This window comes from Gluconobacter sp. GP1, from assembly GCF_032913585.1.
GTDB lineage: Bacteria > Pseudomonadota > Alphaproteobacteria > Acetobacterales > Acetobacteraceae > Gluconobacter > Gluconobacter cerinus.
In genome coordinates this window covers 57,672-115,342 of sequence record NZ_JASGXC010000006.1, presented here as the reverse complement: position 1 = coordinate 115,342, position 57,671 = coordinate 57,672, and the positions used below count along the sequence as shown (strand labels likewise).

Here is a 57,671-nt window from a genome sequence, read left to right as displayed (position 1 = left end):
ACATTCTCCGCCAGCGTGTCTGTTGCGGATGGTGCCGTTGGGCAGCCGGTGGTTGCGGCAACGGCACCGAAGGTGATCCGTCCGAATGGCCGTCTGACGACGGCAGCTCTACAGACGGCGAGTGCAAACGGTCTCGCGGATACGCTGGGTATTCAGCAGGTTCTGGCTGGTGTTGCGACGCTTCGCCGTAACAATGTTCCTATGATCAATGGGGCATATCATTGTTATCTGGATGATATTCAGCTTCTATCGCTGTTCCGTGACGATGACTTCAAGCATCTTTATCGGGGAGCATATGGTTCGGAAGAGTATCGTTCCGGAAAAGTTATTGAGCTTCTGGGTGTTCGATTTATTCCGACAACAGAGGCCCCTCAGCAGCTTTCTCTTGGTGCCGGTCCTATTCATCGTGCTCTGCTGTTGGGTCAGGGGGCTCTGATCGAGGGTGACTGTGCGCTGACCGGCCATTCGGACATCCCAGACGCTGATCGCGCACTGATTGAGATGGTGGATGGGGTTGCAATGGTGACGCGCGAGCCACTGGATCGACTGCGCCAGATTATCGCTCAGTCCTGGTACTGGATTGGGGGTTTCGCGCTACCGACGGATGTGACGGCAGATACAAACGTTATTCCCACGGCGACGAACAGCTATCTCAAGCGTGGCGTTATCATTGAGAGCCTGGGCACGGATGCACTTGGCATGACCTTCTAAGCTGATTTCGAACCCCCATGATTCCATGGGGGTTCTTCTGGTGGAGGAGGATTATATGTCTGGGACTGCAAGCCTGTCCTCGGGTCCATTGACGGACGGCGAAAAGGTCGATGTTCGGCGATTTTGCGGGTATCCGGCAATTGGATCGCGGGAGACAGGGCAGGAATCCTGGCGCTTCTTTCAAGTTGAGGGAGCGTTGGAATGGCGGATTAACAGCTTGTCCGGCGCAGAACTGCAGCAGGTACGTTTGTACCTTTCACAGCTTTACCCGTTGGAAACGGCTCTTTTGGGGGCGTCTGAAAATCTGGACACGGCACAGGCTGCGAGTTGGTATCACAACGGTCATGAAGTGCGTGATCGCGTGATGCTTTTGACGTTATGGCGTCGGCGTTTATGCGCGTTTCTTGGGGTGACAGGCGGTTTGGAATTGCAGGATGGCCGATTGGTCATCATCTGAAGGGGGCATGATGCGGGCGGAACAGATCGCGTCCAGACTTTGTCGAGGGTATGCAAAAGCGGCAGGGATTTTAGGTCACTCCGGAGAGCAATACCGGCCGGATAATCCGTTGTCTCCCATGCAAAATATTTATGCACACCCGATGCTCGCTTTTGATTCGAGTGCGGACTTTACATTTTCCCGATCCCCCAATTGGGGTGGGGTTATGGAATATGTGCTTACGGATTGCCGTGAAGATACTGTGGTCGGAGATATTCTGACTTGCGGGGGAAATACGTTTTTTGTAGCGGCCGTGGATGACCTTCGACCTCCGCTATGTGTGGCATGTAATCGGACTGTGGAGGTCAGTGGCGTTTCTGGAACGCAAGGGAACATCGTTGAGGAATGTCCTGCTGCGATTGTTTTGCGGTCTAAAGGAGAGGGATCTGGGAGTGGTATTCCAGGGTCAGCCAAGCCCGGGCAGTTCGTCATGTATTTACCGCGGCTGCCGGGCATTGTGTTGCAACCCTATATGACGGTCACGACGGATCTGGATACGACGTACACGATTAACGCTGCCGAGATGTCGGACTGGGGTTTGCGTTGCACCATGTCTCTGCAACAGGTCTGAGGAGAGAAAAATGGCGGATGCTTCTCAGGTCGGATTGGCTCTGGCTTATGTGTGTGCGGGAATTTTATATCCAGAAGGCCTCGAAAAGCCGTCTGTAACGGGACGGCAGACGATCGTTCGTCGCGGGTGGCTTTTACCGAGTGATATATTTGCAGCTCAAAATATTCGGAACAATACGGATTTCCTGACGGTCACACTGGCACCTCAGAAAGGTATTGTTGTGCCAGAGCCTTTGGGGCGCCCCTGGCAGGTTCAGGCGCGTGTTCTGCCCACGGTAACGGTGAAGCAAAGTGCGCAAGCTGTTTGCATTGCTTTTTCTTCTGAGGGCGCGCCTTCAGGGGTTGTCGGTGTTTGGTACGAGGCGGGGGAAACTCAGATTTCTGCTGCCTATGCCGTGACGGAGCAGGATACGCCTGAAACTGTGGCTTTGGCTTTGGCCGGGCAACTCCCAAAAGGTCTTGCAGACGGAAATTCTATTCAGGTTCCGGGGCATAACTTAGCCGGAAACGTTGTTGGCTATGGCCAGTCCGTAAGGGTGAACCGCCGACAGAATCAGCGGTATAGGGTTTCGCTCTGGACGGCTGATTCTGGTGTTCGGGATACGCTTGGACAGTTTTTGGATACGGAACTGGCTGAGAAGAGCTGGATTTCCACTTTGGATGGCCGGCAGGCACAGCTTAGGTTCGTGAGTGTTGAGGACATCGATACGATGCAAAATCAGGCATTGTATCGACGGGATTATTTGTACGAGCTGGTTTTTGACACCCTTCAGGTTCAGTGGTCGTCTGACATGATGTTTGGGGCCGGGACTGTTTCTGCTGGTGATCAGGTTAGCAGCTTCGGCGCAATCGAGCCTGCTTTTGATAATAGTGTGGTTCTGCATGCTCTTGAGGCAATGCAGGCTGCACAAACTTCTCAGGCAGCTCAGAATTCATATCCGGGAATGATGGTCAATCAGTTTGGGACTGTCGTCTATGAAAGCCATTAAAAATAGAATCAATGTAATAGAGAATAATTAATAGTTATTTTATTGGAACAATTTACTTTATTTTTTGGAGGAAATATCGGCGGATGTCTCTGGTTTATCAGGCGGGTACGCTGAATACGACTGCGCTTACGGTTCCTAACCTTTATGTACAGATTGCGCAGCCACAGCCGCTGGGACTAACGGGTGCCTCTTCATCGAAGCTGGGTATCGTTGGAACGGCAGGATGGGGCCCGGTAGGGCTTCCGGTGCCAGTGGGCGGCATGAGTGATTATCTCTCTGCGTTTGGGAGTAAACAGAACAAAACGACGGATGCTGGGCTGGCTGTAAATATTGCGGCTCTGCAAGGGGCGTCATCGTTCGTTGTCGTGCGTGTAACAGATGGAACGGATGCAAACGCAACGGCCTCTTTGGGAGGCGTTACACTCAGTGCTGTTCATACCGGCGCTGCTGGTAATGCTATCGTTGTGAGCCTGACCGCAACGGGGGCGGGTTATGGGCTGGCAGTTTCGCATCCGGTTCTTGGAGCAGCAACTTATTCAGGTGCGACATGGAACATCCTGGAAGCTGCTGTCGCGCAGGATCTGTCAGCTCTGGTGACGATCCATTTGCCGGATGCAGTTCCTGATCCTGTTCCCGGAAGCGTGACGCTGTCTGGAGGACTAGATGGTGGGGCGCCTGATACGTCGGCTTTTCTAGGAAAAGACGATATCATTCGGACGGGTATGTATGCTCTTAGGGGGCAGGGATGTGCCGTTGCTACGCTTCATAGCGTGACAGATAGCGCGTCCTATTCGTCGCAGGCGGCATTTGGCCTCGGTGAAGGGGTCTATATGGTTGCGGCAAGCCCTGCATATGACAGTGTAAGCAATGCAGTGTTCGTCAAAGCCGCCAGTGGTCTGGATTCTTCAGCCGTAAAGTTGATGTTCGGTGACTGGATCTGGTGGAACGACGACGTTAATGGCATGATGCTTGTTAGCCCTCAGGCATTTGCTGCAGGCATTCTTTCTGCACTTTCACCTGAACAGTCGAGCCTGAACAAAGCACTTTCCGGTATTGTTGGAAGCCAAAAGGCAGGGTTAGGGGGGAGTAGCGCAACCTATTCCACGGCCGAGCTATCTACACTGTTTACGGCTGGGATCGATGTTATCTGCAATCCTGCGCCTGGCGGGACTTACTGGGCAGTACGGTGTGGGCACAATACGTCAAGTAAAGCGACGGTAAATGGAGATAATTATACCCGTCTGACCAATTATATTGCGTCATCCCTTGCTGGTGGCATGGGAGCGTATGTCGGACAGGTCGTGAATGACACGCTCTTTTCCGACATTCGCTCGACCTTGCTGGGTTTCCTGTCGTCCTTGTTGTCTCAAGGTATTTTGGGGGTTCAGAATTCTGAACTGCCTTACCGCGTTGTTTGCGATAGTTCGAATAATTCTCAGTCGCGGACTGCGTTGGGATATGTGCAGGCTGACGTAGCTGTGCGGTACCAGGGCATCAATGAAAAATTTGTGGTGAATTTGCAGGGGGGCACCTCCGTGACGGTGACGACTGCGGGCGGGAGCGTCTGAGCATGGCAAATCCTTACAGTATTGGTCGTGACTGCCGGATTACAGTTCTCTGGAACGGCCAGCGGGTTGATTTGCGTGATGTCACGTCTTTCGGGGCATCACAGGAGACGCATGCTCTGCGAGCAAGTCCGCTTAATGGCATGCCAGTCGAGTTCAATGTCCCGAATGGCTGGCGTGGTTCGTTTCAGATCGCACGTGCGAGTGCGGCACTGGACAATCTGGTTGCTGCTATTGAAGCTGCTTACTGGAATGCTGGAACGGTTGGGAGCGGTACAATTTACCAGTACGTGACAGAGCCTGATGGCACGACAAGTACGTGGGAGTACACGAACGTGTCCATCAAGTTGAAAAATGATGCCTGGCAGTCGGATCAGATGGTTCATCAAACGGTGCAGTTCTTTGCATCGACGAGGGCAAAGATTTCATGAGTATGCTTCCGAAAGAAGTTCGTCTTGCTGATGGACGATGTCTTTCTCTGAAAGAGATCGATCCTGCGGATATGCTGGATCTGATTGAGGCGGCAGGCTCTGCTGTGACTGGTGCTTCGGCTGCTGCATGGTTGGGCTATGCGGAAATGATCTGTTCAGTTACGGCTATCGACGGTGTTCCAGTGCAGATGCCGGGTACGAAAGAAGAAATTCGTGATCTGGCGCGCCGTATCGGTAAAGGTGGAATTGCAGTGCTTTATCCATGTTTTCATCAGGATACTGATGAAGAGATGGTGGTCGCTACAGCAAAAAACTGAGTAGGCACTCTGCGTTTCAGGAGATGCTTTACCTTCTGGATCATGGGGTGCCATGGAATTTGTTGAAGTCGTGGTCTCGCGCAAGGCGGATGGCTGCGTGTGTTGTGACGGCAGAGCGTGCAGGTCATGTCTTTGACTGGGACCAAAGACAGTACCGAGAATAGGCATGCATACGGATAAATTGTGGAAAGGCGTTCTTTCGTCAGGAATGTTGTTTTCCCGGAATGTGTTGCGACGATCTTTGCTAGAGGGAAGGACGGCTGTCATTCCCACAGTGAGTTTTTTTAAGAGCCGCGAGAAAGGAAATTTGGATTTCCCGAAATTATCGATGGCTTCTTTAATACCTCACATGACGTCAGCCGGGAGCTTTTCCTTCTCGAAAAGTAGCCAAGAGACACATGTCGAAGGCACATTAGAAAATGCTCCAAAACTTGTAAGAAATAAAAGCAGCATTTTTAAAATGGGGCCTGAGCAAGAAAGTCTTGTGCATATTGTGCAGGCTAAATTGAAGAAATCTGGCCACGCTGTATCGCAAAAAATTCGCGATGATATGCAGTTGAGCGGCACGGAAAATTTTTTTATCAAGCCGGGAAGATTAAGCGCGGCCTCACCGGCGAAGAATTTTTTTTCTGCAAGAAGCCCGGGGCAGCACTGCCGCGTGGCACCTAATGTTTTTTCCCGTAATACGCCAGATTTAGCGGGTTCTCGCCCTGATATTTGGAAGTCAGCAATCAATACCCGGTCTGTCCCTGTTCTAAAATCTGGTGTGCGAGACCTGGAAGGTTGTTCAGCAATTTCATCACAGTTCCTTCCAATATCGTTGGGAAAATTGGGGCGGATACGGCAGCCTGAATTTGAAGAAAATACCTTACCCCACACATTTCACTCCTCCCGATCAGGAATGCCCCCTTTGGGTGAAGAGCAGCGCAAAGACATCAGCGATTTTGGAAAAATGAGCCGTCTTGCTGCGCGACGTGCAACGGGAGGCGTCGATGAAATTCAATTTCCCCAATATCCAGGTTGTAGCATTGGAATTGGATGAGATCAGAGGAGAGCCGCAATGAGTGTAACGCTCTCTGCCATTGAAAACGTTATCGGTTCCATCGGCCGTTTAGGGACGTCTGCACCGGTTACCCTTGGCTCACTTGTACTGAGCGGTATTGAAGTTCCTGACCGACTTGAGGTTGGTGGCCATCAAATGATGGTCGTGCATAGGCTTCCCGGAGGCGAGCGTGTTGTTGATACGCTTGGAAACGATCCTGGCCGACTGGAATTGCGAGGACGTTTTTTAGGGCCGAATGCACAGGCTCGGGCACAAGCCGTGGAGCGGATGCGCATTTCGGGGCAGCCAGTCGCTTTTTCTGCGGCAGGTATAGCAAGTGATGTTTGGATTGCTCGCTTTGTTTATTCATATGAAGCGAAGGGAGCTGTCTGTTCATATGAACTGACGTTGGAACGGCCAGCAGAAGCTACTGATTCTGGGACAGACCAAAGTTCACTCACACGCATTCTAGGAAATGATACTGAGAGTGGGCTCAAGACTGTTTCAGATATGGTAGCGCGTATTTCGGAAGGCGTTTTTACAGGTACTGGGCAAGTTAATTCCATCATAGGCCAGCTTATGCCATTGGCCACTTTAGTAGGGGCGGGGGGAGCTGCCGCCAAGGTTGTTGATGCTCTGGGGATGGCAAATACCTTGAGCCAGAGTGGTTCTAATCTTGCGGCTACTCCGTCCAGCATGGCCGCGATATCCCATCAGCTTACGACCGCGGGGAGTGGGTTGATGTCCATCATGGAGAGCACAGGAAGCAATCTGGAAAGTGTCGCGATTGCGGATACATCGTCTCTGGGTGCAGTTGCCGGGAGTGCCGGTTTGCTTAGCGCAGCATCAGATACGGGCGGTCTGGTTAATCATTCTCTGGCGTATGTCCGTGGTTCTCAAGATGCTTCCGGGCAATTGCCGATAGTGCACGCGTGAGGAATTATGAAAAATATTGTTGTAACGGCAGCTGATATTTCGCTGTTTCATGTTGCGGCGCGTGAACTGGGAGATGCTTGCCAGTGGTGGAGAATTGCTCAGACCAATGGGCTATCAGATCCAGATTTAAGCAAAGTTGAAACAGTCCAACCTCTGAAAATTCCGATGAAAGACCTTACGCTCTCATCAGGGCTTCCCCATGAGGAGGGAGAATGACAGCACGCCAGATCGAAGTTCGAATTTTATGGGATGGAATAGAAAATCCGGATCTTGCGCTTAAAAGTTTCGAACTGGATTCTAATAGATATGAGTCTTGCGATACGGCAGTTTTGACGTTCGTAATAAAGAGGCAGAGGGTTAGAGAGGCATCGTTCTGGTTTGAACAGGATATACCTTCAAGCCCGTGGATTTCTGTTGAAATCAGGGACAATAAAATTTCTTCAGGATGGACCGTTCTATTTCAAGGGCGTGCAGATCATGTCCGGAATGTTGACGAGCATTCTCTTGTCGAAATGGAGTGTCGGGACGCTCTTGCGGCACTTATAGACCTTCGCGTGCAGGATTCCTGGCTTAACCATACGGGATCTGATCTGCTGCAGGATATTGCCAGAAGCGCGGCACTTGCGACCCGGATTTCTCTTCCTGACGATGGCTCTGACCATATGATGGGTCAGTTTTGGCAAGTAGAGCATAAGAGGGGTGCCCTTCTGTCGCAGCATCGCTTTCAGACGGCGGCAGATCTGGCCTTTGCCGTTGCGAGGGATGCGTTATGTGATCTTTATGCGGATGGGAAAACGCTTGTCTGTCAGCCGTCTTACGTAGACGAAGACACCGCTGAAATTATTGATGTTCGAAATGCCGTATTCGAGACAGATGTTTCTCGAGATCTTCAATTGCTCACGGGTATTGTGGTGCATATGGCATCTTGGGATTCTCGACAGAGAAGCAGTACGCATATTTATTATGATGGCAAAACATTTTCCCAGGATGCACCATCAGGTTTGACTGTACTCCACAGCTTTCGTGTGCCGGGCCGTCGTTTGGAAGATCTGCGTCGGCTGGCTCGTGGTAAGTATGAGCGTATTTCTGCACATGCAATGTCAGTCCGTATTTCAATGCCTGGTATTATAAGGCTGCGTCCGCGGCAATTTATAAAGATTTCACTGGGGACAACGGAGCAGACGCTGGGTGTGGATCAGGTTGTTTCCCGATTTTCTGTGAATGATGGATTTATTCAGCATGTGGTTTTGCGTAGCCGGAGAAGTGGGGCATGAGTGATACGCGAATGCTAGCTGCCGCCCTTGCAAACCGAAGCGCGCACGCTGTCCTTGGAATTGTGTCCGCAGTTGATCCTTCGAACCATGCCATCAAGGTTCGTATCCAGCCTGACAATGTGGAAACCGGTTGGATACCTGATGTGGGGGGCGTACAGGCCGGAAATCTGCGTGTTTCTTGTCCATCTGAACCAGGGACCCACGTTGCCTTGTTACCCCTTGAAGGGGATGGTGAGCATCTGATTGCTATCGGAGCTGTTTTTGACACGGTTGTGACTGCGCCCGTCTCTCCCTCTGATGGGCAGGCTATTCAGCCAGGGACAATGCTGATCAGGGCAGGATGCGGTGCACCTCCAACAGAAACAAACGGCAAGGTTGGTGACGTAAATCCTCAGGCCGGTTGGTGCCAGATTGGCTCTGACGGGGTTATCCTAGGGGCAGGCAATGCGCGCTTACATATTGCAGAGAGTGGTATTTCACTGACGATAGGCGACGTAACGGCTGTGTTTTCTGCAAATGGTCTGAAGGTCTCTGGTGGCGATATTCAAACAGATCAGCACTCGTTGACGCAACATGTACATCTGATGGGTAGCCAGACGACAGGGGGACCTGTTGGATGAGTTCTATCAGTCATTTGTGTGGGGGTGATCTGCTGCTGGAGAACGGCGGCTTACAGGTTATTTCCGGGGCTGACGAAACACGTCAGAGGCTTTTAAGGCGCTTGTTAACCAATCCTGGTGATTACATCTGGCAGCCGGAATACGGGGTGGGTCTGCAAAGCATGGTTGGGGAAGTCGTTGTTCCGGCTGTCATGCAAGCTGCTATTCGGGTGCAGGTTATCAAGGACCCTGGAGTTGATTCCGGTCATTCTGTTGATGTGACTGTGAGTGCTGCCGATAACGGGCTTTGCCTTTGCCATATCTCCTATGTCGATGCTGACACGGGGCAGCAGCAAACAGTGGATTTTTCCGCCTAAACAAGAAGCGCAGAGCTATGTTCTGCGCTTCCGGAGGACGTAATGTCTCTTTCTCTTCGCTCGTTTGCTACGACGGTTTCCACCGCCGTGGCGACGGCGCAGTCTTCCTGTGCGCAGCTTTTGGATGGCTCTGTTGGATCGCCCGTGCGGGCACTGATGGAAGGTGTCGGTGGCATAGGATTATGGCTGCAATATCTTGTTTTACAAACCTTGCTCCGCACACGTCTGGCAACCTCCTCTGCTGAGGATTGCGACAGTTTTGTCGAAGATTTCGGGATGATGCGTTTACCCGGAACAGCATCGACCGGGATGGTGACAATGATGTCATTTTCGCCATCCCAGCAATCGGCAGTGATTGTGCCAGGAGCCATTGTCCGCACTGTTTCTGGCCTCTCATTCGCAGTGATCAAAGATAGCAATCTGCCTGTCTGGTCCGACGTTGCAGGCGGGTATGTTCGGCAGACGGACATGCAGAGCATATCGGTTCCAGTTCAATGTCAGGTTGCGGGATCAAATGGTAACGTATCTGTTGGTGCGCTCTGTCTGATGGGCACAGCTATTTCCGGCATTGACACTGTTACAAATCCAGCGGCTTTTCTTAACGGTGCCGACCAAGAGACGGATGCGCAGCTGCGTGCGCGTTTTCCTCTGTGGCTTGCTGCAAAAGCATCTGGGTGCAGAGCAGCCGTTGGGAATGCTGTTGCGGGTGTTCAGACAGGATTATCGAGTTCGCTTCGAGATGGTGTTGCTGCTGATGGAACTGCGCAGACCGGATATTTTACGGTCGTCGTGAATGACGGCAGTGGCTCACCATCGGATGCGCTGCTGACACAGGTTTATGAGGCTGTTGACGCTGTTCGGGCCTTGGGAGTCGGCTTTGCCGTCAGACCTCCCCAGACGCTCGCGGTGAATGTGTCCATGACAGTCGTCGTGCCAATGTCGGTTGTGGTTCAGCAGGCTGCAACAGCGATTGAGAATGCCCTTAGCTTGGACATTGCAGGGGCAGTGGTTGGTGCAGGTTATGCCTATAGCCGCCTATCATATCTAGCGTATGTCGGGGCCGGCGTGACGGTTACCTCCGTTCTGGATGTCCGCCTGAATGGTGGGCAAGCCGATATTGCTGCGAATGGCGAGCAGGCACTGACAGTCGGCACAATTCAGATCAACGTTCTTCAGAACTGACCAAACAGGCCCCCTGCTAACTGTATCGGGGCAGAAGGAAGGCTATGCCTGTTTTCAATACATACCCGCGGCTTGATACGTTGACGGGCGATGAAGTTCTGGTGCTGGCAGATTCCAGCGGTCATCAAACCGTTACTGCAACGGCTTCCCAGATTGCAGGTGCTCCAGCAGTTTCCCAGCCGAGTGGGGCATTCTATCAGGATAAAGGAGCAAAAATCAGCCGTTTTGCTGATCGTGTTCTGATCGGGGATGCTGCCGCTAATCCGGGACTGAGCGATCGGGATGCAGCATCTAAAAACGATTGGCTGTCCCGGACAATGGGAGCCACCTCGATTGGGCCCTGGGCCTTGCAGGACGCGCAATGTGCCTCGGTAGCCCAGTTTGGCAATAGTGCTTTTGTGGCAGCGTCCCGGACATCTGATGCAAAAACGGCACCAGACACTTTGGGGTTTCAACCAAGTACGATCGGCATTGCGTCATGGGGTGTCGCTGATGACACTTCTGCACCTACGACCACGACAGCCTACGCCTATTATGGAGAAGCGTGGCGCCTGGCTGGTGTGAATTATCAACCGACTTTCGTCATGGAACTTGAAGCAGTCAATTTTGGTGGCTTGGCGATTGGTCAGTCTACGCCGTATGCCCCCAATGTCGGCGGTGGTGTTTATGGCATTCAGCTTGGTGCGGGTGGTGGTCAGACCTCGGGTACTTCCGATGCTGCGGCGGGGGTCGTTTTTGTTTCAAACCCTGACGCCTGGCAGGTCGGTATTGTTTTCGGCGCGACGGCTTTAAGCGGCACAAACGGGACAGATAATGGATATGCCTCCGCCCTGTCTCTTGCGCGTAATCATGCTCTGGAGTGGCATACGCCGGAAGTTGTTAGTGGGGTCGCGGGCGGTAATGTTGGAGCATTTGTCCGCTCTACCGTGACAGAGCGTTCGAAAGGCGTACGACAGGATTTTGTCGATAATGGAATTCTGTTCAGCAATATTGAAGGACAGACACTCTTTTCCGTCGCAAGTGCTGTGGCACCCAACAACACTTTGCAGGTCCAACCTGGGGCAGGCACTCAGGCGGCTGGTCTGTATGTGCAGAGTGGCGAAAACGGATCGTCAAACCTTGGTTTGTTTCCGGAAGAGGGAGGGCAGTTGCAAATCTCTTCCCCGGTAACGAATGCGGCAGGCACGCTTCCCGCCACAGTGGGGGGCGGCTTTTTGCATATCAGCGTCAATGGAACGGATTATCGTATCCCGCTGATGACCCCAGAGCAGGCTGGAGGTTGAAGCATGGCCAGATTGTACGACCGCCAGAAAGTGGTCCTTCAGGCGACTGATGGGAAAATTCTTTTGGATACGGGGGTGGTTCCCGGATCAGTCGATGATTTTGCGTCGAGGTTGAGAAGCCTTCTGCCTGTCGGCTGGTTCCCAGCAGCGCCTCAGGGTCTGGAGGAGGAAACTGCACCAGTTCTTGTCGCGGTTCTGAGGGGATTTTCAGCCGTTCTGGCTGGAATATGGACATTACTTGATGAATGTCAGCAGCAGACACGCCTCATAACGATGAGTGGCCCATTTCTGGATATGTTGGCGGCTGATTATTTTGGACCGGCTGGTTTGACGCGTCGCACTTCGGAGCTGGACAGGGACTATCGCACCCGTATCGTGTCCTCTCTGGTGGCGCAAAAGAATACGCGTGCATCTGTTTTCAACGCGCTGCTGTCAATCACAGGTGTCGCGCCCACTATTCTCGAACCTCTGAATGCAGCGGATTGCCATGCATTGGCATCACTTGCCGCTCCTGCCGGTGGTGGAGGTTATGGATATGGTAGCGCAGGGTTGCGATACGGCAGCCGGCATGGTGGACAGTTCTTCGTGGAGACAGCGCTGGGGCACGCAGCTGATGCCCACGTAATTTACCAAATAATTGAAAAAACGGCAGCCAGCGGCATAACCGGCTGGGTCAAGGTGAGCAAATAATGGATCGGGCAATTGTATACGCAGGATCAATTCCAATGGATACGGATCTGCTGCGAATAGGGCGATATGGCAAGGCGGCGCTCGGTCATCTGTCTGATATGCTTTATGGCCAGGATGTGACAGCTGCTTCGGGTCTGATCTGTACGCCTTCTCGCTCTGGTCTGTCTGTTACAATCGGGGCCGGGTCCATCACGGCATCAGGGACTATGGATGCTGCATTTTTGGGGGGCGCCGGTGGGGGATATGGCGCGGATGCAACCCCTACAACTTGCCAGTATTCAAGTGATGAGGATGTAACGGTTTCTGTTCCTGGAACTGGTGCGACATATACGGTTTTTGCTCTTTGTACCGAACAGGATGTCGATCAGACTGTCCTCCCGTTTTTCAATGCCTCAAACCCCTCCCAGACGCAGGCGGGCATGAATAACGACGGAAATGCCTTGCCAACGCGGAGACAGGCAGGTCTTTCTTTTGTCGTTTCGACAGATACACCAGCTGTGCCGCCCGGTGGCGCAATTGTTGGGCTATATACTCTGAATGTGCCTCAGGGAGTCACGTCTCTTTCTGGCGTACAGCCGCAGGCAGGGAAGGTTTTTTGGCCAACAATTCCTGAATTGGCAACGCAGACTTTGCTGCGTGCCGCTATGCAGCCTCTACAGCTTGTCACAGCCAATGCATCAGTTTCCATTCCAGTTTGGGCGTCCCGTGTAGAATTGCGTGTTGTGGGCGGCGGCGGCGGCGGCGCATCGTCTAATTCCATGACACTGAACGGATCATTTTCAGGCGGTGGCGGCGGCAGTGGGGGAGATGCCTCAGGGATTTATGACGTCAGCCTCGCAACTGGTAGCGCACTGAATGTGACAGTTGGCGCAGGTGGCGGATCGGAGCAGACGGGCGGCACCTCCCTTGTCAGTTACAACGGGCAAACATTGCTACAGGCTGGTGGAGGGCAGGGTGGCTATTTTTATAGCGCCATGGGCTCTGCAGGTGGTGAAGGTGGCGTAGCGTCAGGCGGCACCATCTGGAATCAGACTGGGACTTCGGGAGGAGATGGCCAAACGAATTCCAGTACCTTTGCAGGTTACGGCGGTAGCGGCCCATGGGGTGGCGGCGGCCGGTGCGGAAACGAAGGAGGGCGCAATGGCACCCATTTTGGTGCCGGCGGCGGCGGCTCTTATTCTACACCTGCAGATGGAACGCACTCACCGGGCGGCGCTGGTTATTCCGGGTGTGTTATGTACCGTTTTCTGCCGTAAGGCAGGCGAGGGGATCTCAAATGGGTGTTCCCCTCGTTACGTAGACTCAGTTCAATGAAATTTCGCCGTCCACCATATTGCGCGGCGGCATGTCTTTTTTCAGATTTACAACGTCCTCTCGGCTGACAGCGGGTGCGTTGTTTCCCCATGCATCACGGATAAACGTTGTGACATCTGCGATTTGCTGATCGCTGAGGCGATGCATGAAATCCGGCATCGTAAAGGCAGAAGGGGCTGTCTCGGTCTTCGGTAATGTTGCCCCACTTTGAATAATGTGAACGAGCGATGCCGGATTTTCTCCCATGACAACAGGGTTACCTGCAAGCGGCGGAAAGACAGCGGGATATCCCTTGCCGTCTGTTCTGTGGCAGGCTGCACAATTATCGATATAGACTTTGGCCCCTCGCGCGGAAATGTCTGCTCTACGCAGAGCATTGGTGGACGCTGGGTCATAGACCCAGTTTTTCTGCGTTTTGTCGTAAGGCTGGAGAGTGCGCAGATATTTGGCCATCGCAAGAAGATCTGCGGCAGAAAGATGCTGCGTGCCATGAACAATGGCAGACGTCATGGCACCAAAACTTTCTCCCTGCATGTTTCGTCCGGTTTTAAGAAACGCGACGATGTCCTCTTCGCTCCATCGACCTAAGCCAGTTCGGTTTTCCTGACGAAGCGAGGTTGGGACCCATCCATCGACTGCTACTCCGCCTGACAGAAAGGCCTCGCTATCGGCCGCTGTAAGCGCTTTTTCCTGCATTGCAAGGCCACGTGGCGAGTGACAGGCTCCACAATGTGCTGGACCTTCCACCAGATAAGCTCCGCGGGCTATCTGTGGATCTGTAAATGCCTGAAGCGTCTTGGCTTGAGCCTTGACTGGAGCAGGGGAGAACATCCAGCGCCAGAATGTCAGCGGCCAACGCATGGAAAGTGGCCAGCGAATACCATTTTCCGGTATTGCGACGGATGATGCCTCAACACCGTCGTGGAAATAAGTGTAGAGGGCGTGAACGTCATGATCTGTCAGGCGAGCATAGGATGGATAGGGCATTGCGGGATAAAGCGTTGCGCCATCTCGGCGGATGCCTTCTCGCAGGGCTTTCCCAAATTCGGCCTCTGAATATTTGCCGATCCCGTGCTCCATATCGGGGGTAATGTTCGTGGAATGAACGGTACCGATCGGAAGGGAAAACGATACTCCTCCAGAATATTCCGGTTTTCCACGGATTGAATGGCAGGCAGCGCAATCAGACGCGGCGGCAAGATAACGGCCTTCTTCGATCAGGGCAGATTTCTCATCATTGGCTGAGGCATCGTAACTGAAGAACAGGACGCTGCTGGTGAAGGCCAGAAAAGGAAAAAATTTCATGCCTTCACCAATGGACCAGGAGATTTCAGATAGGTTGTACGGATGTGGTAGGCCGCCCAATATGCCAGGGCCGCGACTGTGCCTGTGGGGTTATATCCCATCCCTTGCGGAAAAGCATTGGAGCCGATCACAAACACGTTCGAAACATCCCAGCTTTGAAGATAGCGGTTGAGCGCGCTTGTCTTGGAATCTGTCCCCATAACTGCGCCGCCGCCAAGATGAGTGGTCTGATAGTGGCGCGTGTCAAAGGGTTGGCCAGCGTTGAGATGAACAAGATTGGTCTTCGCGGCGCCCATGGCTTTTGCCAGTGGTTCAATCTTGCTGACAACGTACTGGTTCATGCGGATATCGTTATCCTTCCACGTGAAGGTCATGCGAAGCAATGGCAGGCCGTAAGCGTCTTTCCATGTCGGGTCCAGGTCTAGATAAACATCCCGGTAGGCCATGTTGCTTCCATGTGCATCCACCCCGATAGAGTGCTTATAACTGTCGATGAGCGCGCCTTTATACGCTGAGCCCCATCGTGGTGTGCCCCCGCCGCCTGTCCCGATGGCTGCGGCAATCGGCTTCATTCCGGCCTGATTGACCCACACCGGAGACCCTCCGATGAAGCCAAGCGGGCCATGATCAAAATTCATGCTGTTGAAGTCATCAAATGCGACACCAACGCCGCCTGCACCAATGAACTGGTTGGTATATTTGGACGGTGGAAGCCAGATGCGCGACGACGTAATGGTCTGGTAAACGAAGTTCCGCCCAACTGTGCCTGTGTTCTGAACAGGATCATACGGCTTTCCGATGCCCGAGAGGAGCATCAGATGGACGTTATGAAACTGAAACGCACTCAGAATGACGAGATCAGCGGAGAGGGAAACTTCTTTCTGCGTTTTCGTCTCCAGATACGTGACACCGGTTGCCTTGCTCTTGGTGCTGTCCAAGTCGACACGAAGAACGTGTGCATCGGAAATAAGAGTGAACCGAGGGTCCTGCCGGAGAGCAGGCAGAACGTTTACGTTCGGGGACGCTTTTGAGTAGAGGTAGCAATCATACCCGCTGCAATACCCGCAAAAATTGCAGGGCCCCATCTGGCAGCCATACGGGTTCGTATACTGGCGGGATGCATTGGCTGCGGGCAGGGAATAGGGATGATAGCCCACCTGGGATGCCGCACCCCGAAAGGTAGAGGCTGTGAAGGTGTCTTTCATGGCCGGGAGCGGAAAATTATCCGACCGGTCTCCATCAAAGATATTACCGTTTCCGACAATTTTGCCGTTGACCCGATAGGCTTCGCCAGATGTTCCAAAAACCTTTTCGGCCTTGTCGAAAAAAGGTTCCAGTTCCGCGTAGGTCACGCCGTAATCCTGAAGGTTCATACCCTCAGGAATGAACTTCTCGCCGTAACGCTCTACTACTGAACTACGAAGCCTGAGATCTTCTGGCGAGGCCCGAAAATGGACGCCTGACCAGTGAAGCCCTGCTCCCCCAACGCCTTCGCCTGGCAGGAATGCTGCTAACTGACGATAGGGCAGTGCAGTTTGATCAATGGTATTGCGGACCGTGACTGTCGTCTGGGAAAGATTCTGGAAGAGGCGTTTGCGAATTGCCCCTCGAAGTTCATCAATGGACTCCGGGTAAGCGCCTTCTACGGGCGTCGTACGCTCGGAGCCGCGTTCCAGCATGATGACCGACAGTCCGGCTTCGGTCAGTTCTTTCGCCATGATCGCACCAGCCCAGCCAGCTCCAACCACGATGGCATCTACGTGTTTTTTTGTCATGATTTAAGCCCCTCAGGCCGTTTCACCTGAGATGGAAACCGGACCAAACGGATAGACTGCGCCGTCCTGATTGACCCAGTCCATGAAATCGGCCCGAGCACCCGGGAAGCCCAGCATCAGCCACCCGCCCAGCCCTCTGTTGCCCCCATAAAGAGGATCAGAAAATACACCCTCAAGGGTGTTAGTTCGGAGTTGCTCGAAGAAAACCCGGCCAGGAATATCTCCCAACGAGACAGAGCCGCCCTCCAGTGCCGTCAGAATAGCGTCCTGCTCTGCCACAGGAAGATCCGGGAAGGATTTTCCATGTTGCTGGCGGGTATACGCGTCCAGTCCCTGAAGGCCTTTGCGATACAAATCGCGTGGCACAAACGGTAGCTGATAACCGAGATTAGCCGGGCCCTGTACGAAAGGGGCTGACATATACCAGTTGTCTCCCTGCGCGTAGGGCGTTTCCATCTGACGATCTATGAACTCTGCAACACCCAAGGCGCGCGCACCTGGTCCATGCTGATCCTGTGGAAAAAGCCGTTCCGTAGCGGATTCCAGCAGGCGGTACTCGTCAGGTGTGAAGAAGGAAGGGTGGTATGGCTGTTTGGATTCTTCAGCCAGGGCTTCAGCCCAGTGGGCATGGCCCCCAACCATCCAGAAGGATGTGGACCCAAGCAGGCCTTTGACAAAACTGCGGCGAAGAGGGCGGGTCACGGTCGGTTCCGTCGAAGGCACACTGTTCTCCAGCATAAGGGTAGGGTCATATTCGGAAAACAAACATATCCGGAATAAAAGATATCAGACCCCCATAGGACGGGTAGAGGTCGTAATGCCAGAGAACTTTCGATCATCATTTAGCGATGAGCGCTATTTACCCTGCTGAATCGCTGGCTTTCCCATTAGATGGAAGTTGCAGAACACCTGCAGGAGGAGATTTCTGCTTCGGTGCAGCATTTACAGGGGCTGTACTGTCATCCCCTGCGCCCGTCGGGAAAATTGCATCGGGAATGCTGGGCTGAACGGGGGCGGCAACGCTTGGCGTGTTTGTGACGGCGGCTGGAACATTCTGTGTGACAGGCGTTGCGAGAGCAGCTGATGCGCTACTGCCTGGTCCATCAAGAGCCTGTTGCTTCACGCCGCCATCAACCAGAGGATTCCCCACCGCATCTGTCATCCAGCTCATGAGTTTTTTACGGACCTGAAACTCAAGCTCAACATTCATGTCCTGCATCATCTGATTGGTCAGGGCATACAGAGAGGCGCGGGATGTAGCGCTTTTGGTGCCGGTGTCGAGCTTTCGGCTGATCCGTGCATGGATATATCCCGTATGCAGATTTCCCGCATCGGCAATATTCAGCTGCACATCCAGGGCGCCTGAGATCGCATTCTCGCCCTCTGAAGAAATGTAGGCCTGTTTAATGATGAATGCTGCCTGACCCTGCTGTCCACTGGCAACCAGTCGTTGGTTAGCCATTTGTTTCAGGGCCTGATCGGGGGGCGTAGGGGCTTTCGAACTCAGGGAGCCTGGGGCCGGAACAGCTTCATCCTGAATGTTGATTGTCGCCACATTCAGGTGCAACTGCGACAAATAGCTGTAGTCTGCGGGAGGGAATGTCTGCGCTGGCTCATCATCTGCACAACCCGCAAGACCAAGTGATAATCCCAGAGCGACTGCTCCGAACCAGTACCGTACACCCATCACGCTATTCCCCATGATCTTATTGGTCGTCGCGGCCCAATAGGCTCTTGAAACGCCCGAACAGCCCCTTCTTGTGCGGTGACTGTAATACCGGAGGCGGCTCCAACGGAAGTTCCGGCAAAAAAGACCGACGTTGAACAGGCTCTGATTCCCGAATTTCCGTCACTTCCGGACTGTTATCAGAAGGCTTTTCTGGCTCAGGATCAGTCGGTTTCACAACCGCCGCAGCCGGAGCCGCCTGAGGAACGCGGGGCGTCCGTAGCGAAGATGCCTGACCGACACCAAAATCTTCCGGAAGGAAAGGACGTGCAGCTCTGATGACATCGGCATGTCCGGAATGTCGTGCAAACCACTCTAAAATCCAGCCAGGAATCAGTGGTCCTGACGGGTCATCGCTAATCAGGAGTGGGCCTCTTGGATAGTAGAATGATGGACGGTTTCCCGGTGTTGCTTCGTTCCACACAAGGTAGAAAACTGAATTTTCCATTGCATCGTGGAAGCGATAAGCAGTTGCTGTGCCCAGCTTCATTTCAATCTGCGCTCGTACAGGCATTGCAGAAAAAGGAGAGGACACGACCAGAACGTCCGTTCCTCTGCGAGCTGAAAGAAGCGCTTTCATCCGCCCTTCAGCCACGGGCTTCCCATCAGGGCAGGTCAGGGCTTCGCCGCTGTCCGCATGTCCGGCAGCAATGAAAATTGCGTGGGGCGCGTGTCGTCCCAGCCAGAGGCCCGACAGCTCCCGAAAAGCGGTTGAAGGAAGGTCAGTTCTGAAAGAGGTGGCATCGTCCCGGATGTCACCACCGAGAACACCTTCTGCCAAGGGCCAGAATACCGGGTCCATGCCCGTCAGAAGGCGATCTTGCACATCTGGACGAAGCGCCATGACATGGCTGCCCTTGTAGGCTCCATCTTCAATCCACCAGCAAGCCTGTCGCCCGCTGTCCTCATCCTGAAAGAGAATAACTTCGAACTGGCCAACAATCGGGTGGCGCTCCAAAGTTATCCAACCTGGATAAAGCTGTTCGACGGGAAGGCCGTCGATCCTGATTCCGTCGAGCAGTGGAAGCGTCATGCAGGTTTTTCTCCAAGCTCATCACGGGTGAAACGGAAGCCGACGTTGCAGAACTCACAGTTCATCGTGATGGCACCGTTTTCCACCATGTGATCCAGATCGTCTTCGCCAAAACGCTCCAGAACTGAGGCAAGTCGTGCCCGGGAGCAGCGGCAGCCGTAAGCCAGAGCGCGTGGTGTGGCAATCTGAACGTCTAACGTCCCGAACAGGCGATGGATCAGATCACCACTTTCGAGCGTTTCGTCAAAAATTTCCTGGTCCCGCAATGTTTCGGCAAACGTGCAGGCCGTTTCCCAGGCATCCTCTGCCTGAGCGGCATTCTCGATGCCGCCTTCATCTGCGATCCGTTCCAGCACCAGAGCACTGGCGCTCCAGCCGTCAACCGTCTTGAGGCAGAACAGCCGGATCCAGCAGTCATGCTGTTCGCTGGTCTGAAAATAGTGGACGGCCATCTCAGAGAGGGTTTCACCCGTCAGCTCCACGATACCCTGATGGCGGTCCATATCCGCTCCCTGGTCGATCGTGAAAGCGAGGTAGCCGTGACCAAGCAACTCTTTTGGGGATGTCGGTAGCGCTGCAGGGTCAGCATCTTCCGCAAGCCGGGCCATAAAACGCAGATCGCCCGTGTCTGTGGCATCAGCCAGCAGCATAGAGACTGGGCCGTCTCCCTTGATCTGAAGGGAGAAAGATCCCTTGAATTTCAAGGCAGACGCCATGCCCGCAACCAATGCGAGAGCCTGACCACCCATGGTCAGGACAGCATCCGGAAGATCATGCCGTGACAGGATGGCGTCTGCCAGCGCTCCAAGTCGAATCAGGCGTCCGCGGACGGGAGACTGTGCCAGATGAAATGGCACAATCCCCCCTGAAACAACCATGTTCGGGACGTTGGGGCGTCCCCTGTCAAGGAATGGCGGTGTATCGATCACCCGTTCTCTCTTCCAAGAGCCCAGAGAAGCAGGCCCTTTTGCGTATGAAGGCGGTTTTCCGCCTCGTCAAAAACAACAGACGCCGGGCTTTCGAACACCTCGGCAGTCACTTCTTCCCCGATATGGGCAGGCAGGCAGTGAAGGAACAGGGCATCGGGTGCAGCTTTTGCCATAAGGGCTGCATCCACCTGATAAGGGCGGAACGCTTCAAGACGCTGTTCGCGGTCCTTGTCGCCCATGCTGACCCAGGTGTCCGTGAGGACGGCATCTGCACCGGAGACAGCCTCGGCAGGGTTCTGGAAGACCTCGATGGAGGCACCATTCTGGCGTGCCCAGGCAACAGCACGCTCACTGGGCGCGAAACCCTCAGGCGTTGCCAGACGAACATTGAATTTGAGCAGAGCTGCCGCTTCCATCAGGGAAGTGGCTACGTTGTTGCCGTCCCCAATCCACGCAAGCGTCTTTCCCGCAATCGGGCCACGATGCTCTTCAAATGTCAGCACGTCTGCCAGAATCTGAATAGGATGGGAGACCGGCGTCAGACCGTTAATGACCGGAACCGTGCTCCACTTTGCCAGTTCGCGCAGGTTCTCGTCCGTGCCCGTTCGCAGAACAATTACGTCCAGAAAGCGCGACAGAACGCGCGCCGTGTCTGCAATGGTTTCCCCGCGGCCAAGCTGCATATCGCCCGGCGACAGGACAGACACCTGGCCACCCAACTGCCCCATACCCACTTCGAATGAAACACGTGTACGGGTGGAAGGCTGTGCCAGCATCAGTCCGAGCGTACGCCCTTCAAGAGGACGGTCCGGATGTAGCGGATTTTTACGATTATTCTGGAGTGCCTTGATGCGGGCCGACAGATCAATGATCTGTCGGATTACGTCGCTGCTGAAATCGCGAATATCAAGAAAATGCCGTGGCATCTGCTGGTCCGTTCCTGCTGTCCGGGGGGCAATTGCCAGACTCACGACACGTTCTCCTGTTCTTTCTTATGGGCTGCTACATATGCTTCGGCAGCTTCGATCAATTTCTTGCAGGCTTCCTGGCAGTCTTCTTCCGTCACGATCAACGGAGGCACCAGACGCAGCACATTATCGCCCGCACCAACGGTCAGAAGCCCTGCGGCCGTTACGAGTGGCATCACCTCTCCAACAGGCGGAACGCAGTGCAGACCACGCATCAGACCCATGCCGCGGACATCGTCAAAAACGCCTGGTGAACGCTTCACGACATCCCGCAGCATGCCGTCGAAGGCCTCTCCAACCGCGCAGACATGCGCCAGAAAGCCGGGGCTGAGAACTTCTTCCAGAACTGTCGTTCCTGCGGCACAAGCCAAGGGATTGCCGCCAAACGTCGTTCCGTGAGAACCGGGTGTCAGATGTTTGGCCAGCTCTTCCGTTGCGAGAACAGCCCCGAGCGGGAAGCCGCCACCAATGCCTTTGGCAATGGAAATGACGTCCGGCTTGATGCCATACCACTCATGTGCAAACAGCTTTCCTGTTCGGCCAACACCGGTCTGGACTTCGTCGAAGCCAAGATAGATGCCGTGCTCGTCACAGACTGCGCGCAAGGCCTTCATGAAGACTTCGGACGCTGGCTTGATGCCGCTTTCACCCTGGATGGGCTCCACGATAATACCGGCAGTTTCCGGCGTAATAGCTGCGCGCAGGGTATTGGTATTGTTGAACGGCGCATGATCGAACCCTTCAACAACAGGCCCAAACCCCTTTTGGTAGGCAGGATTTCCGGTCGCAGAAATCATGGCCAATGTCCGACCGTGAAACGCGCCATCAAAGCAAAGAATGCGCGTACGCTCGGGATGGCCGTTCTCGAACTGCGCCCGACGGATCATCTTCACCATGCCCTCATTCGCTTCAGCGCCCGAGTTGCAGAACAGCACAGAATCCGCGAATGAGTTCTTCACCAGAAGATCCGCCAGCTTTTCAGCCTGCGGAATACGGTAGAGGTTCGAGACGTGCATGACCTTCGCGGCCTGATCCGCAATGGTCTTCACCAGCTTCGGGTGGCCGTGGCCCAGCGAAGAGACGGCAATACCAGCCCCGAAATCCAGATATCGTCGCCCGTCCGATGCCGTCAGCCAGACGCCTTCGCCCTGCTCGAAAGCAAGGTCGGCACGTTTGTAATTGGGCATGAGGGAGGAGATCATGATGATCGTCGATCCTGGATCAGGGTGAATGAAAGCTGCAGAATCGGAAAACCCTGCCCCGGTCGCCCGGGGCAGGGCCAAAGATTCCGCAGACACATACTGTGCGGCAGAAATACGATCCGTCAAACCCCTTGCGGGGAAAGAACGGTTGTCAGGCGCGCCTGTAAATCAGATCCCGCGCCAGCCAGCATCCGACCTTCACCGTGTTGACGCCTGAAGAATCCCGCTCGAACAGCAGCGTCCAGTCGCCCGGCGCCGTATGATCGAGCGCCCGAGGGCACGGCAAAACCCAGACGTCCCGTGCAAGCCTCTGAAGCGGTTCCATCCGGCCGTTGCCCAGAAAGCCTGAGAAACCGCCATAGACCACGCCACCTGCCAGTTCGATGGTGACTTCCGCCTCATCCAGCTCCTCACAGCGATAGACGCCTTCAAGTGCTTCGATGTCTTCACCGGCAGTTTCGTCACAGGCGGTGAGAATGCCCACGCGGTTTTCACCCGGCCGCTCCATCCGGATTTCGTCTCCCTGACGAACAATCTGGACGCCCGGTGTTTCAGCCCGCGAGGCGGAAACACCTTCCAGCATTTCCGGTACCATCAGATATCGAAGCTTGGCTCCGCCGGGAGCGGGCTCGATTCGCGCGGATAGCCCGGTCTCTCGCTCAATGAAGGTGCCGTACAATTCATGAGGCGGCTGTGTCGTCCGATCCGGCTCATAGGGAACACCCAGTGCTGCTGCCAGGATCTGTCCCGCTGCAACCTGTGCAGGCGACATATGATTGAACATCACCACAATAGACAGGCGCTCAGATGCGACGTGCAGTCTGTGGGACCGCCAGCCTCTTAGGGCGCCGCCATGCATCGTCACATCACGCCCGAAAAGTGATGTCCGTTGCAGTCCAAATCCGTAAGGGGCTGCTTCACTATCGCGGAAGGTCACCGGCGTTGTCAGACGGTTGTAAAGCCCGTCAGGATCATCGCGCGTCTCATCAATGAAGCGCTCCCAGGCAATCATGTCATCCAGCGAGGCGCCCAGACCTGCATCCCCGGTCCACCAGATGTTATTGACAGCCGGGCGGAAGCCGCTCTCCACGGTTCCTTCATATCCAACAGTCCCGTCCGGCATGGCGCGTGTTTCGGCGGCTAGAATAGCCCGTTCCATGCCCACGGGATTGAAAATGGACGTCTGAAGAAGTTCAGCAAAATTCCGCCCTGTTCTGTCTTCCAGAATGTCAGACAGCAGGCGGAAATTCTGGTTCACATAGGAGTAAGACGTACCGGGCTGGAACTGGAGTGTACGCGTGCCATCAATAACGCGACGTCCTTCCCGATCCCCGAAAAATCCTTCGACCGGTGCGCCATGCAACATCGCCACAGCCCAGTAGTCACGCAGGCCTGACTGGTTGTGTGCAAGGTGAAGCGCGCCTGGCGCCGGCTCATCCAGTTGCGGCAACCGGTCGTCCACATCTCCATCAAGTTCCGACGGGTCCTGGAAAAGATCCAGCAATACGCCGCAGGTGAACTGCTTCGTGATGGAGCACATGCGGAACAGGGAAGACGGGGTGAACGGCAGGCGCCGCTCCGCATTGGCGTAGCCCCATGTGTGACGGACAAGAACCTCGCCATCTTTCACGACAGCCACAGCCCCACCGGGGCCAGGAAAACGGACAGGAAGGGCGGAGACAGCCGCCTCGAGGCGGGCTGAAAGAGAGTCGCTCATGGGTCGAATGATGACCCTATCCGATCTTGCCGTAAATGCCCTCTTCGCAGCATACTCATCCACTATGGAGGACATACCAACAGCACCTGATTTCAAGGCACTGCGCGAAATGGCCCTGGCCCACGTGGCTCGCTTTGCCACAACCGAGCATAGTCTGCGCCAGACGCTGGAACGTCGTCTTCGGCGCTGGGGCACGCGTGCCGTGCATGCCGGGCTGCCTGAAGAAGATGCCGAAGCCACAATCAGAACTCTTCGACCAGCCGTGGAAGACGTCATTGTCGCCATGACAGAACTCGGAGCCGTCAATGATGCCGGATTCGCCCGTTCCCGCGCTCTGAACCTGACCCGGACCGGACGGTCTCGCCGGGCTGTCGCCGCACATCTGGCCACGAAGGGCGTTGATCAGACGACCACGCAGGAAGCGCTCAACGAATCGCTGGGTGAAAGATCAGACGAAACGGCGCGGGAGGCGGAACTGGCGGCGGCGCTCGTCCTGGCGCGCAAACGTCGCGTCGGTCCTTTCTGCCGCCCGGACCGTCCGCAAGAGGATCCGGTTCGCGTTATGGGAATCTTTGCGCGCAATGGTTTTTCCAGGGATGTCGTGCAGACAGCTTTGGAAATGGACACTGAAGAAGCAGAAGACCGCATCATTGCCTTCCGGAGCCGCCCATGAAAAAACTGGCACTCTGCCTGCTGCTGTCACTCACAGCCTGTGGCGGTAGCCGCGAATACAGTCGTGCCAGTTTCAATGGGCCACTCCAGTGCGCGCCTTATGCCCGCTCCCGAACAGGTCTTCAGTTGCGGGGAGATGCTGCTTCATGGTGGCGCCAGTCTGCGGGGCATTATGCCAGAAGCCATGCCCCCATCGCAGGCTCTGTTCTGGTCTTTCGGGCAACGTCCCGCGTACCGAGCGGACACGTTTCCATCGTGCGCAGACAGATTTCTTCAAACACGATCCTCGTAGATCATGCTAACTGGGAACCGGGACGCATTGACCGCAATGTTCCCATCACGGATGTTTCACCCCGTCATGACTGGACACTCGTCCGGGTCTGGTGGGCACCCATTCACGGCCTGGGGCGCCGAGCCTATCCAACCTATGGCTTCGTTTCGGCCTCCGGTCCGGATGATGCGTCCTGAGCGAACGCTTGCACAAACGCCCAAGCCTTGCCACATGAAGGTGTAGCCTTGGCTTTTCGGAGTAATACATTATGGGCAGCATGAGCCCCGTTCACTGGCTGATCCTGGCGGTCGTCCTGCTCGTCGTGTTTGGCGGCGGTGGAAAAATCAGCGGCCTGATGGGAGACTTCGCGAAGGGCATCAAGTCCTTCAAGAAGAACATGGGCGAAGACGAGAACATGACGCCGCCTGAAGCCAATCAGGCGCCGGGTCATATCTCGGCCCCCAATCAGTCGCCCGGTTACAGCCAGACGACCACCAACAGCGACACGCACCGCACGCAGGTCTGATGTTGAATACGACGTCTGATACGGCATGGACCGAGGGCGCCGGGCAAATCGTCCGGGCGGGCCAGCGGATGGATCAGCGCGGCTGGGTTCCAGCGACAGCTGGCAACCTGTCCGTACGTCTGGCAGATGGCCGCATCGCCATCACGCGGTCAGGAGGGCACAAAGGCTTCCTGACAGAGCAGGACGTGATCCAGATCACCCCTGAAGGCGTACCGCTGGACCCGACGAAGCGTGCCAGTGCAGAAACCCTGTTGCATACCCAGCTCTATGCGCATGATCCGTCGATCGGGGCTGTACTGCACGGTCACTCTGTTGCGGCCACCATCCTGTCCATGGATGAACCAACAGACGCGATCACCCTCGCGGGCTATGAAGTGCTGAAGGTTTTCGAAGGCCAGTCAACGCACGACACCAGTCTGGACTTGCCGCTGTTTCACAACGATCAGGATATCGCCCGTCTCTCGACAGTTGTCGCTCCGAAACTGTCGGACATGCGTCTGGGTTACCTGATCCGCGGTCATGGCGTTTATGTCTGGGGTAAGGACATGTTCACAGCATTGGCGCGGCTTGAAGGGCTTGAATTCCTGCTTGCCTGCCATCTCGCCCGTCTCCAGAAGGCACGCTGAACCATGAGCAGACTGACTGTTTATCGGGACGACAGCCCCGAAACGATCCTTCTCGACGTCACCACCCCCGGGGAAATCGCCGAGACCCTGCGTCCGCATAACATCCGTTTTGAACGCTGGACGCCGCCTGTCACGCCTGCAAAAGACGCGACTACGGACGAAATTCTGGACGCGTATCGCCCCTATCTCGACACCCTGATGGGTGAAACGGGCGCGGGAAGTGCAGACGTGGTGCGCATCAATGCGTCCACGCCCAATCTGCCCGAGTTGCGCAAGAAGTTCCTCTCGGAGCATACGCACAGCGAAGATGAAGTTCGGTTCTTTGTGCACGGTCAGGGCGCTTTCGTCCTGCACATTCACGGCCGGATTTATTCGGTTCTCTGCACGGCCGGAGACCTGATTTCTGTGCCTGAAGGCATTCCGCACTGGTTTGATGCTGGTCCGTCCCCGGATGTGGTCGCTCTGCGCGTCTTTACCGACACAACCGGGTGGATCGCACAATATACAGGCGATGACATCGCCGAGCGTTTCCCCGCAGACGTCTCCATTTCCTCCTGAAAGTCCGACATGATCCGTCTCGTCCTGCTTGATATCGAAGGCACGACCCTGCCGATCTCTTTCGTTCGGGACATCATGTTCCCTTATGCGGCCAAGGCCCTTCCGGCTTTGATCGAAGACCACACAAACTCGGAGGTTGTGGCCGCACGAGCAGATATTGCCATCTCCCATCCTGGAGAAGATCCGTTGAAGGTCTGTCAGGACTGGATGGCCAGGGACGAGAAAGCGGCTCCCCTCAAAACACTTCAGGGCATCACCTGGCGGCAGGGTTTTGAAGATGGCACGCTCCGTGCAGATCTTTACAAAGACGTTCCACCAGCCCTAAAGGCTTGGTTTGAGGGCGGCTTGCGTCTCGCGGTGTACTCCTCCGGCTCCATTCCATCCCAGAAGCTTCTGTATGGCTATACGGAGCAGGGTGACCTGACGTCCCTGTTCGACGGCTTTTTCGACCTTTCTACAGGTGGGAAGAAAGACGCAGCGTCATACACAAAAATTGCGGCAGCCTGCGGCCTGAAGCCGGAAGATATTCTCTTCCTTTCTGACATCGGAGCAGAACTGGATGCTGCGTTGGAAGCTGGGCTTCAGGTGTGTCAGCTCGTGCGGCCACAGGATCAGACAGTGCCGCATAAAGACGTACCGCACGCGACAGATCTGAATGACGTTACCCAGAAGTTCAGTCTCCCCGTATGACCCTGCACACTGATTGGCGGGATATCCCGAAGGACGCCCTTGGTACAGTTGCCGCTCTAGGGAATTTTGACGGCGTTCATCGCGGGCATGTGCACCTTCTGAATAGCCTCCGTGCCGCACGTCCAGACCATCCGCTGTCCGTCGTAACGTTCGATCCGCATCCCAGAGAGCTGTTTCGCCCTCAGGACCCGTCGTGTCGGCTCATGCTCCCGGATGTTCGCGCCAAGGCTCTGGAAGAGCAGGGTGTGTCGCACGTTTTCCAGATTCCTTTCGACGAAGAGTTTTCACGGTTAAGCGCTGAATCCTTCGTTCAGGATGTTCTTTTGCGGTCTCTGGGTGTTCGTCACGTCGCCTGTGGCGCAGATTTTGCCTTCGGTCACCGCAGAACCGGAAACACTGACGATCTGGAAGCGCTTCTGGCGCCAAAGGGTGTCGGGCTGACGATTGTGCCGCAGTTAGTGGACGAGGGCGGCCCTATCTCATCCAGCCGCATTCGCCGTCTCCTTCAGGAAGGATATCCTGAACGGGCAGCCTTGGAACTGGGCCGGCCATGGTCGATCGTCGGGCCGGTTATCCACGGAGATCAGCGGGGGCGGCTTCTGGGCTTTCCCACAGCGAATATTCCCCTTCGTCAGCATCTTGAACCCGCCCGCGGAGTTTATGCCGTTCAGGTGACGCTACCAGATGGGCGTGTCATCCCCGGAGTGGCAAATATTGGCCGACGCCCGACGATCAACGACGGGCAGGAAAGCCGTCTTGAGGTTCATCTTTTTGATTTTTCGGAAGACCTTTACGGGAAGACCCTGAGTGTTGCTCTGATTGCTCTGCTGCGAGATGAAAAGCGCTTCTCGGGGCTCGAGGAGCTCAAGGCCCAGATTGCTCAGGACGCCGAACAGGCGCGTGGTCTTCTAGAGATTTAAAATCCGCCGTCATTTTTGATGAGCCTTCCAGCAGGCTGTTCCGTGAGGAACAGCCTGTTTTTTATGCCCACATCCCTAGGAGGGTCTCTGTGTTAATTATATCACTGAATGTCTAATTTATGACGAAAGATGTAAAATTCTCGCTTTCCTATATTGAGAATCATTCTCATTGTCGCTTTAAGAGCAATCGCTTTTATCCTTTTGCAGGATCGTGATGCGATGCACCCGAAACATTCCATCCGGCCCCTTGGGCCACTTTCTCTTGCCGCTGGTCTGACATTGGTGGGCACGGCCGCCCATGCCCAGTCCACCTCGCACCATCACAAAACGCGCCATTCACAAGGGCGGCGCAACGCAACATCTGTTCCCAAGGAAACACCGAAAACTACGGCTCTAACGCCTCATTCTGATGTTCAGCAGGCCAGTAGTGTGGAGGCTAGCGCCGCAGAGGCCGAGCATCTGCATGTCGTCGGTTCGCCGATGAACATTCTGCAGACGCCGATGGGGATCAGCCGCCTCCCGGATGATGTTCTGCACACGCCGCAGACCATCAACGTTGTGCCGAAAGTTCTGATGGAGCAGCAGAACGTCAAATCCCTTGATGAGGCTTTGCGCAATGTTCCGGGTGTCACCGCGTCTGTCGGAGAGGGCGAGGGGGGAATGGCGGGAGATCAGTTTCTGATCCGCGGCTTCTCGGCCAGTAACGACATTTACGAAAATGGTCTGCGTGACTTCGGCGTCTATACCCGAGACAGCTTTGATTACGACCACATCACGGTCATCAAAGGACCATCGTCGGAAGTCTTCGGGAACGGGACGACGGGCGGAGCGATCAACATTACCACGAAGGTTGCCCACCTCGGGGACAGCTATAGCGGCAGTTTCTCAGGTGGCTCCGCTGACTACTATCGCGGCACCCTCGATTTCAACAAGCAGATCGGTGAATCAACGGCCATCCGCATCACGGGTATGGGGAACGAGAACAACACGGTTGGCCGGAATGACGTCTATTCGCACCGCTGGGGTATCGCGCCATCCATCGCCTTTGGCCTGGGCAAGCGTACAACGCTTACTCTCGAATATCTGCACCAGACCAGCAACAACGTTCCGGATTATGGGGTGCCTGTCATTACCAAGCCGGGAACAAAGGTTGCTGTCCCCATCACGGAATACGGGCTCAACCGCAACAACTGGTATGGCACGACCTATGACCAGGACGCCTCCAGTGTGGATATGCTGACGGCCCGACTGAAGTTCGACCTGAACAAGAACATCACGTTCTATAACGACCTTCGCGGCGGCAAATACAGCCGTTATTTCTCAGCCTCCCAGCCCGGCTGTGACACAACCTGCGCGACCGATTTCTTCACCAATCCGTCTGCTGCGGTTGTTGACAGACGTGGCCATCTGGGTGGTCCAGAGCCCTACCAGCAGAATGACTGGTCGGTGCAGGATGTGTTCTCCGGCGTTGCGAAATTTTCGACTGGCAGCATCCGTCACCAGATTATTGCAGGTGTGGATATCGAACACGTTTATGACCGCCGCACAAACTACGCGTACAACTTCAACGGCCAGAACGGTACAAAGGCCGATACCACAAGCCTTCTCAACCCTTCTGCCACGCAGCCGGGCCTATTGTTGGGGTCTGCCAGTCAATACAGCTACGATCTGGTCAATGTGTCCGGGGTCGGCCAACCGCGTTACAAGACAGGCGATGCGACTGATGTTGGGGCGTTCTTCTCCGAACAGTTCTGGCTGACGTCATGGTTCTCGGTCCGCGGTGGCTTTCGCTGGGATCATTGGGACAGTCACTATGCGGCGAACGGTGGGGAGGCCGGAGCAGGCGTCTCTTATGGGCAGACACAGGATACGTTCAATCCCAGTGTCAGCCTCATGTACACGCCAAACAGTAATCTGATGGTCTATTTCAACTGGGCCCAGTCCACGACGCCGCTTGGACTGTATGTGACCAACGGAACCGAACCCCTGAAATCCTCAACGGAAGGATTTAGCCCGGAACGCAGCAGCTTGTACGAGCTCGGCGCCAAATATAACGCCTTCCACGGTCGTATGGGCTTCACGGCGTCTGTTTTCAGGCTGGAGAAGGGCAACGCCATGCAGACCGATGCGTCTACCGGTGATGTCACGTCATCCAGCGACAGGCAGCGCAATCAGGGCGTCGAACTCAGTGTGTCCGGTGAGATCCTGAAGAACTGGACCATGATCGGCACCTACGCTTACTACGACGCAACCACAGTCAGCTCCCTGACGGCAGCAGATGTTGGCAAGCGTATTCAGTATGCGCCGAAAAATTCTGCAACCCTCTGGTCCACCTACACCATCGCTCCCAATCGTCCCTGGAACCTGACGTTTGGTGGCGGGCTGACATGGCGCGACGGGGTTTGGCTCAATGCTGCCAATACGGCGCGTGTCCCTGCCACCATGGAATGGGATGCCGTGATTTCCCATAACTTCGGAAAGCACTGGCGGATCGCCATGAATGGCTACAACCTCGATAACCGCCTGAACTACAGCAATCTGTTCTCTGACCGCGCAACACCTGCGGTTGGTCGCTCCTTCCTGGCCAACATTTCGGCCAATTATTGAGCCTCATGTCAGGCCGGATTATTCCGGCCTGATTTTTGCGTTCTCGGTGGAGAGTGGTACGCCCATTTCTTTCAGACGGTCCTGAACCCGTGTTTCCAGAGCTGGGTCTCTTTTGTTTCCCAGAAGAGCCAGCTTCTTGTTCATCGCCAGAAGAATGTCAGACGTGGCATCCACAACAGCCTTGCGCCACCAGCCCAGCGCTTCGTCAATCTGGCCAGCATCCACCAGCGCCGTCGCATAGTTGTGCTGCCCCCGGTAATCTCCGCCTTCTGCTGACTTCCGGTACCAGTCCAAGGCTGCCGCGCGGTCTTGGGGCACAACCCAGCCTTCTTCCAGAAAACGCGCATACAGGTTCATGGATTTGGCATGGCCGTTATGTGCCGCTGTTCGAAACAGATTGAGCGCCTTTGGCAGATCCTGGGGCTGCCCTATGCCCCGCATGGTCAGAATGCCCAGATTATAGCGACCCCATTCGTCTCCAGCGTCAGCTGCTGTTGCATAACACAGGGCGGCTTCCTGAAGGTCTTGTTCGCATCCCCAGCCGAATTGAAAGCACCGGCCCCTCATATTGTGCCCCGGCCCGAACCCAGCCTTTGCGGCAATAGTAAACCATTCCAGTGCTCCGACAGGGTCCTTGGGAACATAAATGCTCTCCAGCAGGATCTGCCCCCACTGGACGATTCCCAGATGATGCCCTTTCAGGGCTTTCTCACGGATGATCTCGATATGAGACGGCAGCGGGGGGGCTGCCTCACGTTCGGGTGGGCGGGAAAAAATTTTCCTGAAAACGCGCTTCATGCCGGGGTCACCATCCGCCCTGTCCAAATGCAGAAAATACTGCCGCCGGACTGTAGCTTCCCGGGTCGTTCAGGCAAAGCGCCTGCTGTTTATAGCGACGTTTTTGCCGAAGGCGCAGGTACGATCTGCTGAACGTCGAAACCGTCCTTTTTCAGGAGCGCAGGAAGTCCTTCTGGGCCCGCCATGTGTAAAGACCCAACCGCCACGAACAGGGACTTTCCAGAATCATGGAGGGTTAGGATTTTCTGGGCCATCGCTGCATTTCGCTCATCAATCATGCGGAGCGTCTGGCGTTTCTCATCTGGTGTCCGCTCGCATTTGCACCATTGTTTGTACTGGTTCAGTCGCGTCAGATCGCTGCGCCCCCACATCGCAATCAACTGATCTTCATCCTTCCGCGCTTCCCCCGAGGAAATCTGCTTGATGGTTTCATCAATGAAGGCGTTTTCTTCGGACAGTCTCGGGGAGATCAGGAGGTTACGCTGTGTCTGAACATCTTCGAGCGCGATAACTTCCTTTTTCAGGCTGCCCGCCATTCCTTGAAGGACAAAGTCGACGGCATAATCGGGATAATAGCCATCCGCGCGCGCAGCTGACGCGCTAAGCCCGGCCGCTTCAAGGCCGATTGCCGTAGTGGCAAAGCCTGCCGTGGGAATACAGAGTTCATCTGCCAGGGCATCGAGTTTTTTCTTCCGCCCGGAAGCAATCAGCTTTTCACGGTTAGCTGGTTCTTCGGGTTTGCGAAGGGCTGCCAGTGTCTGGGGATCCTGCAGATTCAGTTCAAGCGCAACAGCCTGGCTTTGCAGGATGGCGGACCGTATGAGCGGCCCAGGCATCAACCATTCTTCGCGAGAGGCATGAACAGTGCCGTACAGCCAAGACGTATGACCATCTTTCGTGACTTTCCACAGAAAACCGCGGTCCTGGGATGTCATCAGAAGATGAGGCAGATCAGATTTGGACGGAACAGCTGCCGGCGCCGGACACCGAGGGGCCTGTGCTACCGCGAGAGAAGGAGCAATCGCCAGGATCGCAGCCAGCCAGAATGTCTTCATGAAAATGCCCCCGTACAGATCTTCTGCCAAAACAGATCATGCTTCTGCCCCTGAAACAATCCATGACCAGACCTGTCATTCAATTGTCTTGAAGGCCTGAATAACAGCGTTTTTGGCAGAACATGACGCGGTTTACCCTCAGAAGACTTGACCACATCCCCGCCCAATCTCCATATGGTCCCCCTTATTTTGTGTGAATGACCAAAGTTGGCCCGTCCCATGTCCGACAAGTCCGATACGACCTTCAAAGAACAGCAGGATCGCTACCGCGATACTGTGTTCCTGCCGCGCACCGGCTTCCCCATGCGGGGTGGCCTGCCGAAGCGTGAGCCCGAGACGCTTGCCCGCTGGGCGGCTATGGATCTGGACGGGAAAATCCGTGAGGAAGGGAAGGGACGCCCGGTCTTCACGCTGCACGACGGCCCTCCGTATGCCAACGGGCACATTCACATTGGTCATGCGCTGAACAAGGTGATGAAAGACGTCATCAACCGTGCGCATCGCATGTCCGGTTTCGAAGTCCGCTATCAGCCGGGATGGGACTGTCATGGTCTGCCGATCGAATGGCGGATCGAGGAACAGTATCGCAAGGCTGGCAAGGACAAGGATCAGGTTCCCCTGCTCCAGTTCCGTGCAGAGTGTCGCCAGTATGCCGCCGAGTGGGTGAGCAAGCAGGCAGAAGACTTCAAACGCATTGGTGTTCAGGCCGAGTGGGCCAATCGTTACGTCACGATGGACTACAGCTCTGAAGCCAAAATCGTTGGAGAAATCGGCAAGTTCCTGCTGAATGGCGGTCTGTATCGGGGCCTCCGCCCTGTTATGTGGAGCCCCGTCGAGAAGACCGCGCTGGCCGAAGCCGAGATCGAATACCACGACGTTGATTCTACCACGATCTTCGTTGCCTTCCCGATCATCAAGGACCCGACGCCAGGTGACGCCCTTGATGGCGTCTCAGCCGTTATCTGGACCACAACGCCGTGGACCATTCCAGCCAACCGCGCGCTCGCTTACGGTCCGGACATCACCTACGTGGTTCTGCGTGCTGATGAGATCACGGAAGCCAGCGTTGTGCCGCAGGGCGCGCGCCTGCTGATCGCGGAAGACCGTGTTGAGGCCTTCTGCGCCGAAACCGGTATCAGCGCGCACCACATTCTTTACACGCTGCCCGGCAGCGCGCTGGAAGGCGCTATTGCCGCTCATCCGCTGCGTGGTCGTGGTTACGAATATGACGTGCCGATGCTTCCGGGCGATTTCGTCACGACAGATGCTGGTACGGGCCTTGTTCACATGGCGCCGTCTCATGGTCAGGATGACTTTATCGTCTGCCGCCAGTTCGGCATTGAAGTGCCAGAACTGGTGCAGGATGACGGTCGCTACGCGTCATGGGTTCCGCATCTCGAAGGCATCCATGTTTTCAAAGCGGCTGACCCGGTCTGCGATCTGCTGACGGAAGCCCGCCAGGCTGGTGAACATGATGACGCACCAGCGACCGGTCTTATGGCGCGTAGCAAGATCCGTCATTCCTATCCGCATTCCTGGCGTTCCAAAGCCCCGATCATCTTCCGCGCCACACCTCAATGGTTCATCGCGATGGATGGGGAAACGAAGCTGCGTGAGAAGGCTCTCAAGGCGCTTGATCCTGTCACCTTCGTGCCTGAGGCTGCCCGTCGCCGCCTGACATCCATGGTCGAGCAGCGTCCGGACTGGTGCATCTCCCGTCAGCGCGCCTGGGGCGTGCCGATTGCCGTTTTCGTCGAGAAGCGAAGCGGTGAAGTCCTGCGTGATGCAGACGTCATGGACCGGATCGTCAAGGCTTTCCACGAAAAGGGTGCGGACGTCTGGTACGACACAGACCCGGCTGTTTTCCTTGGTCCAAACCGTGACCCGGCAGACTACGAACAGGTCTTCGATATTGTGGACGTGTGGTTTGAATCCGGCTCCACGCATCAGTTCGTTCTGGGGCAGGAAGGCCTGAATTTCCCGGCAGACGTTTATCTGGAAGGCTCTGATCAGCATCGCGGGTGGTTCCAGTCGTCCCTGCTGGAAAGCGTCGGTACACGCGGCGTCGCCCCCTATAAAGCCCTTGTGACGAACGGCTTCGTGCTGGACGAACAGGGCCGCAAGATGTCCAAGTCGCTCGGGAACGTCATTGCCCCGGCAGACGTCACGGACTCACTGGGCGCCGACATTCTGCGCCTGTGGGTGCTGAACTCCGACACGAATGAAGATCTGCGCATCGGCAACGAGATCCTGAAGCAGCAGGGCGAACTGTACCGTCGCCTGCGCAACACCCTGCGCTGGCTGCTGGGCGCGCTGGATGGCTTTACGGAAGAAGAGGCTGTCCCCTACGCTGAAATGCCGCCGCTGGAGCAGTATATCCTGCACCGTCTCTCGGAACTGCGCGGCCTGATCAGCACGGCCGTCGAGACGCACCAGTGGGTGGGTGTCTATCCGGCCCTGCATGGTTTCTGCACGACGGATCTGTCCGCCTTCTATTTCGACATCCGTAAGGACGCGATCTACTGCGACGCTCCTTCTGATCTGACGCGCCGCGCCTCCCGCACGGTTCTGGATGCACTGCACCGTGCGCTCTGCACCTGGCTGGCACCCGTTCTGGTCTTCACAGCAGAAGAAGCTTGGAGCGCCCGTTTCGGTGAAGAGAGCAGCATCCATCTGGAGCAGTTCTTTGAGCCTGATGCCGAGTGGAACAACCCGGAACTGGGCGCCAACTGGGACGAGATCCGCGCCTACCGCCGCCTTGTCACGACCGAGCTGGAAACAGCCCGCCGTGATGGCGTCATCGGCGCCTCTCTGGAAGCCAGTGTGACGCTTCCGATCTCACAGGAAGAGGCAGCGTCTCTTACCGGAATTGACTGGGCAGAGCTGCTCATCACGTCCCACGCGGAGATCGAACTTCTTCCGGGCGAAACAGTTCACGGTGGCCCGGAAGTCGAGCGTGCGCCGGGTCATAAATGTGCCCGTTGCTGGAAGGTGCTTCCGGATGTGGGTGAAAACGCCGAGCATCCGGCTCTGTGCCGTCGCTGCGTCAGTGTGGTGAGTGCCTGATGTCCCTTTGGCAGGAAGGTATGAGCCGTATGGGGCGGCTGGTTCTCGGGCTCGCCCTGCTGGTTCTGGTCCTCGTTCTGGATCAGGCCAGCAAGGACTGGATTCTCTACGGTTATAATCTGCCCGAGAAAGGGTCCGTCCAGATCCTCCCATTCCTGAACTTCACTATGGTCTGGAACCATGCTGTGACGTTTGGAATGTTTGGTGGTCTGGGCAGCAAAGGGCCTCTGGTCTTCTGCACGGTCTCGCTGCTGGCTGTCTGCCTGCTGGTCTGGACCATGACAAAGACGCGCCGAACACTGGTTGCCGGCGCCTGCGGGGCCATCGCAGGTGGGGCCATCGGTAACGTCATTGACCGCCTGCGGTACGGCGCTGTTGTAGATTTTCTCCATGCTCATGCCTTCGGCTGGTCATGGTATGTCTTCAACATTGCCGATGCCGGGATTGTGTGCGGAGTGGCCGTCTGGCTGATCGACTCTCTTCTTGCTGAACGTAACAGCCAGCCGCAGTGAGCAAGGGGAGCTTGCCCCCACGCTGCGTGGACTGTAGGACTATCCCATCATGATCGCGTCCCAGGGTCCCTCAATGCGCCGTAACCGTCTTCCAGTTGCCCGTCTCAGCGTACAGATGGGTGCAATTGCTTCATTCGGCCTGATGCTGTCTGGTTGCTCAGGCAGCGATCTGGAGCGGGCCTTCGGCATGGAACGCTACATGCCAGACGAGTACACCGTCACGACGCGTGCTCCGCTGTCCATGCCGCCTACAGAGAAGATGCAGCTTCCTGGCGCTGCCGACGCGCACCGTCCGGACGAGAGCCCGCGGATGCAGGCTCTTGAAACGCTATCTCCGGATGCAGCCCTTCACCCATTCAACGGTGAAAACAGCAGCGGCCAGTCCGCGCTGGTTGGCCAGGTGGATAAGGCTTCGGGTGCTCCCAACAATGCCGAACTTGGTGCTGCCGATGCTGGCTTCGTTGATAACCTGATGTTCTGGAAGGGCGGCCAGGCTGGCTCCGTGGTCGACGGGGACGCTGAAAACCGCCGTATTCGTGAGAACTCTGCTCTGGGGCGTAACCCTGCAACAGGCGCTACCCCGACCGTTAAGAAAAAGAGCGGTCACTTTCTGGGCGTGCTGTAAACAGCACTCTCCCTGCCTTCAGGATTGTGAGTCACCATCCTGTCTGAGAAAAATTCCCTTGTACGCCCGGTCATCCGTCGGCTTTCAGGTCATGTTGTTGATCTGATTGCGGCGGGTGAGGTGATTGAACGCCCGGCTGCGGCTCTGAAAGAGCTTGTCGAGAACGCGATTGATGCTGGCGCCACACGCCTTGTGGTCGCCCTTCGCGCTGGCGGCACAGATCGTATTGATGTCACGGACAATGGTTGCGGCATGACGCCGGAAGAGCTGGACATGGCTGTCCAGCGCCATTGCACATCCAAATTGCAGGACGAACGTCTCGTTCAGATCCGCACGCTTGGTTTCCGTGGAGAAGCCCTGCCATCCATTGGGGCAAGCGCGCGCCTTTCCATTACATCCCGAACAGCCGAATCTGACACAGCCTGGTGCATTCGTGTCGATGGAGGCGTCATTACGCCGCCACACCCATCGTCCGGTCCGGTGGGCACGCGGATTGTCGTTACGGATCTCTTCTTCGCTACCCCTGCGCGACGCAAATTTCTTAAAAGCCCGCGTGTTGAAAACAGTCATGCCGAATCGGTCATGCGGCGGCTGGCTCTGAGCGCGCCGCATTGCGCCATGCGCGTCACACTGGACGACAAGGTCCTGTTTGACCTGCCCGAACAGAGCCCCATCGCCCGGACGGCAACGGTTCTGGAGACAACACCCGACACGCTGATCCCGCTTGATGAACAGCGCGGCCATATACGCCTGTCCGGCTTTGCATGTGGCCCTGCCAAAACCAAGGCTACCGGTTCGGGCCAGTTCATCATGGTCAATCACCGCCCGGTTACAGATCCCATGCTGCGGACAGCCATTCGTGTGGCGTATCGTCCCGTCATTGAACGTGGACGTTTTCCGGTGATGGCTCTTCATCTCAAGGTGCCTCTGGAGCGACTGGATGTGAACGTACATCCTGCCAAGACAGAACTGCGTTTTGCGGATGAAGCTGAAGTCCGTGCGCTCGTTATTGGCGGTTTGGGTCGGGCACTCGGTCACGGGTCCAGTGGCGGAGGCGGAATCCACGCCAGCTTTGGGTCACGTCCAGCACGTCCCTCAATTTCCTATCCGTCGCGGCCAGACGTTCCTGTTGAACTGCCCTCTTTCAAAGATTTCCGGGCAGAGCCAGCAGCATCGTTGCCCTTAAGTGTGTCAAAGGGAGCGCCATTCGCTCCCGATCGATCGGGCTTTGCTGAGCAGGAGGCCGGTTTTGCGCCGGCTGCGCGTGCGCCCCAACCTGTCCCAGAGCATCTTGACGCCTCTTTTCCGCTTGGCGCTTCGGTGGCTCAGGTCTTTGACACATATATTATTGCCGTTGCCCCTGATGGGGATCTGGTTCTCGTGGATCAGCATGCGGCTCATGAGCGTCTGACCCATGAGCGTCTGAGAGAACAGTATGCCAGCGGGACTCTACGGTCTCAGGCGCTCCTGCTGCCTGAAGTCGTGGATCTGCCCCGGCGGGATGCTGAGGCTCTACTGGCACGGTCTGAAGATCTGTCCAGATTGGGGATAGACCTCGAATCCTTTGGTGCAGGGAGCGTGCTGCTCCGATCAGTCCCCGCCCTTCTCGGCACAAAGGACGTTCAGGGCCTTCTGCGGGATGTGGCGGACGAACTCGCCAATGATCCGGATCTGGATGCTGGCAATACGGATAGTTTTTCCAATCGTCTGGATGCCATTCTGGCCCGGATGGCCTGTCATGGAAGCATTCGCGCGGGCCGACGCCTGAAACCGGAAGAAATGGATGCCCTTTTGCGGGAAATGGAGCGTACTCCGCGCGCCAATACCTGTTCGCACGGCCGTCCAACCTGGTTAAAACTGACGCGTAGCGAGATCGAGCGTCTTTTCGGGCGTATTAAATAGTCGCCCGATTGTGATCCCATTGCTTGATCTGAGGCATGGACGGCGCGCTCTTGCGGGTGTGTCTGTAAGCCTGTCGCTGAACAGGCGTAAATTTTGGAACCATGGAGTCCGCTGGCTGCGCTTTGAAGGTAGCAACGCCAGAAACGTTGAAGGAAGAATACAGACATGCCGGCCAGCTCCAGCGGGAACACGGTTTTCCTTGATGCCCTTCGTTCGGTCGTTGGCCGTCGTCATGTTCTGACCAAGCCCAACGCGACTTATCGCTTCCGTAAAGGATACCGGTTTGGGCTCGGCGATGTGCTGGCCGTTCTACAGCCAGGAAACCTTGTTGAACTGTGGAAAGCTGCCAAGCTCTGTGCTGAAAGTGGCAAGATCATCATCATGCAGGCCGCTAACACTGGCCTGACCGGTGGCTCTACACCAGACGGCAATGACTACGACCGCGAGATCGTCATCATCAGCACGAACCGGTTGGATGGCATCCACCTGATCGGTGAGGGGCGGCAGGTTGTTTGTCTTCCTGGCTCGACCCTACATGATCTGGAAGAGAAGCTCGCCAAGATTGGCCGCGAGCCCCACTCGGTTATTGGCTCATCCTGTATCGGTGCCTCCGTTCTTGGCGGTGTGAGTAACAATTCCGGTGGCGCTCTGGTCCAGCGCGGGCCTGCTTTCACGGAAATGGCCCTGTTCGGTCAGATGGGGGCAGATGGGAAACTCCATCTCGTCAACCATCTCGGAATCCGCCTCGCGGGTGATCCGGAGCAGATTCTCTCCGCCGTCCAGGCTGGGCAGCTTCCGGATAGCGCTATCGACTGGAACGCGGGCCGCGGCCATGACGCTGGTTACGCCCAGCATGTGCGGGACGTGGATGCTGAAACGCCTGCACGCTTTAATGCGGACCCCAACCGCTGGCACGAAGCCGCTGGATGCGCGGGAAAGCTGGTTGTGTTTGCCGTTCGCCTCGACACCTTCAAGGCCAATAAGAATCCAGCAGTATTCTACATCGGGACCAACAGCACGCAGGATCTGGAAGACTTGCGTCGTCATATCCTCACAAGCTTCGATGAGTTGCCAATCGCCGGAGAATATATCCATCGCGACGCGTTCAATATTGCCGAGGTGTATGGCAAGGACACGACGGCCATCATTCGCTACATGGGCACACGGTTCCTGCCCACGTTCTTCGGTCTGAAATCCCGGTTCGATATTGCCGTACAGCGCATCCCAGGCATTTCAGGCCGCCTGAGTGACCTGTTGCTTCAGGCATTCAGCAAGATCATTCCCAAGCAGCTTCCGGCACGCATGTGTGATTTCCGGGATCGTTTCGAGCATCATCTCATGCTCAAGGTATCGGCGGAGCTTGCAGCGCCCGTCAAAGCGTATCTTGAAGACTGGCACTCAAAAACGTCTGGCGATTTCTTTGCCTGCACCCCGGAAGAAGGCAAGCTGGCCTTCCTTCATCGCTTTGCCGCAGCCGGAGCGGCCATCCGTTACCGTGCCGTTCATTCAAAGACGGCAGAAGACATTGTTGCTCTTGATGTGGCGCTGCGCCGCAATGACCGGGAGTGGTTTGAAACCCTGCCGAAAGAGATTGAAGACAAGATTATCGTCAAACTCTACTACGGCCACTTTTTCTGCCACGTGATGCATCAGGATTACGTGGTGAAAAAGGGTTACAACGCCATGGCCGTGGAGCACTCCATGCTGCCAGGTTTGGAAGCCCGGGGCGCCCGTTATCCTGCCGAGCATAACGTTGGTCATCTTTATGATGCGCCGGAAGAGATGATCGAACACTATCGCAGTCTGGACCCATGCAACTGCTTCAATCCGGGTATTGGCAAAGCCACCAAACGCCGGAACTGGGTCGCTGAAAGCGTCTGATTATCCTTTGCCCGGAAAGTCAGTGCAGAGTGGCTTTCCGGGCTGTGAGAACGTTGCCGAGAGACGCAACAACGATGCACAGAACGCCTGCCCATCGCGTGATCGACAGCGCTTCGCCCAGAAAGATCCAGCCTGAAACGGCGCCGAGCATGGGCTCCATGCTCAGCAGAATTCCAAGATCTTTCGGCCGAAGTCGACGCATGGCCATCATGTCGAGGATATAAGGCACGGCCGAGGAAAGAACGGCTACGCTGAGGGCCGCTCCACCCTGCCACGGATGCGTGATGACGGTGGGAATTGTGGGAATCAGGCAGGGGAGAAGAAAAATCCCCGCCGTCGCCATACCCAGTGTTGTCGCTTGCCCCGCATCCAGGATCTTCCCCATGCGTGTGCCTGTGAGGATGTACACGATCCACCCGCAGCCACTCAGGAGTGCTGCACAGACTCCGAATATATCCAGGGCATGGGCAGATCCGGCCACGGCTGCCGTCTCTGGGCGTAGCAGCAGATACAGTCCGGAAATCACAAAGAGTACCCAGCACAGGTCGAGCCAGCGACGTGATCCAGCAAGTGCGAGCGTTAGCGGGCCCGTGAATTCAAGTGCAACCACGATTCCCAATGGCAGGCGAACCAGCGCCACATAGAAGCAGAAGTTCATGACCGCGACAGACGCGCCATAAGGCAGCAACAGCTTCAGGGCTGCTGGTGTCAGAGTCATGCGAGTCGGGCGCCAGATGGCCAGCAGAATGAGTGCGGCCATGCAGACACGCAGCCCCACCATCCCGGTTGGCCCAAAGAGCGGAAAAAGCCCCTTCGCCAGAGTGGCGCCGATCTGGAAGGAGGATATCCCCCCGATCAGTAGCCCTACCGCCTTGAGTTGTCCGTATTTTTCAACAGGCTGCACACCAGTGGTCACGTTCAGACGTCAAGATCTTCGACGGAACGGGCATGCTCCTGAATGAAGCGGAATCGGAGTTCCGGCTTGCGCCCCATGAGGCTTTCCACGCGTTCACTTGTCAGCGCGCGATCTTCAGGAAGAGCGACCACTCGCAGAAGCGTCCGGCGTGCAGGGTCCATCGTCGTCTGCTTGAGGTCCTTCACAGGCATCTCGCCCAGACCCTTGAATCGGGACACCTCAACCTTCGCATTGGACTTGAAGTCCGCCTTGATGCGCTTGTCACGGTCCTGATCGTTCATCGCATAGACCGTCTTTGCCCCATGCGTCAGGCGATACAGCGGCGGCTGAGCCAGATGCAGATGCCCATGCCGGATCAGTTCCGGCATTTCGCGATAGAAGAACGTCATCAGAAGGGAGGCGATATGCGCACCGTCGACGTCAGCGTCTGTCATGATGATGACGCGGCCATAGCGCAGGCGGCTGATGTCGAAAGACGACCCCAGACCGCAGCCAAGAGCTTCCGTCAGGTCACGGAGTTCCTGATTTCCGCGGAGCTTGTCGGCGGTGGCGGAGGCGACGTTCAGAATCTTGCCGCGTAGTGGCAGAACAGCCTGCGTTTCCCGGTCACGTGCCTGGCGCGCAGAGCCACCGGCCGATTCGCCCTCGACCAGAAACAGTTCGGTCTCGGAGGCGTTCTCGCGGGTGCAGTCTGTCAGCTTGCCGGGAAGGCGCAGTTTGCGGGTCGCGCTTTTTCGCGCCGTTTCCTTGACTTCACGACGGCGCAAACGCTCTTCAGCGCGCTCCACCATGAATGCCAGAAGATTATCGGCCTGCTGCGGGTTCCCGCCGAGCCAATGGTCGATTCGGTCACGCAGGGCGCCTTCTACAAGACGCGAGGCTTCCTGATTGGTCAGTTTGTCCTTGGTCTGACCCTGAAACTGCGGGTCACGAATAAAGACAGAAAGCTTGGCCGCAACGGCGCCAAGAACATCTTCAGCCGTAATCGCTGCTGCGCGTTTGACCTTGCGTTGGTCCCCCCAGGAACGGAAACCCTTAACCAGAGCGGCTCGGAAGCCCGCTTCATGCGTGCCGCCCTGCGGCGTGGGAATCGTGTTGCAGTAGGAGGTGAGTGTGGATGTGCCAGCTTCCAGAAACGCGACAGCCCATTCCACTTTGCCACCTGTCCGGCCGTCGGCTGCCAGAGGAAGCTCAGCTTCTCCGGCCCAAAGTGGCGTCAACAGATCAGGGTTGGCACCGAGTTCTGCCGTCAGGGCATCTTCCAGACCGTTCGGAAACTGGATCGTGGCTTCGACTGGTGTTTCGTCGCCAGCCTTGATCAGCTCCGGATCACATTTCCACTGAATGATGACGCCACGGAACAGGGCGGCCTTGGAGCAGCAGAGCCGGTATAGGCGGGATGCGGAAAAATGAAGATTCCCGAAGATTTCCGGATCAGGCGAAAAGCGAACCGTGGTGCCTCGGCGATTGGGAGCCTTGCCGACTTCGGCTAACGGGCCAAGCGGCACACCACGGGAGAAATCCTGCCGATAAAGTACCCGGTCCCGGGCGACTTCCACTTCAAGCTTGTCGGAAAGCGCGTTGACAACCGAACTGCCGACACCATGTAGGCCGCCAGACGTATCATACGCCTTGCCAGAGAATTTTCCGCCCGCATGAAGCGTCGTGAAGATCACTTCCAGCGCGGATTTATCCGGGAATTTGGGGTGAGGGTCCGTTGGGATGCCACGGCCGTTATCGCGCACCATGAGTGTCCGTGGGCCTTCCAATCGCATTTCGATGCTACTGGCATGGCCGGCTACGGCTTCATCCATGGCGTTATCGAGAATTTCGGAGGCAAGGTGATGATAGGCGTTATCATCCGTGCCACCGATATACATTCCAGGGCGACGACGAACAGGCTCCAGTCCTTCAAGGACCTCGATATCCTGTGCGCCATAATCCGTGTTGACGGCGCCTTTGCGGCCGCCAGTCGCCTTGGTATTTCCTGCTTTGCCTGACTCGAACAGATCGCTCATGTCTGCGTTGTCGCCGCCCCAGTCCGGAACGTCAAGAGAACGCTTCCGGATGGAACAGAACGACTGACTTTTGGCAGCAGATCAGGCGCGGTGCGTGCGACGCGTCGTGGTGCTTTTGGTTGTGCCATGGCGCGGACGACGGTCAACCGTGGCAGGTGCTGCACAGCTCTCATAGGACGCAGGCTGGGCGACATCTTTGGCTTCGGCGTAGTGAGCCAGGTCGGAACCTGTTTCAAGTGCATCAATCTCATCGAACATGGCTGTGCGCTGTTCACAGAAGACTGTGCCGGACTTCAGGCCGCCAAGGGACTGCACATCAGCCAGCTGCGTGATGTAATCATCGTGAGCTGCCTGAGCGCGGCGGCCGTATGTGGTGCGGAAATAGCCATCAAGGCGCTTTTCCGCGTCCAGAAGGGACGGGCGGAACTTGGCAACGAACGCGTTGTAGCGATCCTGCGACTTGCAGGAGAGAGCCGTTACCATCAGTTCGGACTTCAGGCCCGCGACGTCAAAAGCTTCATGAGCCGGGGAGTTGCCGCACTCAGCTGCGAAAGCTGGCGTGGCATGAGCGGCAAACAGTGTTGTGCACGCCAGGCCAGCACCAGCCAGACGGACGAAGGAACGACGGAAAAACGAAGGCATCGACAAACTCCACAAGGCCGGGACTGATGGCCGGAAACAGACAGACAGCATAATCCGGGCTTGCGGCCCGCGGAAAGATGAATCCGCATGTGAGAAACGTGCGGCAAGCTCTTTACCTGCAACATAATTTCGTGGCGGAAAATGGGCGTTCGCGTTCTCAATTGTAATTTATCGCGCCGACCGCAGAAAAAGCCCTGAAAGTGCGCTTAAGGGAGACGGACAGGCTTTCACCCCGCCTCGTCCTGTTCTACATGCGAACGTCTATCTTGTCGCGGGAAGCGCGGCATTAAGTCTGTCACGAGCGTTGGAGTTGACCGTGCGCCTGCGAGGTTCCGTCATTACCCTGGGATCGGCCTTTGCCTTTTCCCTGCTTCTTTCCGGCTGCGCACAGCAGGCGATCGTTCAACGCTCTGTGACGCCGAACCCCTTCGGCTACCAGAAGGTTTCTGCAGTCTGCCACGTCTCGCCGGTTACAACCGCCGCTGATGGCACGATGAACGTGGACATGACCGTTCGCAGTGACGATGGCCTCTGCGCGATCTCCGTGCAGAAATCCTTCGGCAGCAGCTATTCCTCCTTCGGTGTGAATCCTGCGCCGTCACACGGCAAGGCTTTCCTCTACAACTACGATGGCCACACCTACGTGAACTATACCCCTGCAACGGCCTATGCTGGCGCAGACACGTTCACGGCGGAACTGATCCCAGGTGGTGGCAAGAAGCGCGAACACCTCGTTGTACACATCACTGTGGACGCGACCGGCGTTGTTGTTGCCAAGCCTGCTGTTACGGCACCGACGCCGAAGGCTGCTACAACCACCACGAAAAAGAAGACAGCTACGCGTCAGACGACACGTCGCAAGCACTGAAGCTCTTTAGCTTCGTGACGAAAAAGGCGGGGTTTATCCCCGCTTTTTTTGTATCGTTTTTACCAGATCAGACATGAAAAAAGCCGGCACCCAGTCAAGGGCGCCGACTTTCAAGGCCGTTTAAACAGTAAGGCTAAACCTTACTTGAAATCGATTTCAACGCGGCGGTTCTGAGGCTCACGAGCATTCGGGCCTGTCGGGACGAGGGGGTGAGCCTCGCCAAAGCCCTGTGTTGAAATGAGGCCAGCTGCCACACCGTCACGGATCAGCTCAGCCTTCACACTTTCGGCGCGACGGTTGGAGAGGCCGAGATTGTAGGCCTGACCGCGTGCACCTGGCTGGGCAGCGGACGTGTCCGTATATCCGCTGACTTCAATATGCGTGACCTGGGTCGAAGTGGAATTCTTGGCAGCTTCAGCAACCACAGACTTCGCACGTTCGCTCAGAGCAGCCGAATCCCAGTCAAAGAAGACCAGATACGTGCGTGTCGGGGCTGGCGCGGGCGCAGCAATCACTGCTGGAGCTGGTGGTGCAGGCGGCGGAGCCGGGTTGAATTCGTAACGCAGGCCTAGGAGCAGCGAGTGATTGAAGTTCGTGCGGGTATCGCGGTTGCCCGTGGAAGAGCCATAAGCCTGCTTCTGATCCCAGCCGCCGTAAACGCCTGTCGCCGTAGCGTGATGACCGTTAGGCCCAAGCAGGGAGTAGAAACGGTATTCTGTCGTGGCGGAGAGACCAACCACCCAGGGAACAGGGAACGACAACCCGAAAATGCCCTGATAGGCGAAGTTTCCTGCCGTACCCGTGACGTGCTGGTCGAATGCACCGCTAGGCGCATGAACATAGGTGTTCATGGACTGCCAGCCGTAGCCTACGCCTGCGCCGAAATACGGATAAACCCAGGACTGGCCGATATCCATGTCGAACAGGGCATTTGCCATCACGCCGTAGCTCTGCTGGCGACCACCAACAGACGACGGGAATAGGCTGCTCTTGAACTGCTGGAGACGATTGTTGCGGTAATTTCCCTCAACCTCGACCCGGAACCCGTTTCCGAGGCCCCAGCCAACGCTGCCGAGTCCCGTGACGCCTGCCTGATAATGGTCACGGCCGCTCGGGAAGACAGGAGAAAGACGGACTGTCTGATCCTGGTTGAAGCTCGCGCCGCCAGACCCGGAAACGTACAGTCCCCTGACCGGCTGCGCCTCTGCGGCCCCCATGACCAGCATCGAAACGCCTGCAGTGAGCCCGGCCCGGGCAAGCCAGGTCCTGAAAACGGATCGCTGCATCATGTCATTTCTCTCCAACCAACCCAATTTGAAAGTCTTCTTGCCGAAACTACAGGCGATGGCAACGCGCCGAACCCTTTAATGGGTGATGCGAAAGTTTCACAATGGGCATGTTCGTCGCCCAGTGTGTCCTCCCTCCCACAGTTCAGTGCATCACGTCCAGATCTGCGCGACGCGAACCGAGTGTTCGTTCCAGCGGCGTGGCCACATTCCGGACTTCCAGTTCAATGACCCAGAGGTCCGGATCATAACGACGCTGGCGTTCCAGATAGTCTTCCAGTCCGGCAGCACCTTCGACGTCGGCCCGAATCCAGTCAGAACCATTTTCACGGAGGAGGGCGACATTGTTGTCGCGGTCCCTGAGAACGATCAGGACGGCTCCGGCATCCTCATCACCCTTTTTCAGGACCATGGCGGACGTGCCGTCGGAAGAAATCCGTCGCATCACGGCGCGCACCCAGAGACCTGTTTTTAAACGTGCACCCATGAAAGTTCCGTCCATATCCTGAAAAGTTAGTGCAGAGGTGCGGTATTTTCGTCTGGGACAGCTTCAAGTGCTGCCTTGTAGGCCGAAGCAGAAGATAGCATGAATCTTGCCGTGTCCATGTCTGCGTCTGTCCCGATCGCTGCCGGGCAATGACGTCGAATGTCCAGAATTCGGGCAACAGGAACGGGGTAGCGCGCTGCCCGAGCCATCTGAACAGCGCCTGCCTGCGGGGCATTCCCGTTTTTCAGGGCGTCAAGCTGGGCATGCAGGTCATCGCTCCCCCGGGAGGTGCAAACCTGTGGCATGACGCCCAGACCTTGAATGGGCCAACCCAGCGGGGCCTGATTTCGGCTCCATGTCACGAACAGTTCGCCGCCATTGGGCATCTGGCCAATCACCTGAACCAGGCCCTTGCCCAAGGTCTCGCTGCCAATGACGACGGCGCGGCGATGATCGGCCAAGGCGGCGGCAAGAATTTCCGCTGCACTTGCTGTGCGGCCATCCACGAGAATGACAATTGGCGCTCCACTTGTCATGTCGCCGCCTTGAACGGCCCAGATGTGATTGGCCTGAGGATCGCGGCCATGCGTCGTGACTGCTACGCCATGATCGAGGAACAGGGCGGCAGCCGTAACAGCCTGTTGAAGAACGCCGCCACGATCCCCGCGCAGATCAATGATAATCCCCGCAGGGCGCTTTGCTTTGCCTGCTGCCTGCGTGGCACCAGGGCCATCGGGTGTATCATCTTCCACCACCTGATCGAGATACTGGCTGATTTCCTCAGCCGTCTGGGTCGAAAAGGAAGAGATCCTCAGAAGCGTGTAGGCATCCACCGTAGATGCAAAAACAGTCTCGGGCGGGACCTGCGCTCTCATCAGCTTCAAGGTCGCCGGACGTTTCCCCTTGGAGGCCAGGGCCAGAGATACGGCTGTGCGCTCATCGCCGTCCAGCCAGCTCTGGACTGTATCAGGAGACTGTCCGTGCGTAGATTTTCCATTCACCGACACCAGACGCTGTCCCATGTCCACCCCAGCCTCCCAGGCCGGTCCATTGGCATTAACAGCCGTCACAACAATCGAATGACCTTTTTGTCCCAGTGTCAGGCCTACAGTGCCGCTTTGGCCGGTACGGCGTGTTCGGTCCGCAACCGCCGGGGTCGGTCCCAGATACCGTGAATACGGGTCCATGTGGTTGAACAGTTCATCAAAGAACCCTTGCAGCAGGGCATCATCACCTGCCTCCCGGATCGTGGATGAGTGGGACCAGGCAGCGTCCATGGCGGCAGTTACAAGATCGGCCCATCCGGTTCGGCTGGTATCAGCGGGGAGGGGATGCTTGAAGAAAGCCTTCTGCCCCCGCGTGATTGTCACGGTTTCAGGAATATGCTGACCGTCACGATCCTCAGCAGGGTTCGTTGTCACGATAATTGTGGGATCAATCGCCGTTAGCCCATCCAGTCCCCAGATACAGAATTCCCTCGCGGAATGGGCATCAAGGGTTCGTGGCGCCAGAAACCCAAGGGCGGCGACAAGAACGTCCCTAGTCATTCCACCAGCAAAGGCCGGAGCGGCTTCAGGTGCTGTAGGTGTGCTGCTTGATGGCGTGGCCTGCGTCTGGGCAAGAGCAGGCTGGACACTTCCTCCCAGCGCCAGTGTGAGAAGGCTGAGGATAAGAACCGGGCGGCACGCCGTCTCGCGAATATGCGACAGAAACAGGATCATGGGACGTGCGGCATGGCGCAAAGAGGGGTCCTTGAGGAGAGGCGGAAAGAAGGAAGTGGTTACCCCATCCATCTTTTGACCACGCCACAAACTTCGGCCCCGGTAAAGACACACCAATGACATTGTTGGAAGGAGTGCAACCAGGTCACACCCCCTCCAGAGTAACGCTTCAGGCTTCCGAGGAAGAGTCTGCTGCCGTTTTCCGCTTTTTCGTTGCGGATCCGGCTGTTTTCCGCGCCGTCGAAGTTTTTGTTGTGGCGCGGGTCGTCTTTTTCTTTGGAGCTTCTTCGCCAGAAGTTGCATCCACATCCGAAGTTTTTTTGCTTTTTGCCGTTTTGGCAGGAGCCTTCTTCGCAGTGGTCTTCTTGGCGCCCCCCTTCAGAGGTTTGCCCTTCTCAGCCAGGAGTGCCACCGCAGCGTCGAGCGTGATGTCATTCATGTCCTGATCTTTGGGCAGATTGGCAATCAACTGGCCATGCTGCGCATACGGACCAAAACGACCCTTGCGGATCATGACCGGCTCACCGTCCTTGGGATGCGCTCCCAGGTTACGGATGGAGGCGAGCTTCTTCGCCAGGCTGTCGACTGCCCGGTTCAGCCCAACCGTCAGGACGTCATCGTCCTTGTCCAGCGTGCCGTAGATCGCACCCATCTTCACATAGGGCCCAAACCGTCCAAGGCCGGCTTCGATCTTTTCCCCTGTTTCCGGATGCATCCCAACCAGGCGGGGCAGGGACAGAAGTCCCAGAGCCTGTTCCATGGTCATGGTATTGCCGTCCAGACCCTTGGGGATGGTTGTACGTTTGGGCTTGGCCTTCTTGTCTTCCGGGTTAGGTTCCCCCTGCTGGACGTATAGTCCATAGGGCCCACGACGAATGGTGATGTCCTCACCGGTGTCCGGATGCTGGCCCAGAACCTTGATGCCGTCCTTGAGGCCCTCATCCGCACCGTCATCAGCGACCAGACGTCGCGTAAACTGGCAGGTCGGATAGTTGGAGCAGCCGATGAAGGCGCCAAACTTGCCAAGACGCAGACCCAGACGGCCTGTGCCGCAAGATGTGCAGACCCGTGGATCAGTACCGTCGTCCTTGGGCGGGAAGAAGTGATCGCCCAGATCTTCATCTAGAGCGTCAATGACGTCCGAGATTTTCAGATCTTTTGTCTGATCTACGGCTGCCGAGAAGTCATGCCAGAAGGCTGCCATGACATCGTGCCAGTCAGCCCGCCCACCGGAAATGTCATCCAACTGTTCTTCAAGAGACGCTGTGAAGCCAGTATCGACATAACGCTCGAAAAAGGACGTCAGGAATGCTGTGACAAGGCGTCCTCGGTCTTCCGGCAGGAAGCGCTTGGCTTCCAGTCGAACGTAGTTACGGTCCCGCAGAACGCCCAGAACAGAGGCATAGGTGGAAGGACGACCGATGCCGATTTCTTCCATTTTCTTGACCAGAGACGCTTCGGAATAGCGCGGCGGCGGCTGGGTGAAGTGCTGTTCAGCATCAACAGCCGTCGTCGCGACGCGGTCCCCTTCCTTCATGGCAGGAAGCAGCTTGCCGTCGTCGTCTTCCGCCTTCGAATCATCCTTGCCTTCGATGTAAAGCTTCAGGAAGCCGTCGAAGGCAATCGTCGAACCCGTTGCCCGAAGCAGTGTTTGTCCGCTGGCATCCGCCAGGGTAACTGCAACCTGATCAAGCTCGGCAGACTGCATCTGTGACGCAACCGCGCGCTTCCAGACCAGTTCATACAGCCGCCGCTGTTCAGGAGACAGCGCATGAGCGACGTGTTGAGGTGTGCGGAACACATCCGTGGGGCGCACGGCTTCATGCGCTTCCTGCGCGTTCTTGGCTTTGGTCGAATAGGCACGCGGATAATCCGGCACGTACTCGTCCCCAAACGCCTTGCCGATATGCCCGCGAATCGCACCAATTGCCTCTTTGGCCATCGTGACGCCATCGGTTCGCATATAGGTGATCAGACCGATCGTCTCACCACCGAGATCCACGCCCTCATAAAGCTGCTGGGCCGTGCGCATCGTTGTCTGCGCGCTCATGCCAAGCTTGCGGGAGGCTTCCTGCTGAAGCGTAGAGGTCGTGAATGGCGGCGGTGGGTTGCGCTTTGTCCGTTTGCGCTCGACAGAGCGAACGGTGAACTGACCGGCCTGTACGATGTCACGAGCCTCAAAGGCCAGCTGTTCGTTATTGAGATCGAACTGGTCGAGTTTGTCACCACGCAGATGGGTGAGGCGCGCCTGAAAAGCGGCTTTCGCCGGAGTATTGAACCCACCAGTAACGGTCCAGTATTCCTTCGGCTTGAAAACCTCGATCTCGGCTTCACGCTCGCAAATGAGGCGGAGTGCTACGGACTGCACGCGGCCGGCACTCTTGCTGCCCGGCAGCTTGCGCCAAAGCACTGGCGACAGCGTAAAGCCCACCAGATAGTCCAGCGCACGACGGGCCAGATAAGCGTCAATCAGAGGCTGATCCAACTCACGCGGGCCAGCCATCGCAGCAGTGACGGCAGATTTCGTAATTTCGTTGAAGGTGACGCGATGAACGTCGATTCCCTTCAGAAGCTTTTTTTCTTCAAGGACACTGCGCACATGCCATGAGATCGCTTCACCTTCGCGATCCGGGTCAGTGGCCAGATAGAGGTTCTTTGCTCCCTTGAGAGCCTTGGCAATGGCCGCAATCTGTTTGGCGCCCCGGTCGTCCGTCTGCCAGCTCATGGCAAAGTTCTCGTCCGGGCGTACGCTCCCGTCCTTGGGCGGCAGATCCCGCACATGGCCGAAGGAAGCAAGAACGGTAAACCCGCTTCCCAGATACTTGTTGATCGTCTTGGCCTTTGATGGGCTCTCGACTACCACAACGTCTGTCATTGCCACTCCGGTCTTCCGCGTCACTTCCTGTTCGGCTGTAACGCCACGCGCCCGCCGGGCACGAACTCCACGACACCCCCAAGCTCAAGCTCGGTCAGTGTCGACAGTACTGCCGAAACGGAGAACTGGCAGCGGCGCATCACCTCGTCAACTGTTACCGGTGTCATGGAGAGAAGCGGAAGCACCTCAGACAGTACAAGATCGGGGTCTTCCCAGTGATCCTCCGTACTCACATTCCATGCTGTGTAAGGTTCTGAAAAGCCTTGCAAAATACCAGGTTGGTGCGACTGCTTTACCCATGGAGGTGAAAGGGGAGCCGGGAGCTCGGAAGGGAGGCAAGAAAGAATATCCTGCACATTTTCCGTGAGCGTCGCTCCGCGCCTTAAAAGCTCATTGCCGCCGCGAGACCGGGGATCGAGTGGCGAGCCGGGAACGGCATAGAGTTCCCTGTCGTATGAGATCGCCAGACTGGCCGTAATCAGCGTTCCGGAATGCAGTGCGGCTTCCACAACAACGCATCCGAGAGAGATCCCGGCAATCAGCCGATTGCGGCGAGGAAAGTGCCGCGCCTGGGGAACGGTACCCAATGGCGCCTCTGTCACCAGGCACCCGCGTTCGGCAATACTGGCCTGCAACTTTGCATTTTCTGGCGGGTACACGTGATCCAGCCCTCCAGCGACAGCCGCCGCCGTCAGGCCGGGATAAAGGGCTGCCTCATGAGCAGCCGAATCGATCCCACGAGCCAGACCTGAAACAACACAGATTTTCGAGTTTGCTAGCTCGGCAGAGAGGCTCTCGGCCATGCGAATGCCCGCAGCAGAAGCATTGCGTGCTCCCACAATGCCGACAGAGCGCAGAGAGAGTTTAGCTGGATCTCCCTGAACAAAGAGCACAGGTGGAGCGTCTTTGATGAAGGACAGCATCAGGGGATAATTGGCGTCTCCCCGGATCAAAACGTTTCCACCCATTTTCCGGAGGGTTTCAACTTCATCGGCCATCTGGTTAGCCGATGGAATAACCGGAAGATCCAGACGGCCAGCCTGACGCATCCGTTCAGGAAGTGCGGAAAGAGCCGCAGTCGGGCTGCCATATTGGCAAAGCAGTCTGGAAAAATTGATCGGACCCACGCCCGGCGTGCGAGCAAGACGCATCGCGTCGAGTCGCTCTTGATCAGACAACCGGAACGATGGAGTAGAAAACGTCGTCATGTTTTCGCTCCTATCCGAATTTCATTAACAGTTGCTTAAAATCAGGATGATTTTGTCTTGGCGTTCACCTGAGGTTCGTTGCCCGTCAGCAGGCGGACTATATTGCTATAGTGTCGCACCCAAATCAGGAGGGCGATGAGAAAAGTCGCGACAGGAATGGGAGAACTGGCACCCCGGCCCAGCACGACAACCATCAAAATCGGCGCGACAAGAAATGCTGAAAGCGCTCCAGCCGACGAAATCCGGCTTATCCGCGCTACGGCGAGCCAGACAACGCAGCACGCCACACCAACAGGCCAACACAAAATCCAGATTGTCCCGAGTCCCGTGGCAACGCCCTTGCCGCCCCTGAATCCCAGCCAGACGGGGAAACAGTGCCCGACCACCACCGAGACTGCCGCTACGGCCATGGCGAGTGACGGCGGGCCACCACCGAACCGAAGCGCCAGAAAAACTGCCAGCGCCCCTTTGAGAGCATCCAGAAGAAGGGTGGCGGCGGCCAAGCCCTTGCGACCAGTCCGCAGGACATTGGTGGCGCCGATATTACCGGAACCAATCTGGCGAATGTCTCCGCCGCCGCCGAGAGCCGTTAAAATCAGCCCGAACGGGATGCTCCCGATAACATACGCGACTGTGGCGACAAGCAGAAGGTTGGGATGTGACAGCGTCATGCCAAGCCCTCAGCCGTGAAGACCTCGCGGCCTCGTCGGAAGGTCCGCAGGACTCGTCCTGTCAGCTTCTGACCATCAAATGGCGTATTTTGGGCCCGGCCCGGTAGTTCGCCAGCCGTCACTTCCCAAACAGCATCAGGGTCGAACAGGCAGAGATCGGCATCCTGACCAATTGCCAGTGTTCCCGCCGAAATGCCCAGAAGAGCGGCAGGAGCACAGGTGACAAGACGCAGGGCATCCATCAGAGGCAGCCCTGCGCCCAGTGTCACACCCAAAAGCGTGACAAGACCTGTCCCACCTGCACGCGCCTGCGCGAATGGAAGACGTTTGTCGTCCGCATCTGCCGGGGCGTGATCAGATGCCACGGCATCAATCGTACCATCAGCAAGGGCCGCACAAACTGCTGCCCTGTCTGATTCTGCACGCAGCGGTGGAGAGAATTTCGCGTAGGTACGGAAGTCCCCAATGTCTTCTTCCGTCATGGCGAAATAAGGGGGCGCTGTGTCACATGTTACTTTGACGCCACGTGTTTTGGCTGTTCGGATCAGATCCAGCCCTTCGGCCGTAGAGACGTGCGCGAAATGCAGTCTCGCCCCAGTCATCTCGGCCAAACGAAGATCGCGGGCAATCATGATCGCCTCAGCCGCGGCCGGAACCTGCGGTAGACCCAAACGGACCGCCAGCGCACTTGCCGTCGCGCAGGCGCCCTTGGCGAGCGAAGGCTCTTCCGGGTGCTGCACAACCAGCGCGTCAAGGAAGCGGGAATAGGACAGCAGATTGCGCATCTGCTTGGCGTCTGTGATGGCACGCGTGCCATCCGTGAACGCCACGGCGCCTGCGTCCTGCAACAGACCCAGCTCCGCCATGTCTCCGCCCTCGCAGCCACGCGTCAGCGCGCCATAAGGGTGAATAGAGACCATACCCGTCTCTTCGCCGCGCACCTTCAGAAGATGCACCAGCGCCGGATTGTCGATTGCCGGAGACGTGTTAGGCAGAACGGCCATGGTGGTAATCCCACCCGCTACGGCAGCCCGCGCACCTGACTTGACGCTTTCACGATACTCAAAGCCCGGTTCACCCAAGGCAACACGCATATCCACCAGCCCGGGGCACAGAACTGCACCCTGACCATCAATCACGCGCGCGCCTTCTGGCGTCTCGGGGCTGTCGATAGCGGCGATGCGGCCGTCTTCAACCGTCAGGCGTCCGATGCCATCTCGGCCAGATGCTGGATCAACGAGGCGGACATTTTTAAAAACAGTACTTGTCATGACGGCATCCGTGCGCGTGACAGGCGATCAAGAACGGCCATACGCACCGCCACACCCATTTCCACCTGTTCGGCAATCACGCTCTGGTCTGAATCCGCTACATCAGAGGCAATCTCGACACCTCGGTTCATGGGGCCAGGATGCATGACCAGCGCGCCCGGGTTAGCCAGTGCCAGACGGCGGCTATCCAGACCGAAAAAGCGGAAATATTCGCGCGAACTTGGTACAAGACCAGCGCCCATGCGCTCTTTCTGAAGCCGCAGAGACATGACGACGTCTGCGCCTTTCAGGGCCTCGTCCATGTCCGAATATAGCGTGACGTTCCCAAGCTCTGCCATGGCGGACGGTAGAAGCGTTGGCGGTCCAACCAGGCGGATCGTATTTCCCATTGCGGTCAGAAGGTGAATATTGGATCGCGCGACCCGGCTGTGACCCACATCTCCGCAGATCGCAATGGTCAGACCTTCCAGACGCCCGAAATGACGACGGATGGTCAGAGCATCCAATAAAGCCTGAGTTGGATGTTCATGCGTGCCATCGCCAGCATTCACCACACTGGCTTCGACCTTCTGGGACAGCAGGGCAGGCGCACCGGACTGGCCATGACGCACGACAAGCAGATCGCAGCGCATGGCATTCAGCGTGGATGCCGTATCCAGCAGCGTCTCGCCCTTGTTTACCGAGCTGGTCGCGACCGTCATGTTAATGACGTCTGCGCCAAGGCGTTTGCCTGCCAGTTCGAAACTGGTGCGAGTACGGGTGCTGTCCTCAAAGAACAGATTGATGACTGTCCGGCCCCGCAGCGCATCACGTGGTGCGGAACGGGAGCGGCTCAGGAGTGCATAGCTCTCCGCCAGATCGAGGAACGGAGCAATTTGCCCCGTTGTTAGCCCCTCGATTCCCAGCAGATGCCGGGGGACGGATGGCCGCTCAGGCACTGAGCACACTCGCAATGCGGGCCAGAACCTCGTCACGGCCAAGAGCGGCCAGCGTCAGGTCGATGCCCGGAGACGTGGTGGATCCGGTCATGGCAGCACGTAGCGGCTGGGCCACAGAGCCGAGCTTTAGTTCGTTCTTCTCGGCATAGGCGCGGAGGGCACCGTCGATGGCTTCCGCTGTGAAATCCGGCAGAGCTGCCAGATCATGTCCGACGCCTTCAAGAACCTTGCGACCGTTCTCGTCCAGCAACTTCTCAGCCTTGGGCGTAAAGGTCAGCGGAAGTGTGAAGCCTGCGAAGGCTGCGTTATCCGTTAGCTCGACCAGCGTCTTGGCGCGTTCCTTGAGGCCGGACATCATGGCCAGAATACGGGCACGCGTGCGGTCATCAGCAACAACGCCTTCACGGCCTTGCAGACGCTCCAGAACGTCGTTTGTGAGACGCTCATCGTCAGTCTGACGCATCCAGACACCATTGAGGTGTGCCAGCTTCACATAATCCATACGGGACGGGGAACGACCGACGCCATCCAGATCGAACAGCTTGATCTGCTCTTCACGGGACAGAACCTCAGCATCACCATGGCCCCAGCCCAGACGAAGCAGGTAGTTGCACAGGGCTTCCGGCAGATAGCCTTCCTCGCGGAAGTCCACGACGGACTGCGCGCCGTGACGCTTGGACAGCTTGGCGCCATCCGGACCGTGAATGAGCGGCAGATGGGCGAAGTGCGGGAGATCCCAGCCCATCGCGCGATAGATCATGGCCTGACGGAACGTGTTCGTCAGATGGTCATCACCGCGCATGACATGGGTGATCTCCATGTCATGGTCATCACAGACCACGGCGTGCAGGTAGGTCGGCGTACCGTCGGAACGCAGGATGATCAGGTCATCCATTTCCACGTTCGCAACGCGGACTTCGCCCTGTACCAGATCCTTGATGACGGTCTCGCCCTCACGCGGTGCCTTCAGGCGAATCACATAAGGCGCACCTTCCGGCGCTTCGGACGGATCACGGTCACGCCAGGTGCCGTCGTAACGGGGCGGACGCTTCTCGGCCATGGCCTTCTCGCGCATGGCCGTCAGTTCTTCTGGCGTGCAATAGCACTTGTAGGCTTCGCCTTTGGCCAGAAGTTCAAGAGCGACTTCCGTATGGCGGTCCTGACGGGCTGACTGGAAAACGGGCTCGGCATCGGCCGTAATTCCCATCCAGGCAAGGCCGTCAAAGATGACGTCCACGGCACGTTGTGTGGAACGTTCCTTGTCAGTGTCCTCAATCCGCAACAGGAATTCGCCACCGTGATGGCGTGCGAAGAGGAAATTGAACAGAGCAGCCCTGGCATTACCAACATGCAGCAGGCCCGTAGGGGAGGGTGCAAAGCGCGTACGGATGGTCATGCGGCTCTCATATCATGGTCATGCGGCACGGGCCATCCGCATCGTTCGACCATAAATTGTGTCACTCTTTTGCAATGTGTTGCCTTTAAGTGTCACAAGGCCGTTACATGAAGAAAAACCCGGTTTTTCAAGCGTGTGTGATTTCCTGCACCAACGATGCGTTCCCTATCCTGTCTCCAGTATTTCCACTGGGGGTGATCATGGACAGGCGAGATTTCAACGCCATGCTGACGG

At 56.6% G+C, this 57,671-nt stretch carries 55 protein-coding genes (2 of these 55 cut by a window edge); 32 read left to right on the top strand and 23 right to left on the bottom strand.

The window, feature by feature from the left end; translation table 11 throughout:
• From R5H23_RS13755 to R5H23_RS13675, 17 genes are all read left to right on the top strand, one after another.
• A protein-coding gene (locus R5H23_RS13755; protein ID WP_317215785.1) for a DUF4043 domain-containing protein crosses the window boundary here: on the top strand, positions 1–711 show its 3' portion. It extends 669 nt beyond the left edge of the window; only the last 711 of its 1,380 coding nucleotides appear in the window; its start codon lies beyond the left edge, outside the window; it ends in the stop codon at positions 709–711.
• 55 nt (positions 712–766) lie between these two features.
• Positions 767–1,168: a hypothetical protein gene (locus R5H23_RS13750; protein ID WP_064274306.1), complete on the top strand. Its 402-nt coding sequence runs from the start codon at positions 767–769 to the stop codon at positions 1,166–1,168.
• A gap of 205 nt (positions 1,169–1,373) precedes the next feature.
• Positions 1,374–1,778 (top strand): hypothetical protein, encoded by a 405-nt coding sequence (locus tag R5H23_RS13745; protein WP_264648811.1) that lies wholly within the window; start codon positions 1,374–1,376, stop codon positions 1,776–1,778.
• A 10-nt stretch (positions 1,779–1,788) separates the two neighbouring features.
• Entirely contained in the window at positions 1,789–2,766 is a 978-nt protein-coding gene (locus tag R5H23_RS13740) for a hypothetical protein (RefSeq protein ID WP_317215784.1), read from the top strand.
• 83 nt (positions 2,767–2,849) lie between these two features.
• A complete protein-coding gene (locus R5H23_RS13735; RefSeq protein ID WP_317215783.1) occupies positions 2,850–4,334 on the top strand; it encodes a phage tail protein in 1,485 nt (494 codons plus the stop codon).
• A 2-nt stretch (positions 4,335–4,336) separates the two neighbouring features.
• Positions 4,337–4,762 (top strand): hypothetical protein, encoded by a 426-nt coding sequence (locus R5H23_RS13730; protein ID WP_046900291.1) that lies wholly within the window; start codon positions 4,337–4,339, stop codon positions 4,760–4,762.
• Positions 4,759–5,079: a hypothetical protein gene (locus R5H23_RS13725; RefSeq protein ID WP_099213336.1), complete on the top strand. Its 321-nt coding sequence runs from the start codon at positions 4,759–4,761 to the stop codon at positions 5,077–5,079. The genes R5H23_RS13730 and R5H23_RS13725 overlap by 4 nt, the downstream gene beginning before the upstream one ends.
• A gap of 166 nt (positions 5,080–5,245) precedes the next feature.
• Positions 5,246–6,121 (top strand): hypothetical protein, encoded by an 876-nt coding sequence (locus R5H23_RS13720; protein ID WP_317215782.1) that lies wholly within the window; start codon positions 5,246–5,248, stop codon positions 6,119–6,121.
• Positions 6,122–6,139: 18 nt separating this feature from the next.
• A complete protein-coding gene (locus R5H23_RS13715) occupies positions 6,140–7,057 on the top strand; it encodes a hypothetical protein (RefSeq protein WP_317215781.1) in 918 nt (305 codons plus the stop codon).
• A 6-nt stretch (positions 7,058–7,063) separates the two neighbouring features.
• Positions 7,064–7,273 carry a hypothetical protein gene (locus R5H23_RS13710; RefSeq protein WP_317215780.1) on the top strand — a complete coding sequence of 70 codons (210 nt, stop codon included), beginning with the start codon at positions 7,064–7,066 and terminating at the stop codon, positions 7,271–7,273.
• Positions 7,270–8,331 (top strand): hypothetical protein, encoded by a 1,062-nt coding sequence (locus R5H23_RS13705; RefSeq protein ID WP_317215779.1) that lies wholly within the window; start codon positions 7,270–7,272, stop codon positions 8,329–8,331. Before R5H23_RS13710 ends, R5H23_RS13705 begins: the two co-directional genes overlap by 4 nt.
• The gene (locus tag R5H23_RS13700) at positions 8,328–8,951 is read left to right on the top strand and encodes a baseplate assembly protein (RefSeq protein WP_317215777.1); all 624 of its coding nucleotides are present in this window, start codon (positions 8,328–8,330) and stop codon (positions 8,949–8,951) included. The genes R5H23_RS13705 and R5H23_RS13700 overlap by 4 nt, the downstream gene beginning before the upstream one ends.
• A complete protein-coding gene (locus tag R5H23_RS13695) occupies positions 8,948–9,307 on the top strand; it encodes a phage tail protein (protein ID WP_317215776.1) in 360 nt (119 codons plus the stop codon). Before R5H23_RS13700 ends, R5H23_RS13695 begins: the two co-directional genes overlap by 4 nt.
• Before the next feature lie 42 nt (positions 9,308–9,349).
• Positions 9,350–10,489, top strand: a complete 1,140-nt coding sequence (locus tag R5H23_RS13690) for a baseplate J/gp47 family protein (protein ID WP_046900284.1) — start codon at positions 9,350–9,352, stop codon at positions 10,487–10,489.
• Between the two features lie 44 nt (positions 10,490–10,533).
• Positions 10,534–11,772, top strand: a complete 1,239-nt coding sequence (locus tag R5H23_RS13685) for a hypothetical protein (RefSeq protein ID WP_317215775.1) — start codon at positions 10,534–10,536, stop codon at positions 11,770–11,772.
• A 3-nt stretch (positions 11,773–11,775) separates the two neighbouring features.
• On the top strand, positions 11,776–12,462 hold the full coding sequence (locus tag R5H23_RS13680) for a hypothetical protein (protein WP_317215774.1): 687 nt from the start codon (positions 11,776–11,778) through the stop codon (positions 12,460–12,462).
• A 35-nt stretch (positions 12,463–12,497) separates the two neighbouring features.
• Positions 12,498–13,718, top strand: coding sequence for a hypothetical protein (locus tag R5H23_RS13675; RefSeq protein WP_317215773.1), 1,221 nt, complete (start codon positions 12,498–12,500; stop codon positions 13,716–13,718).
• A gap of 46 nt (positions 13,719–13,764) precedes the next feature.
• Here R5H23_RS13675 and R5H23_RS13670 read toward each other — a convergent pair whose 3' ends face one another.
• The 9 genes from R5H23_RS13670 to R5H23_RS13630 all read right to left on the bottom strand — a co-directional run bounded on the left by R5H23_RS13670 (position 13,765) and on the right by R5H23_RS13630 (position 24,431).
• Positions 13,765–15,081 (bottom strand): cytochrome c, encoded by a 1,317-nt coding sequence (locus tag R5H23_RS13670; protein ID WP_317215772.1) that lies wholly within the window; start codon positions 15,079–15,081, stop codon positions 13,765–13,767.
• Positions 15,078–16,856 carry a GMC family oxidoreductase gene (locus R5H23_RS13665; protein WP_317215770.1) on the bottom strand — a complete coding sequence of 593 codons (1,779 nt, stop codon included), beginning with the start codon at positions 16,854–16,856 and terminating at the stop codon, positions 15,078–15,080. The genes R5H23_RS13670 and R5H23_RS13665 overlap by 4 nt, the downstream gene beginning before the upstream one ends.
• 12 nt (positions 16,857–16,868) lie before the next feature.
• The gene (locus R5H23_RS13660; protein WP_317215769.1) at positions 16,869–17,594 is read right to left on the bottom strand and encodes a gluconate 2-dehydrogenase subunit 3 family protein; all 726 of its coding nucleotides are present in this window, start codon (positions 17,592–17,594) and stop codon (positions 16,869–16,871) included.
• Between the two features lie 121 nt (positions 17,595–17,715).
• Positions 17,716–18,543, bottom strand: a complete 828-nt coding sequence (locus tag R5H23_RS13655) for a hypothetical protein (protein ID WP_317215768.1) — start codon at positions 18,541–18,543, stop codon at positions 17,716–17,718.
• A gap of 19 nt (positions 18,544–18,562) precedes the next feature.
• Complete coding sequence (locus tag R5H23_RS13650; protein ID WP_317215767.1) at positions 18,563–19,615, bottom strand: hypothetical protein; 1,053 nt, start codon at positions 19,613–19,615, stop codon at positions 18,563–18,565.
• On the bottom strand, positions 19,612–20,493 hold the full coding sequence (locus R5H23_RS13645) for an Hsp33 family molecular chaperone HslO (RefSeq protein WP_317215798.1): 882 nt from the start codon (positions 20,491–20,493) through the stop codon (positions 19,612–19,614). The genes R5H23_RS13650 and R5H23_RS13645 overlap by 4 nt, the downstream gene beginning before the upstream one ends.
• Positions 20,494–20,540: 47 nt before the next feature.
• Entirely contained in the window at positions 20,541–21,470 is a 930-nt protein-coding gene (gene argF, locus R5H23_RS13640) for an ornithine carbamoyltransferase (RefSeq protein ID WP_198942041.1), read from the bottom strand.
• Positions 21,471–21,511: 41 nt separating this feature from the next.
• A complete protein-coding gene (locus R5H23_RS13635; protein ID WP_086633147.1) occupies positions 21,512–22,714 on the bottom strand; it encodes an aspartate aminotransferase family protein in 1,203 nt (400 codons plus the stop codon).
• Positions 22,715–22,865: 151 nt separating this feature from the next.
• On the bottom strand, positions 22,866–24,431 hold the full coding sequence (locus R5H23_RS13630) for a D-aminopeptidase (RefSeq protein WP_317215765.1): 1,566 nt from the start codon (positions 24,429–24,431) through the stop codon (positions 22,866–22,868).
• A gap of 64 nt (positions 24,432–24,495) precedes the next feature.
• On the opposite strand from R5H23_RS13630, the gene R5H23_RS13625 reads away from it, so the two are divergent.
• The 8 genes from R5H23_RS13625 (at position 24,496) to R5H23_RS13590 (ending at position 31,301) form a co-directional block, all read left to right on the top strand.
• Positions 24,496–25,104: a regulatory protein RecX gene (locus R5H23_RS13625; protein WP_046900930.1), complete on the top strand. Its 609-nt coding sequence runs from the start codon at positions 24,496–24,498 to the stop codon at positions 25,102–25,104.
• Complete coding sequence (locus R5H23_RS13620; RefSeq protein WP_046900274.1) at positions 25,101–25,571, top strand: CHAP domain-containing protein; 471 nt, start codon at positions 25,101–25,103, stop codon at positions 25,569–25,571. The genes R5H23_RS13625 and R5H23_RS13620 overlap by 4 nt, the downstream gene beginning before the upstream one ends.
• A 71-nt stretch (positions 25,572–25,642) precedes the next feature.
• Positions 25,643–25,900 carry a twin-arginine translocase TatA/TatE family subunit gene (locus tag R5H23_RS13615; protein ID WP_046900273.1) on the top strand — a complete coding sequence of 86 codons (258 nt, stop codon included), beginning with the start codon at positions 25,643–25,645 and terminating at the stop codon, positions 25,898–25,900.
• Positions 25,900–26,526, top strand: a complete 627-nt coding sequence (locus R5H23_RS13610) for a methylthioribulose 1-phosphate dehydratase (protein WP_317215763.1) — start codon at positions 25,900–25,902, stop codon at positions 26,524–26,526. The genes R5H23_RS13615 and R5H23_RS13610 overlap by 1 nt, the downstream gene beginning before the upstream one ends.
• A 3-nt stretch (positions 26,527–26,529) precedes the next feature.
• Positions 26,530–27,084 carry an acireductone dioxygenase gene (locus R5H23_RS13605; protein WP_046900271.1) on the top strand — a complete coding sequence of 185 codons (555 nt, stop codon included), beginning with the start codon at positions 26,530–26,532 and terminating at the stop codon, positions 27,082–27,084.
• A 9-nt stretch (positions 27,085–27,093) separates the two neighbouring features.
• Complete coding sequence (gene mtnC / locus R5H23_RS13600; RefSeq protein ID WP_317215762.1) at positions 27,094–27,774, top strand: acireductone synthase; 681 nt, start codon at positions 27,094–27,096, stop codon at positions 27,772–27,774.
• Positions 27,771–28,694 (top strand): bifunctional riboflavin kinase/FAD synthetase, encoded by a 924-nt coding sequence (locus tag R5H23_RS13595; RefSeq protein WP_317215761.1) that lies wholly within the window; start codon positions 27,771–27,773, stop codon positions 28,692–28,694. Before mtnC ends, R5H23_RS13595 begins: the two co-directional genes overlap by 4 nt.
• Before the next feature lie 219 nt (positions 28,695–28,913).
• Positions 28,914–31,301 (top strand): TonB-dependent receptor domain-containing protein, encoded by a 2,388-nt coding sequence (locus R5H23_RS13590; RefSeq protein WP_317215760.1) that lies wholly within the window; start codon positions 28,914–28,916, stop codon positions 31,299–31,301.
• Between the two features lie 18 nt (positions 31,302–31,319).
• Here R5H23_RS13590 and R5H23_RS13585 read toward each other — a convergent pair whose 3' ends face one another.
• Together R5H23_RS13585 and R5H23_RS13580 are read right to left on the bottom strand one after the other, a co-directional pair.
• The gene (locus R5H23_RS13585) at positions 31,320–32,099 is read right to left on the bottom strand and encodes a tetratricopeptide repeat protein (protein ID WP_317215759.1); all 780 of its coding nucleotides are present in this window, start codon (positions 32,097–32,099) and stop codon (positions 31,320–31,322) included.
• An 89-nt stretch (positions 32,100–32,188) separates the two neighbouring features.
• Complete coding sequence (locus R5H23_RS13580) at positions 32,189–33,154, bottom strand: TraB/GumN family protein (protein ID WP_317215757.1); 966 nt, start codon at positions 33,152–33,154, stop codon at positions 32,189–32,191.
• A gap of 219 nt (positions 33,155–33,373) precedes the next feature.
• On the opposite strand from R5H23_RS13580, the gene ileS reads away from it, so the two are divergent.
• From ileS to dld, 5 genes are all read left to right on the top strand, one after another.
• A complete protein-coding gene (gene ileS / locus R5H23_RS13575) occupies positions 33,374–36,220 on the top strand; it encodes an isoleucine--tRNA ligase (RefSeq protein WP_064274245.1) in 2,847 nt (948 codons plus the stop codon).
• Positions 36,220–36,732, top strand: coding sequence for a signal peptidase II (gene lspA / locus R5H23_RS13570; protein ID WP_080951423.1), 513 nt, complete (start codon positions 36,220–36,222; stop codon positions 36,730–36,732). The genes ileS and lspA overlap by 1 nt, the downstream gene beginning before the upstream one ends.
• Before the next feature lie 49 nt (positions 36,733–36,781).
• Entirely contained in the window at positions 36,782–37,357 is a 576-nt protein-coding gene (locus R5H23_RS13565; RefSeq protein ID WP_064274244.1) for a DUF3035 domain-containing protein, read from the top strand.
• A 39-nt stretch (positions 37,358–37,396) separates the two neighbouring features.
• Positions 37,397–39,259, top strand: a complete 1,863-nt coding sequence (gene mutL, locus R5H23_RS13560) for a DNA mismatch repair endonuclease MutL (protein ID WP_317215797.1) — start codon at positions 37,397–37,399, stop codon at positions 39,257–39,259.
• 165 nt (positions 39,260–39,424) lie between these two features.
• Positions 39,425–41,140, top strand: coding sequence for a D-lactate dehydrogenase (dld, locus tag R5H23_RS13555; RefSeq protein ID WP_317215756.1), 1,716 nt, complete (start codon positions 39,425–39,427; stop codon positions 41,138–41,140).
• Between the two features lie 19 nt (positions 41,141–41,159).
• Here the strand turns inward: dld and R5H23_RS13550 are convergent, their stop codons facing one another.
• The 3 genes from R5H23_RS13550 to R5H23_RS13540 form a co-directional block, all read right to left on the bottom strand.
• Positions 41,160–42,056: a DMT family transporter gene (locus R5H23_RS13550; RefSeq protein WP_046900260.1), complete on the bottom strand. Its 897-nt coding sequence runs from the start codon at positions 42,054–42,056 to the stop codon at positions 41,160–41,162.
• A gap of 2 nt (positions 42,057–42,058) precedes the next feature.
• The gene (gene parE, locus R5H23_RS13545; protein ID WP_046900259.1) at positions 42,059–44,074 is read right to left on the bottom strand and encodes a DNA topoisomerase IV subunit B; all 2,016 of its coding nucleotides are present in this window, start codon (positions 44,072–44,074) and stop codon (positions 42,059–42,061) included.
• 81 nt (positions 44,075–44,155) lie between these two features.
• Positions 44,156–44,716: a hypothetical protein gene (locus R5H23_RS13540; RefSeq protein ID WP_249203008.1), complete on the bottom strand. Its 561-nt coding sequence runs from the start codon at positions 44,714–44,716 to the stop codon at positions 44,156–44,158.
• Positions 44,717–45,032: 316 nt separating this feature from the next.
• On the opposite strand from R5H23_RS13540, the gene R5H23_RS13535 reads away from it, so the two are divergent.
• A complete protein-coding gene (locus R5H23_RS13535) occupies positions 45,033–45,584 on the top strand; it encodes a hypothetical protein (protein WP_046900929.1) in 552 nt (183 codons plus the stop codon).
• A gap of 140 nt (positions 45,585–45,724) precedes the next feature.
• Here R5H23_RS13535 and R5H23_RS13530 read toward each other — a convergent pair whose 3' ends face one another.
• From R5H23_RS13530 to gltX, 9 genes are all read right to left on the bottom strand, one after another.
• Positions 45,725–46,873: an OmpA family protein gene (locus R5H23_RS13530; protein ID WP_099213312.1), complete on the bottom strand. Its 1,149-nt coding sequence runs from the start codon at positions 46,871–46,873 to the stop codon at positions 45,725–45,727.
• Between the two features lie 142 nt (positions 46,874–47,015).
• Entirely contained in the window at positions 47,016–47,357 is a 342-nt protein-coding gene (locus R5H23_RS13525; RefSeq protein WP_317215755.1) for a DUF1491 family protein, read from the bottom strand.
• Between the two features lie 26 nt (positions 47,358–47,383).
• Positions 47,384–49,078, bottom strand: a complete 1,695-nt coding sequence (locus R5H23_RS13520; protein WP_408874358.1) for a S41 family peptidase — start codon at positions 49,076–49,078, stop codon at positions 47,384–47,386.
• A gap of 169 nt (positions 49,079–49,247) precedes the next feature.
• Entirely contained in the window at positions 49,248–51,953 is a 2,706-nt protein-coding gene (gene topA / locus R5H23_RS13515) for a type I DNA topoisomerase (RefSeq protein WP_317215753.1), read from the bottom strand.
• 20 nt (positions 51,954–51,973) lie between these two features.
• Entirely contained in the window at positions 51,974–53,161 is a 1,188-nt protein-coding gene (gene dprA / locus R5H23_RS13510; protein WP_317215752.1) for a DNA-processing protein DprA, read from the bottom strand.
• A gap of 41 nt (positions 53,162–53,202) precedes the next feature.
• A complete protein-coding gene (plsY, locus tag R5H23_RS13505; protein ID WP_317215751.1) occupies positions 53,203–53,832 on the bottom strand; it encodes a glycerol-3-phosphate 1-O-acyltransferase PlsY in 630 nt (209 codons plus the stop codon).
• Positions 53,829–55,103 (bottom strand): dihydroorotase, encoded by a 1,275-nt coding sequence (locus R5H23_RS13500; protein WP_317215750.1) that lies wholly within the window; start codon positions 55,101–55,103, stop codon positions 53,829–53,831. The genes plsY and R5H23_RS13500 overlap by 4 nt, the downstream gene beginning before the upstream one ends.
• Positions 55,100–56,041, bottom strand: coding sequence for an aspartate carbamoyltransferase catalytic subunit (locus R5H23_RS13495; RefSeq protein WP_317215748.1), 942 nt, complete (start codon positions 56,039–56,041; stop codon positions 55,100–55,102). The genes R5H23_RS13500 and R5H23_RS13495 overlap by 4 nt, the downstream gene beginning before the upstream one ends.
• The gene (gene gltX, locus R5H23_RS13490; protein WP_317215747.1) at positions 56,034–57,437 is read right to left on the bottom strand and encodes a glutamate--tRNA ligase; all 1,404 of its coding nucleotides are present in this window, start codon (positions 57,435–57,437) and stop codon (positions 56,034–56,036) included. Before gltX ends, R5H23_RS13495 begins: the two co-directional genes overlap by 8 nt.
• Positions 57,438–57,637: 200 nt before the next feature.
• On the opposite strand from gltX, the gene R5H23_RS13485 reads away from it, so the two are divergent.
• Positions 57,638–57,671: the 5' portion of a hypothetical protein gene (locus R5H23_RS13485; RefSeq protein ID WP_064274299.1), read on the top strand. 554 nt of this gene lie beyond the right edge of the window; 34 of the gene's 588 nt are visible here — the first part of the coding sequence; the start codon lies at positions 57,638–57,640; its stop codon lies beyond the right edge, outside the window.

Bases quoted from the DNA above. Each gene is read 5' to 3' on its own strand.
- R5H23_RS13750 (WP_064274306.1), top strand. From the start codon at position 767: ATGTCTGGGACTGCAAGCCTGTCCTCGGGTCCATTGACGGACGGCGAA.
- R5H23_RS13745 (WP_264648811.1), top strand. From the start codon at position 1,374: ATGGAATATGTGCTTACGGATTGCCGTGAAGATACTGTGGTCGGAGAT.
- R5H23_RS13740 (WP_317215784.1), top strand. From the start codon at position 1,789: ATGGCGGATGCTTCTCAGGTCGGATTGGCTCTGGCTTATGTGTGTGCG.
- R5H23_RS13735 (WP_317215783.1), top strand. From the start codon at position 2,850: ATGTCTCTGGTTTATCAGGCGGGTACGCTGAATACGACTGCGCTTACG.
- R5H23_RS13730 (WP_046900291.1), top strand. From the start codon at position 4,337: ATGGCAAATCCTTACAGTATTGGTCGTGACTGCCGGATTACAGTTCTC.
- R5H23_RS13725 (WP_099213336.1), top strand. From the start codon at position 4,759: ATGAGTATGCTTCCGAAAGAAGTTCGTCTTGCTGATGGACGATGTCTT.
- R5H23_RS13720 (WP_317215782.1), top strand. From the start codon at position 5,246: ATGCATACGGATAAATTGTGGAAAGGCGTTCTTTCGTCAGGAATGTTG.
- R5H23_RS13715 (WP_317215781.1), top strand. From the start codon at position 6,140: ATGAGTGTAACGCTCTCTGCCATTGAAAACGTTATCGGTTCCATCGGC.
- R5H23_RS13710 (WP_317215780.1), top strand. From the start codon at position 7,064: ATGAAAAATATTGTTGTAACGGCAGCTGATATTTCGCTGTTTCATGTT.
- R5H23_RS13705 (WP_317215779.1), top strand. From the start codon at position 7,270: ATGACAGCACGCCAGATCGAAGTTCGAATTTTATGGGATGGAATAGAA.
- R5H23_RS13700 (WP_317215777.1), top strand. From the start codon at position 8,328: ATGAGTGATACGCGAATGCTAGCTGCCGCCCTTGCAAACCGAAGCGCG.
- R5H23_RS13695 (WP_317215776.1), top strand. From the start codon at position 8,948: ATGAGTTCTATCAGTCATTTGTGTGGGGGTGATCTGCTGCTGGAGAAC.
- R5H23_RS13690 (WP_046900284.1), top strand. From the start codon at position 9,350: ATGTCTCTTTCTCTTCGCTCGTTTGCTACGACGGTTTCCACCGCCGTG.
- R5H23_RS13685 (WP_317215775.1), top strand. From the start codon at position 10,534: ATGCCTGTTTTCAATACATACCCGCGGCTTGATACGTTGACGGGCGAT.
- R5H23_RS13680 (WP_317215774.1), top strand. From the start codon at position 11,776: ATGGCCAGATTGTACGACCGCCAGAAAGTGGTCCTTCAGGCGACTGAT.
- R5H23_RS13675 (WP_317215773.1), top strand. From the start codon at position 12,498: ATGGATACGGATCTGCTGCGAATAGGGCGATATGGCAAGGCGGCGCTC.
- R5H23_RS13670 (WP_317215772.1), bottom strand. From the start codon at position 15,081: ATGAAATTTTTTCCTTTTCTGGCCTTCACCAGCAGCGTCCTGTTCTTC.
- R5H23_RS13665 (WP_317215770.1), bottom strand. From the start codon at position 16,856: ATGACAAAAAAACACGTAGATGCCATCGTGGTTGGAGCTGGCTGGGCT.
- R5H23_RS13660 (WP_317215769.1), bottom strand. From the start codon at position 17,594: ATGCTGGAGAACAGTGTGCCTTCGACGGAACCGACCGTGACCCGCCCT.
- R5H23_RS13655 (WP_317215768.1), bottom strand. From the start codon at position 18,543: ATGGGTGTACGGTACTGGTTCGGAGCAGTCGCTCTGGGATTATCACTT.
- R5H23_RS13650 (WP_317215767.1), bottom strand. From the start codon at position 19,615: ATGACGCTTCCACTGCTCGACGGAATCAGGATCGACGGCCTTCCCGTC.
- R5H23_RS13645 (WP_317215798.1), bottom strand. From the start codon at position 20,493: ATGGTTGTTTCAGGGGGGATTGTGCCATTTCATCTGGCACAGTCTCCC.
- argF (WP_198942041.1), bottom strand. From the start codon at position 21,470: ATGCCACGGCATTTTCTTGATATTCGCGATTTCAGCAGCGACGTAATC.
- R5H23_RS13635 (WP_086633147.1), bottom strand. From the start codon at position 22,714: ATGATCTCCTCCCTCATGCCCAATTACAAACGTGCCGACCTTGCTTTC.
- R5H23_RS13630 (WP_317215765.1), bottom strand. From the start codon at position 24,431: ATGAGCGACTCTCTTTCAGCCCGCCTCGAGGCGGCTGTCTCCGCCCTT.
- R5H23_RS13625 (WP_046900930.1), top strand. From the start codon at position 24,496: ATGGAGGACATACCAACAGCACCTGATTTCAAGGCACTGCGCGAAATG.
- R5H23_RS13620 (WP_046900274.1), top strand. From the start codon at position 25,101: ATGAAAAAACTGGCACTCTGCCTGCTGCTGTCACTCACAGCCTGTGGC.
- R5H23_RS13615 (WP_046900273.1), top strand. From the start codon at position 25,643: ATGGGCAGCATGAGCCCCGTTCACTGGCTGATCCTGGCGGTCGTCCTG.
- R5H23_RS13610 (WP_317215763.1), top strand. From the start codon at position 25,900: ATGTTGAATACGACGTCTGATACGGCATGGACCGAGGGCGCCGGGCAA.
- R5H23_RS13605 (WP_046900271.1), top strand. From the start codon at position 26,530: ATGAGCAGACTGACTGTTTATCGGGACGACAGCCCCGAAACGATCCTT.
- mtnC (WP_317215762.1), top strand. From the start codon at position 27,094: ATGATCCGTCTCGTCCTGCTTGATATCGAAGGCACGACCCTGCCGATC.
- R5H23_RS13595 (WP_317215761.1), top strand. From the start codon at position 27,771: ATGACCCTGCACACTGATTGGCGGGATATCCCGAAGGACGCCCTTGGT.
- R5H23_RS13590 (WP_317215760.1), top strand. From the start codon at position 28,914: ATGCACCCGAAACATTCCATCCGGCCCCTTGGGCCACTTTCTCTTGCC.
- R5H23_RS13585 (WP_317215759.1), bottom strand. From the start codon at position 32,099: ATGAAGCGCGTTTTCAGGAAAATTTTTTCCCGCCCACCCGAACGTGAG.
- R5H23_RS13580 (WP_317215757.1), bottom strand. From the start codon at position 33,154: ATGAAGACATTCTGGCTGGCTGCGATCCTGGCGATTGCTCCTTCTCTC.
- ileS (WP_064274245.1), top strand. From the start codon at position 33,374: ATGTCCGACAAGTCCGATACGACCTTCAAAGAACAGCAGGATCGCTAC.
- lspA (WP_080951423.1), top strand. From the start codon at position 36,220: ATGTCCCTTTGGCAGGAAGGTATGAGCCGTATGGGGCGGCTGGTTCTC.
- R5H23_RS13565 (WP_064274244.1), top strand. From the start codon at position 36,782: ATGATCGCGTCCCAGGGTCCCTCAATGCGCCGTAACCGTCTTCCAGTT.
- dld (WP_317215756.1), top strand. From the start codon at position 39,425: ATGCCGGCCAGCTCCAGCGGGAACACGGTTTTCCTTGATGCCCTTCGT.
- parE (WP_046900259.1), bottom strand. From the start codon at position 44,074: ATGAGCGATCTGTTCGAGTCAGGCAAAGCAGGAAATACCAAGGCGACT.
- R5H23_RS13540 (WP_249203008.1), bottom strand. From the start codon at position 44,716: ATGCCTTCGTTTTTCCGTCGTTCCTTCGTCCGTCTGGCTGGTGCTGGC.
- R5H23_RS13530 (WP_099213312.1), bottom strand. From the start codon at position 46,873: ATGATGCAGCGATCCGTTTTCAGGACCTGGCTTGCCCGGGCCGGGCTC.
- R5H23_RS13525 (WP_317215755.1), bottom strand. From the start codon at position 47,357: ATGGGTGCACGTTTAAAAACAGGTCTCTGGGTGCGCGCCGTGATGCGA.
- R5H23_RS13520 (WP_408874358.1), bottom strand. From the start codon at position 49,078: ATGATCCTGTTTCTGTCGCATATTCGCGAGACGGCGTGCCGCCCGGTT.
- topA (WP_317215753.1), bottom strand. From the start codon at position 51,953: ATGACAGACGTTGTGGTAGTCGAGAGCCCATCAAAGGCCAAGACGATC.
- dprA (WP_317215752.1), bottom strand. From the start codon at position 53,161: ATGACGACGTTTTCTACTCCATCGTTCCGGTTGTCTGATCAAGAGCGA.
- plsY (WP_317215751.1), bottom strand. From the start codon at position 53,832: ATGACGCTGTCACATCCCAACCTTCTGCTTGTCGCCACAGTCGCGTAT.
- R5H23_RS13500 (WP_317215750.1), bottom strand. From the start codon at position 55,103: ATGACAAGTACTGTTTTTAAAAATGTCCGCCTCGTTGATCCAGCATCT.
- gltX (WP_317215747.1), bottom strand. From the start codon at position 57,437: ATGACCATCCGTACGCGCTTTGCACCCTCCCCTACGGGCCTGCTGCAT.